Source organism: Bradyrhizobium sp. LeoB3, from assembly GCF_055456055.1.
In genome coordinates this window covers 1-51,651 of the sequence record NZ_JBVBEF010000061.1, presented here as the reverse complement: position 1 = coordinate 51,651, position 51,651 = coordinate 1, and the positions used below count along the sequence as shown (strand labels likewise).

42 protein-coding genes, 2 tRNA genes and 3 pseudogenes are annotated in these 51,651 nt (G+C 62.5%); 18 read left to right on the top strand and 29 right to left on the bottom strand.

Annotated features, from left to right (window positions below):
* Nucleotides 1-144: 144 nt before the first annotated feature.
* The 4 genes from ACZXDY_RS30495 to ACZXDY_RS30480 form a co-directional block, all read right to left on the bottom strand.
* The gene (locus ACZXDY_RS30495) at nucleotides 145-513 is read right to left on the bottom strand and encodes a hypothetical protein (protein WP_464348056.1); all 369 of its coding nucleotides are present in this window, start codon (nucleotides 511-513) and stop codon (nucleotides 145-147) included.
* A gap of 134 nt (nucleotides 514-647) precedes the next feature.
* Nucleotides 648-2,687 (bottom strand): NAD(+) synthase, encoded by a 2,040-nt coding sequence (locus ACZXDY_RS30490; RefSeq protein ID WP_464348055.1) that lies wholly within the window; start codon nucleotides 2,685-2,687, stop codon nucleotides 648-650.
* 150 nt (nucleotides 2,688-2,837) lie between these two features.
* Nucleotides 2,838-4,493 carry a copper resistance D family protein gene (locus ACZXDY_RS30485; protein WP_464348054.1) on the bottom strand — a complete coding sequence of 552 codons (1,656 nt, stop codon included), beginning with the start codon at nucleotides 4,491-4,493 and terminating at the stop codon, nucleotides 2,838-2,840.
* Between the two features lie 2 nt (nucleotides 4,494-4,495).
* Complete coding sequence (locus ACZXDY_RS30480) at nucleotides 4,496-4,855, bottom strand: copper resistance CopC family protein (RefSeq protein ID WP_130225023.1); 360 nt, start codon at nucleotides 4,853-4,855, stop codon at nucleotides 4,496-4,498.
* Nucleotides 4,856-5,362: 507 nt separating this feature from the next.
* Between ACZXDY_RS30480 and ACZXDY_RS30475 the strand changes: the two genes are divergently transcribed.
* Entirely contained in the window at nucleotides 5,363-5,656 is a 294-nt protein-coding gene (locus tag ACZXDY_RS30475; RefSeq protein WP_464348053.1) for a hypothetical protein, read from the top strand.
* A 103-nt stretch (nucleotides 5,657-5,759) separates the two neighbouring features.
* Here ACZXDY_RS30475 and ACZXDY_RS30470 read toward each other — a convergent pair whose 3' ends face one another.
* From ACZXDY_RS30470 to ACZXDY_RS30445, 6 genes are all read right to left on the bottom strand, one after another.
* Nucleotides 5,760-6,962, bottom strand: coding sequence for an oxalate decarboxylase family bicupin (locus tag ACZXDY_RS30470; RefSeq protein WP_464348052.1), 1,203 nt, complete (start codon nucleotides 6,960-6,962; stop codon nucleotides 5,760-5,762).
* 205 nt (nucleotides 6,963-7,167) lie between these two features.
* The gene (locus ACZXDY_RS30465) at nucleotides 7,168-8,313 is read right to left on the bottom strand and encodes an acyl-CoA dehydrogenase family protein (protein WP_464348051.1); all 1,146 of its coding nucleotides are present in this window, start codon (nucleotides 8,311-8,313) and stop codon (nucleotides 7,168-7,170) included.
* Nucleotides 8,314-8,327: 14 nt separating this feature from the next.
* Nucleotides 8,328-9,155, bottom strand: a complete 828-nt coding sequence (locus ACZXDY_RS30460; RefSeq protein WP_464348050.1) for an SDR family NAD(P)-dependent oxidoreductase — start codon at nucleotides 9,153-9,155, stop codon at nucleotides 8,328-8,330.
* Between the two features lie 14 nt (nucleotides 9,156-9,169).
* Nucleotides 9,170-9,580 carry a MaoC family dehydratase gene (locus ACZXDY_RS30455; RefSeq protein ID WP_130225016.1) on the bottom strand — a complete coding sequence of 137 codons (411 nt, stop codon included), beginning with the start codon at nucleotides 9,578-9,580 and terminating at the stop codon, nucleotides 9,170-9,172.
* A complete protein-coding gene (locus tag ACZXDY_RS30450) occupies nucleotides 9,577-10,032 on the bottom strand; it encodes a MaoC family dehydratase N-terminal domain-containing protein (protein ID WP_464348049.1) in 456 nt (151 codons plus the stop codon). The genes ACZXDY_RS30455 and ACZXDY_RS30450 overlap by 4 nt, the downstream gene beginning before the upstream one ends.
* A gap of 8 nt (nucleotides 10,033-10,040) precedes the next feature.
* Nucleotides 10,041-11,225, bottom strand: coding sequence for a lipid-transfer protein (locus ACZXDY_RS30445; protein ID WP_464348048.1), 1,185 nt, complete (start codon nucleotides 11,223-11,225; stop codon nucleotides 10,041-10,043).
* 88 nt (nucleotides 11,226-11,313) lie between these two features.
* On the opposite strand from ACZXDY_RS30445, the gene ACZXDY_RS30440 reads away from it, so the two are divergent.
* Complete coding sequence (locus tag ACZXDY_RS30440) at nucleotides 11,314-12,048, top strand: TetR/AcrR family transcriptional regulator (protein WP_464348047.1); 735 nt, start codon at nucleotides 11,314-11,316, stop codon at nucleotides 12,046-12,048.
* On the top strand, nucleotides 12,048-13,604 hold the full coding sequence (locus ACZXDY_RS30435; RefSeq protein WP_464348046.1) for an acyl-CoA synthetase: 1,557 nt from the start codon (nucleotides 12,048-12,050) through the stop codon (nucleotides 13,602-13,604). The genes ACZXDY_RS30440 and ACZXDY_RS30435 overlap by 1 nt, the downstream gene beginning before the upstream one ends.
* Before the next feature lie 76 nt (nucleotides 13,605-13,680).
* On the opposite strand, the pseudogene ACZXDY_RS30430 reads toward ACZXDY_RS30435, so the two are convergent.
* From ACZXDY_RS30430 to ACZXDY_RS30360, 15 genes and pseudogenes are all read right to left on the bottom strand, one after another.
* Nucleotides 13,681-13,857, bottom strand: a pseudogene (locus ACZXDY_RS30430) (NYN domain-containing protein); the annotation flags it as partial.
* Between the two features lie 135 nt (nucleotides 13,858-13,992).
* Nucleotides 13,993-15,444 (bottom strand): aldehyde dehydrogenase family protein, encoded by a 1,452-nt coding sequence (locus ACZXDY_RS30425; protein ID WP_464348045.1) that lies wholly within the window; start codon nucleotides 15,442-15,444, stop codon nucleotides 13,993-13,995.
* Between the two features lie 59 nt (nucleotides 15,445-15,503).
* Nucleotides 15,504-16,835 (bottom strand): MFS transporter, encoded by a 1,332-nt coding sequence (locus ACZXDY_RS30420; protein WP_464348044.1) that lies wholly within the window; start codon nucleotides 16,833-16,835, stop codon nucleotides 15,504-15,506.
* Nucleotides 16,836-16,908: 73 nt separating this feature from the next.
* Nucleotides 16,909-17,715, bottom strand: a complete 807-nt coding sequence (locus ACZXDY_RS30415) for an enoyl-CoA hydratase/isomerase family protein (RefSeq protein ID WP_028165737.1) — start codon at nucleotides 17,713-17,715, stop codon at nucleotides 16,909-16,911.
* A gap of 29 nt (nucleotides 17,716-17,744) precedes the next feature.
* Nucleotides 17,745-19,289 (bottom strand): AMP-binding protein, encoded by a 1,545-nt coding sequence (locus tag ACZXDY_RS30410; protein WP_464348043.1) that lies wholly within the window; start codon nucleotides 19,287-19,289, stop codon nucleotides 17,745-17,747.
* Nucleotides 19,282-19,800, bottom strand: coding sequence for a (2Fe-2S)-binding protein (locus tag ACZXDY_RS30405; protein ID WP_464348042.1), 519 nt, complete (start codon nucleotides 19,798-19,800; stop codon nucleotides 19,282-19,284). The genes ACZXDY_RS30410 and ACZXDY_RS30405 overlap by 8 nt, the downstream gene beginning before the upstream one ends.
* Complete coding sequence (locus ACZXDY_RS30400; RefSeq protein ID WP_464348041.1) at nucleotides 19,797-20,612, bottom strand: FAD binding domain-containing protein; 816 nt, start codon at nucleotides 20,610-20,612, stop codon at nucleotides 19,797-19,799. Before ACZXDY_RS30400 ends, ACZXDY_RS30405 begins: the two co-directional genes overlap by 4 nt.
* Entirely contained in the window at nucleotides 20,609-23,623 is a 3,015-nt protein-coding gene (locus tag ACZXDY_RS30395; RefSeq protein ID WP_464348040.1) for a xanthine dehydrogenase family protein molybdopterin-binding subunit, read from the bottom strand. The genes ACZXDY_RS30400 and ACZXDY_RS30395 overlap by 4 nt, the downstream gene beginning before the upstream one ends.
* A gap of 129 nt (nucleotides 23,624-23,752) precedes the next feature.
* The gene (locus ACZXDY_RS30390; RefSeq protein WP_028165742.1) at nucleotides 23,753-24,595 is read right to left on the bottom strand and encodes an AraC family transcriptional regulator; all 843 of its coding nucleotides are present in this window, start codon (nucleotides 24,593-24,595) and stop codon (nucleotides 23,753-23,755) included.
* 91 nt (nucleotides 24,596-24,686) lie between these two features.
* A pseudogene (locus ACZXDY_RS30385) lies at nucleotides 24,687-26,416 on the bottom strand (thiamine pyrophosphate-binding protein).
* A 50-nt stretch (nucleotides 26,417-26,466) separates the two neighbouring features.
* Nucleotides 26,467-27,234, bottom strand: coding sequence for an ABC transporter permease (locus ACZXDY_RS30380; RefSeq protein WP_464348039.1), 768 nt, complete (start codon nucleotides 27,232-27,234; stop codon nucleotides 26,467-26,469).
* The gene (locus ACZXDY_RS30375; protein ID WP_028165745.1) at nucleotides 27,231-28,070 is read right to left on the bottom strand and encodes an ABC transporter ATP-binding protein; all 840 of its coding nucleotides are present in this window, start codon (nucleotides 28,068-28,070) and stop codon (nucleotides 27,231-27,233) included. The genes ACZXDY_RS30380 and ACZXDY_RS30375 overlap by 4 nt, the downstream gene beginning before the upstream one ends.
* Nucleotides 28,071-28,089: 19 nt before the next feature.
* Nucleotides 28,090-29,130 carry an ABC transporter substrate-binding protein gene (locus ACZXDY_RS30370; RefSeq protein WP_080663838.1) on the bottom strand — a complete coding sequence of 347 codons (1,041 nt, stop codon included), beginning with the start codon at nucleotides 29,128-29,130 and terminating at the stop codon, nucleotides 28,090-28,092.
* Nucleotides 29,131-29,209: 79 nt separating this feature from the next.
* Nucleotides 29,210-30,631: a UbiD family decarboxylase gene (locus tag ACZXDY_RS30365; RefSeq protein ID WP_464348038.1), complete on the bottom strand. Its 1,422-nt coding sequence runs from the start codon at nucleotides 30,629-30,631 to the stop codon at nucleotides 29,210-29,212.
* Between the two features lie 25 nt (nucleotides 30,632-30,656).
* Entirely contained in the window at nucleotides 30,657-31,277 is a 621-nt protein-coding gene (locus tag ACZXDY_RS30360) for a UbiX family flavin prenyltransferase (RefSeq protein ID WP_028165748.1), read from the bottom strand.
* A gap of 257 nt (nucleotides 31,278-31,534) precedes the next feature.
* Here ACZXDY_RS30360 and ACZXDY_RS30355 point away from each other — a divergent pair, with 257 nt between their 5' ends.
* From ACZXDY_RS30355 to ACZXDY_RS30340, 4 genes are all read left to right on the top strand, one after another.
* Nucleotides 31,535-32,506, top strand: coding sequence for a LysR family transcriptional regulator (locus tag ACZXDY_RS30355; protein ID WP_035690853.1), 972 nt, complete (start codon nucleotides 31,535-31,537; stop codon nucleotides 32,504-32,506).
* A gap of 114 nt (nucleotides 32,507-32,620) precedes the next feature.
* Nucleotides 32,621-33,862 (top strand): alpha-hydroxy acid oxidase, encoded by a 1,242-nt coding sequence (locus ACZXDY_RS30350; protein ID WP_464348037.1) that lies wholly within the window; start codon nucleotides 32,621-32,623, stop codon nucleotides 33,860-33,862.
* Between the two features lie 43 nt (nucleotides 33,863-33,905).
* Nucleotides 33,906-35,318 (top strand): FAD-binding oxidoreductase, encoded by a 1,413-nt coding sequence (locus ACZXDY_RS30345; protein WP_464348058.1) that lies wholly within the window; start codon nucleotides 33,906-33,908, stop codon nucleotides 35,316-35,318.
* A 171-nt stretch (nucleotides 35,319-35,489) separates the two neighbouring features.
* Complete coding sequence (locus ACZXDY_RS30340) at nucleotides 35,490-35,645, top strand: hypothetical protein (RefSeq protein ID WP_245287395.1); 156 nt, start codon at nucleotides 35,490-35,492, stop codon at nucleotides 35,643-35,645.
* 54 nt (nucleotides 35,646-35,699) lie between these two features.
* Here the strand turns inward: ACZXDY_RS30340 and ACZXDY_RS30335 are convergent, their stop codons facing one another.
* Both ACZXDY_RS30335 and ACZXDY_RS30330 read right to left on the bottom strand, forming a co-directional pair.
* The gene (locus tag ACZXDY_RS30335) at nucleotides 35,700-36,236 is read right to left on the bottom strand and encodes a ParB N-terminal domain-containing protein (protein ID WP_464348036.1); all 537 of its coding nucleotides are present in this window, start codon (nucleotides 36,234-36,236) and stop codon (nucleotides 35,700-35,702) included.
* Nucleotides 36,237-36,750: 514 nt separating this feature from the next.
* Nucleotides 36,751-36,856: transfer RNA gene (locus tag ACZXDY_RS30330), tRNA-OTHER, on the bottom strand.
* A 476-nt stretch (nucleotides 36,857-37,332) separates the two neighbouring features.
* On the opposite strand from ACZXDY_RS30330, the gene ACZXDY_RS30325 reads away from it, so the two are divergent.
* Nucleotides 37,333-38,133, top strand: a complete 801-nt coding sequence (locus ACZXDY_RS30325) for a hypothetical protein (protein ID WP_464348035.1) — start codon at nucleotides 37,333-37,335, stop codon at nucleotides 38,131-38,133.
* 667 nt (nucleotides 38,134-38,800) lie between these two features.
* On the opposite strand, the gene ACZXDY_RS30320 is transcribed toward ACZXDY_RS30325, so the two are convergent.
* Nucleotides 38,801-39,004 (bottom strand): cold-shock protein, encoded by a 204-nt coding sequence (locus ACZXDY_RS30320; protein ID WP_028165752.1) that lies wholly within the window; start codon nucleotides 39,002-39,004, stop codon nucleotides 38,801-38,803.
* 809 nt (nucleotides 39,005-39,813) lie between these two features.
* Here ACZXDY_RS30320 and ACZXDY_RS30315 point away from each other — a divergent pair.
* Nucleotides 39,814-40,509, top strand: coding sequence for an integrase core domain-containing protein (locus tag ACZXDY_RS30315; RefSeq protein WP_464348034.1), 696 nt, complete (start codon nucleotides 39,814-39,816; stop codon nucleotides 40,507-40,509).
* 139 nt (nucleotides 40,510-40,648) lie between these two features.
* On the opposite strand, the gene ACZXDY_RS30310 is transcribed toward ACZXDY_RS30315, so the two are convergent.
* Nucleotides 40,649-40,723, bottom strand: a tRNA-Gln gene (locus ACZXDY_RS30310).
* A gap of 178 nt (nucleotides 40,724-40,901) precedes the next feature.
* Here ACZXDY_RS30310 and ACZXDY_RS30305 point away from each other — a divergent pair.
* From ACZXDY_RS30305 to ACZXDY_RS30265, 9 genes and pseudogenes are all read left to right on the top strand, one after another.
* A complete protein-coding gene (locus ACZXDY_RS30305; RefSeq protein ID WP_464348033.1) occupies nucleotides 40,902-42,683 on the top strand; it encodes an acyl-CoA dehydrogenase in 1,782 nt (593 codons plus the stop codon).
* Between the two features lie 245 nt (nucleotides 42,684-42,928).
* Entirely contained in the window at nucleotides 42,929-43,492 is a 564-nt protein-coding gene (locus ACZXDY_RS30300; RefSeq protein ID WP_464348057.1) for a DinB family protein, read from the top strand.
* Between the two features lie 170 nt (nucleotides 43,493-43,662).
* Nucleotides 43,663-44,424: an enoyl-CoA hydratase-related protein gene (locus tag ACZXDY_RS30295; protein WP_464348032.1), complete on the top strand. Its 762-nt coding sequence runs from the start codon at nucleotides 43,663-43,665 to the stop codon at nucleotides 44,422-44,424.
* Between the two features lie 46 nt (nucleotides 44,425-44,470).
* A complete protein-coding gene (locus ACZXDY_RS30290) occupies nucleotides 44,471-46,135 on the top strand; it encodes a bifunctional metallophosphatase/5'-nucleotidase (protein ID WP_464348031.1) in 1,665 nt (554 codons plus the stop codon).
* 198 nt (nucleotides 46,136-46,333) lie between these two features.
* Nucleotides 46,334-47,260: a histone deacetylase family protein gene (locus ACZXDY_RS30285; RefSeq protein ID WP_464348030.1), complete on the top strand. Its 927-nt coding sequence runs from the start codon at nucleotides 46,334-46,336 to the stop codon at nucleotides 47,258-47,260.
* A gap of 88 nt (nucleotides 47,261-47,348) precedes the next feature.
* Nucleotides 47,349-47,618 (top strand): exodeoxyribonuclease VII small subunit, encoded by a 270-nt coding sequence (locus ACZXDY_RS30280; RefSeq protein ID WP_464348029.1) that lies wholly within the window; start codon nucleotides 47,349-47,351, stop codon nucleotides 47,616-47,618.
* Between the two features lie 178 nt (nucleotides 47,619-47,796).
* Entirely contained in the window at nucleotides 47,797-49,095 is a 1,299-nt protein-coding gene (locus ACZXDY_RS30275; RefSeq protein WP_464348028.1) for a hypothetical protein, read from the top strand.
* Nucleotides 49,096-49,451: 356 nt separating this feature from the next.
* Nucleotides 49,452-51,377 carry a 1-deoxy-D-xylulose-5-phosphate synthase gene (dxs, locus tag ACZXDY_RS30270; RefSeq protein ID WP_028168304.1) on the top strand — a complete coding sequence of 642 codons (1,926 nt, stop codon included), beginning with the start codon at nucleotides 49,452-49,454 and terminating at the stop codon, nucleotides 51,375-51,377.
* A gap of 26 nt (nucleotides 51,378-51,403) precedes the next feature.
* Nucleotides 51,404-51,538: pseudogene (locus tag ACZXDY_RS30265) on the top strand (nucleoside 2-deoxyribosyltransferase); the annotation flags it as partial.
* Nucleotides 51,539-51,651: the final 113 nt, after the last annotated feature.

The following is a 51,651-nucleotide window of genomic DNA, read 5'->3' as shown; positions in this document are numbered from 1 at the left end:
TTGTTTTGACGCGTTTTCTTCACGCGAACCGGTGTCCACCCTCGGATCAAGTCCGAGGGCATGCTTCGCTCGAAAACCCTCTAGCAAGGTCCGGAGAGATGCCTCAGGCACCGAAGGGCGCGACCGCATTGGATGCGCTGCCCGTCACTGATGGCGTCCAGTCGCGGCAGCCTTGCGCGGCGTTGCATTGCCGTGTCGGTTGTGATTGGAGCCATGCCGGCCGTTCGGCAACTCGATGGGCGTGTGCCGCTGCGCCTTGGCGTCGAACACCGTCACATGAAGCTTCGGATGTCGCTTCTTGATTTCGATCGCGGCCTTCTCGGCGGCCTCGTAGCTTTCGTGCTCGGACTTCAGTTGCCGATCGACGGCAACATGAAAAGGCTTGGTGAGCGATGGCTTGACGGACTTTCGACCCGAACCTGCGACATTGTTGGCGACCGGCGTCGTTACCGGCCCGATTCGAGCCGAGAAACCGGCTTTCCGTGAGGAACCGCGTTGCTTGTTCCTGGGCATTGGTCGACCTTCTCGAGAACATGCCCACGTCTACGAGCGGAAACCTTCATTCAGCGCATTTCCACTATCGGGACGTTGAGCTTGGTCAATAACAACGCAAATCAGTTCCGGCGGTGCCTATCGATCTGTCCTTGTCAGGCGGGCGGAACGTTTCGTTCCAAATCCTCCAGCCAAGCCGCAGCGCTGGCGTCCGAGGGCGCGCGCCAATCGCCGCGGGGCGAAAGTGACCCTCCGGCCGAAACCTTGGGGCCGTTTGGCATCGCGGAACGCTTGAACTGGCTGAACGCGAAAAATCGCCGCAGGAAGACCTCCAGCCAGCGCCTGATATCGGCAAGCGGATAGGCTTTGCGCCGGTCAGTGGGAAACGCGGCTGGCCATTCGCCCTTGGCAACGTCGTTCCAGGCATGCCAGGCGAGGAATGCGATCTTCGACGGCCGGAAGCCGAACCGAAGCGTATAGAACAGATTGAAGTCCTGCAGCTCATACGGCCCCACGGCCGCTTCCGTGCTCTGCGGGGTCTCGCCGGCCTGAACAGGTACCAGCTCGGGCGAGATCTCCGAGGCGAGAATGGCGCGCAACGTTTTTGCGACTTCATCGTCGAACTGTTCGGTCGCGATGACCCAGCGGATCAAGTGCTGGATCAACGTCTTCGGCACGCCGGCGTTGACGTTATAATGCGCCATCTGGTCGCCGACACCATAGGTGCACCATCCGAGCGCCAGCTCGGAGAGATCGCCGGTGCCGATCACGATCCCTCCGCGATAATTGGCGAGGCGGAAGAGATAGTCGGTGCGCAGCCCCGCTTGCACATTCTCGAAGGTGATGTCATAGACCGGCTCGCCCCGCCCTGCGGGATGATCGATGTCGCGGAGCATCTGCGTGGCGGCTGGGCGGATATCGAGCTCGCCGGCGCTCACCTGCAGCGCCTGCATCAAGGCCAGAGCATTGGCCTTGCTTTCGCTGCCGGTCGCAAAGCCCGGCAGCGTGTAGGCAAGAATGTTCGATCTCGGCAATCCGAGAAGATCGATCGCCTTGGCGGCAACGATCAGGGCGTGCGTGGAATCGAGCCCGCCGGACACGCCGATCACGACGCGCTTGGTGCCGATGGCCCGCAGCCGCTGCACCAGGCCCGCAACCTGGATATTGTAGGCCTCGTAGCAATCCTGATTGAGGCGGCTCTGATCGCTGGGCACGAACGGGAAGCGCTCGACCTTCCTCGCAAATCCGATGTCCGTCATCGGAGGCCGCAGCGCGTAACCGATCCTCCGATAGGAGCCGGCACTCTTCTGCCTTCGATTGTCGTCGAAGGTGCTCATCAGCGAGCGCTCCTGACGCAGCAGATCCAGATCGATGTCGGCGATCGTGATCTGTCCGTCCTGCCGGAAACGCTCACCCTCCGCCAGCAGCACGCCATTTTCGAAAATGGAGGTCTGGCCATCCCAGGCCAGATCGGTGGTCGATTCCCCGATTCCCGCCGCGGCATAGACATAGGCGGCGAGGCAGCGTGCGGAGCAGGATCGCGATAAGAGATCACGCGACAGCGCCCGGCCGATCGTGATCGGACTGCCGGAGAGATTGGCGAGCACGGTCGCTCCGGCCAAGGCAAGTTCCGATCCCGGCGTCACCGGGATCCACATATCCTCGCAGATCTCGACGCCGATGGTCAGTCCCGGAACATCGTCGGCCTCAAAGAGCAGGTCGACGCCGAAGGGAGCGCGAACATCGCCAATTGTGATCTCCAACCCGGTCAATCCCGCGCCGGAGGCAAAGTGACGGGTTTCGTAGAACTCCCGATAGGTCGGCAGGTACGTCTTGGGAACGACGCCGAGAATGCGACCACGGTGAATGACAACAGCGCAATTGTAGATCCGTGCCCCATGACGCAGCGGCGCGCCGACGATCAGAACGGTCATCAGCTCGGCCGATGCCGCCCGGACGCTCGCCAGCCCTCGCTCCACCGCATCCAGGAGCGGATCCTGCATGACCAGATCTTCGATCGCATAGCCGCAGAGACACAGTTCGGGAAATACCGCTGCTGCCACCGACTGCTTGTGGCAGGCGCGGGCCGCCTCGATGATCGCGGTCGCGTTGGCGGCCGGATCGGCGACACGGGACACCGTGACGCAGGCAGCGGCCCGGGCGAAGCCGTGGCGGTAGATTGAATGGAAACTCATATGGCTCGGCTCCGTCCCGCGAGACCCAGTTTGCAAGACAACTCCCCGGCCGATGCTGCGCCGTCAAGTCATCTCAGTTAGGTCTAGTCTATTCGAACACGGCGCCTTGCCAAGCAACTGATGGCCGCGAAACGTTAACCGACGTTTGGGTCAAGCCTCCCGATAATCGAGCAGGATCAGCCCGACCAGGATGAATGCCACGGGCCAGATCCAGGAGGCGATGCGGCTTGCCTTGCCGTCGAGACGGAGCTCCAGCCAGCGCGCCCATCCGGCGAGGATTCCGCATAGCGCCAGCGGCGTGTGGCTCATCTCGATCAGGAGCTGGTCCTTGATGTTAGCGATGGCATGGGAATGGGTGAGCAGCAGCGCGCCGCCGATCGCGGTGGTCAGAGGAAACACCAGCGCCGCGTTGCTGTTCCTGAGCCCGCCGACCTGCACGCGCCACTCGAACAGACCAAACACGACGATCAGCAACACGAAGATGCGATGCTGTGCGATCTCGGGATCACGCAGCGATTCGAAAAAGCCGAACTGTCCGAGCGGCCACGCCGCCTCGTCGGCACGGAAGAACAGAAACGTTGCCATCGCTAGAAAAAGCAGCGGCCAATGCCTTGCCCACCGGCCCCAACGAAAATGCTGGATCAGGGCGAGAAGGCCGATGAGGACGACGAATATCCCCGCCCAATGGTGGTTGAATTCCGACCAGGCGACATCCGCGGCGTTGCGGGGCAGGATCGTGCCTTCGCCTGGGACATAGGCCAGCGGTGCCGTTGTCCGCTGCGCATCAGCCGCAGCAATCTTTGCCTGCAATTCCGCGACGGTGAGCTTGTCGTAATCAGGGCTTGACAGGCGGATCGGGAATTGCGGCGTGAACCGCTCGACGATCTCGGACCAGCTCACCCGGTCCTGCGCCAGATCGATGCCCGGCGGCAGCGACGTCAGGGAGGCGGCGGCAAAGAGCACAGCCGCACCGATGCCGATTTCCACTTCGGCGAACCGCTTCAGTCGGAGGATCGGCGTTGACGCATCGCGGCGCAGCCGGTCGACGGTGAAGAAGTTGAAGGCGCCCAGGGCGAGCAGCATCAGCAGCAGACAGACCTTCGCGCTTGTCATGACGCCATAGGCGGTGCCGTAGATCGCCTCGAAGGAGCCGATATAGCCGATCGACATCACGGTGCCGCCGACGAGGATGGCGCCCACTGATGCCATCGACATCACCGAATAGCGCCGCCCGATCAGCTTCCAGTCAACCGGATCTTGACAGAGGTTGAGCGCAATCAGGAAGCAAGGCAGGCCTCCGATCCAGACCGCGGCACCGAGCATGTGCAGCCCGCCCGCGACGAGGTAGGGCCATCGCAGTTCGAGACGACTCGCCGCGTGAGTGACCGAAAGCTGCGCGATCAAGATCACGGCGGCGAGGCCGACAAGAAAGAGAAGTCGTGACGTTGTCCACGACCTCCTTGCGAGGAGAGCAATGAGGAAGGCGCAAGCGGCGATCACGAGGTCCGCTCGTACGAAACCGGCCCCGGCCGCCTCCGCCCACGACAGCTCGAGCGTGCCGACAAGCGCGAGCGCGTTAAGTACGAGCGAGCAAAGCGTGAAGATGCCCAGGAGGAAGGAGCTGATAACAAGAAAAGTCCGGCAGTGGCTGCCAATCTTGGCGCTCCCGACGGAAAGCCAGGGCTGGAGCGGTTGCAGCAGCACAAGCAGGAAGGCAAGCGTGCCGAGCGTGAAAGTCTGGCTCGTGAGAATCAGACCCCGCAGAACGACGGACAGGTAGCCGAATATGTCGAGAAAGAGCGACACGGCTATCGCACGGTGAACCGAATATCGCCACGCGTGATGTGCCCGTCGACGCTCAGCACCTGCCAGCGCAGACGCCAAGCACCAGGGCTGAGACCTTTTGCCTCCGCATCCAGCGCGTCGGGTGGCGAATCGGCCGCCGGTGCGAGCCGCTGCTCTGTCCCACCAGCGCCGATCAGCGTCACTTTCGAACGATCGCGATCAATCCGACTGTTGAACTGCAGATGAACCGGCACATTGCCAGCAGGCACAACCGCGTCAGCCGCGGGCGACGACTTGATCACGATGGCGTGCGCGATAGCCTCCTGGAGAGAAAGCAAAACAAGGAGCAGCACCGAAAACGGCAATGGAATGCTGAGTCTCATGCGCGGCGGCTATTGTTGAGGAGAATGCAGGTAATCATTCACCGGTTCTCGTGACCTGGTCACTGACGTGACTGTACGAACCAGCTCAATATCGCAGTTGACCATGTGCTGGCTGAACTCGGCTTCAACTATCCACCGGTTATGGGTAAAGACCGCGTGAGCTTAGCAAGGAGCGCCAAGCCGAGTGGGCGGGAAGCTCCGCTCATCATCCCAGATTCCCAAAAAATGATACGGCATAGTTTTGTTATGTCAAGCGCATTCCACCCCGGCATCTGCGGCCTTGAAGACGGCTAGCGCGACGCCGCTGCGCGCAGGATGTATCGCGCACCTTAAGCGGCGGTGCGTCTCGGTTACCGATGTAGCCGCTCAGTCTGCAGCACGTCATGATCCGGTAGCAGAGTTGGCTAAAATTTCGAAAGTACAGCGATCGACGAGCGGCGCACCGCAAAGCGGGCCGAGCGTTCATGAAGAGCTCTCGTTGAGATCGAACAAGAGCCGGGTGCACGAATGATGTTTTCGGATGTAACGTACTACCTGTTTACGGTCTTCAACGCTCTGCGGGTCATTTCCTATCTGCCGCAGATCTACAGGATCGCGCATGATACCAATGGCGCCTCGGCCATTTCCTATTCGACCTGGTTTCTGTGGACTGCCGCGAACGGATCAACGGCCGTCTACTCGTTTTCCAATCTCGGGGACATGACGCTCGGCTTGACCAACGGCTTCAACGCGCTGTGCTGTGCGATCGTCGTCGGGCTGACGGCGGTCAAGCACCGCCAATTTCAATCGCAGGTCAGGTAGAGCCACACACATTGTTGCGCATGGCCGCCCCTACGCCATTCTCTCGCTCGTACCTCGCAAGAAGGCAACGATAACTTTGCGCTGGCTTTGATGCTCCGCGCCTTCAGATCACCGGCTGCTTGTCCTTGCGAATTGCCTCGAGAGCCGAACGATCGATCTTGAGGTGCGCTTTGACCAACTCATGCGGCGTCAGGGCCATCCACTGAGCCAGAGATACATCCATGAATCTCGGCGACCTAAACAGCTCGAGGAACTGCAGGGGCTCACCGCCGGTGTTCTCGATGAAGTGGCTCATCGACTTGGGCACATATCCGACATCGCCGGCCTGATAATCGAAGGTGCGCGCATTGCCCTCGGCAGCGAAGACCGTCATCCGCGCTTTACCGGAGATGTAGAACTGCCACTCGTCCGCGTTGGGATGCCAGTGAATCTCCCTCATGTGACCTGGGTCGACTTCTACATGCGCCGCGGCAACATCTGTGGAGATCGGGAAGTTGCGCGTGTCAGCGATCCGCACTCGCCCTCCCGGGGAGATCGTGGGCTGCTGCTCCATTAACCCGAACGCCATGTCCTGCGGGACACCTCCGAGGGAATCTTCGATACGGTCGGCGTCAATTGGCGGAGGTGGATCGGACTGGAAGATGAACAGTTCCTCTGTCGGAATCTGATCCAGTTGCTTGACGTCCAGCTTCAGGTTCTTCGCAAGCACGCCCCGGTCCGTATGAGCAAACAGATCAGTAATCGCGAAAGTGCTGTCTTCGGAGAAGCTTCCGTCAGGAAAGGCCAGCAGGAATTCACAGCCATCTTCCGGCAAGCCCTGAATGGAGTGGGGAATGCCTGACGGAAAATACCAGAGATCTCCCGCCTTCACATCGGAGATGAAGTTATGCCCGTCATTATCGACAGCGGTGATCCTGGCTCGGCCGGCGAGCATGAATGCCCATTCTGCCGGCTTGTGCCAGTGCAGTTCGCGCACCGCGCCCGACTTCAAACGCATGTTAACACCGGCCATGGTCGTCGCTACCGGCAACTCCCTTACCGTTACCTCGCGAGACCAGCCGCCTTCTCGAATTTTCATGTGTGCGTCTGCGAAGGAGAAGCGCAGATTTGGTATCGAGCCGTGATCGGTGGACGGCGGGCGGAGAATATCGGGGTTTTGCTGCTCCCGCTCGACATTCCGGGGGCCGATGATTGGCGCTCCTTTAGCGCCAATGAGCGGTTCGTTGCTATTCTTTGCTGCGGCCGCGGCGGTCGCGCCACAGGCGGCGGCCGCCGCAATCAGCGTTCGTCGATCCAAAATGTCCATGATAGCTCCCTTCGCGTAGCTGGGTTGGGAACTGGCAAGCATACGAACTCGCCTATCCTCAATTAGCAACCGAAGCGCTCGCAGAAGGTTGCGGTGACATTCACGCGAGGAGAAGGGCATGCCGCAGCGGAAAGGCATTCACCGCCGTGGCTTCGTCGCCGGCGCCGGCGCCGGAGCGCGGTCGTTTGCAGCGGCGGCGGAATTGCTACAACGACCGCGCGATCAAGAGCTTCATGATCTCGTTGGTGCCGCCGTAGATCTTCTGGATCCGCGAATCTACGAACATGCGGGAGATCGGGTATTCCTGCATGTAGCCGTAGCCGCCGTGCAGTTGCAGACATTCGTCGGCGGTTTCGACCTGCTTTTGCGAGCACCACCACTTGGCCATCGAAGCGGTGACGGTATCGAGGTCCTTGGTGATCAGGCGCTCGATACACCAGTCGACGAAAATGCGCGCGATCATCGCCTCCGTCTTGCGCTCGGCGAGCTTGAAGGCGGTGTTCTGGAAGTCCAGGAGCGGCTTGCCGAACGCGGTCCGCTGCTTGGTATAATCCGAGGTCAGCTTGACCGCACGCTCCATCGAGGCGACGGCTCCGACTGCCAGCGCCAGCCGCTCCTGCGGCAATTGCTGCATCAGTTGCACAAAGCCTTGACCTTCCTCGAGCCCGAGTAGGTTTTCCGGCGGCATGGTGACGTTGTCGAAGAACAGTTCCGACGTATCGGAGGCGTGTAGCCCGATCTTGTCGAGGTTGCGTCCGCGCCGGTAGCCAGCCGCACCCGCGGTCTCGACCACGATCAGCGAAATGCCCTTGGCGCCGACTTCGCCGGTGCGCGCGACGACAATGACGAGATCGGCGGCCTGGCCGTTGGTGATGAATGTCTTCTGACCATTGATGACATAGGAATTACCCTGCTTTTTCGCCGTGGTTCTGACGTTCTGCAGGTCTGAGCCGGTGCCCGGCTCCGTCATGGCGATCGCGCCGACCATCTCGCCGGTCGCCATTTTCGGCAGCCAGCGCTTCTTCTGCTCCTCGGAGCCGTAGTTCAGAATGTAGTGGGCGACGATGGCGCTGTGCACGGAGACGCCGGTCGTGACTTCCGGCATTGTGCTCTCGAGGTCCTCGAGCACCGCGGCATCATAGGCGAAGGTGGCCCCTAACCCGCCATAAGCCTCCGGCACGCTGGGCAAGAGCGCCCCCATCTCGCCGAGCGCGCGCCAGGCGAAGCGGTCGACCATTTTCTGGTCGCGCCATTTCTCAGCGTGCGGCGCCAGATCCTTGGCCAGGAATTTCCGGAATTGGTCACGGAACGTATCCAGTTCCTCGGTCATCCAGGACGATCGGTATTCCATGAAACCCCCTGCTCTCAGACGATGAGGCCGCCGCCGGCAACGACGACCTGGCCGCTGATATAATTGGATTCCGGACTGCAGAACAGATAGACAGCATCCGCTGCCTCTTCAGGTGTACCGCCGCGACCGAGCGGAATCATTCGTGCCATCATCTCCAGCATCTGCGGCTGTACGCCGACCTTGATCTCGTGGCCGGCGACGTCAATCGTCTTTTGTTGCGCCTCGATCGGCTGCGTCAGACGGGTGTTGATCAGGCCGAAGGCGACGCAATTGACGTTGACCTTGTAGCGCCCCCATTCCTTGCACAGCGTTCGTGTCAGGCCGACCAGCGAGGCCTTGGCCGAGGAATAGCTCGCCTGCCCGGCATTGCCGTAGAGGCCGGCGATGGAGGAGATGTTCACGATTTTGCGAAACACCTCGCGCCCCTGCTCCGCCTCCTGCTTGGCAAACACCCGGATCGGTTCGGCGGCGGCACGCAGGATGCGGAACGGCGCCACGAGGTGCACGTCGAGCATCGCCTGGAACTGCTCATCCGTCATCTTCTGGATCGTGGAGTCCCAGGTGTAACCGGCATTGTTCACGATGATGTCGAGGCCGCCGAACCTTTCCAACGCAGCGCCAACAAAGCGGTCGGCAAAGCCTGCCTCCGCGACGCTGCCGTTCACTGCGACCGCATCGCCGCCAAGCCCCTTGATCTCCGCCACCACGGCATCGCTAGGCTCGGCGTCGAGATCGTTGACCACGACTTTCGCGCCCTCGCGCGCAAGCTTGAGCGCGATCGAGCGCCCGATGCCGCGGCCGGAGCCGGTGACGAGCGCGATCTTGCCTTCCAGCCTTGCCATGAGCATGTCCTTCCTTAGAGCGCGATGACGGCGCTGCCTTCGAGCTTGACCTCGCCGCGCTCGTCTTTGGTGGTAAGTGCGAGCCTGACTCTGCGCTCGCCGTTCTCCTCGAACAACTCGGCCACAGTGCCCTCGCATGTCAGCCGCGCACCGAGTTGGGTGATGGCCACAAACCGCGTCGCGAACGCGCGCAGCCGCGCCGGTGGCACCGCATCCGTCACCGCCTGGCCAAGACAGGCCATGACCAGCATGCCGTGGGCGAACACGTCAGGGAATCCGGCGCTCCTGGCGAAATCGATATCGACATGGATCGGATTGTGATCGCCTGAAGCGCCGCAATAAAGCGCAAGCGTATGCCGGGTGATCGGCGGGAACGTCTTGTGGACGAGGCGGTCGCCGATTCTGATCTCGCCGATTTCCGTCATGGCGCCACCTGGTTGCGCACCACGACGGTGCGCGCGGTGTCGGCGACATGCACGCCGTCCTGGTTGGTCACCTCGCATTGGATGACGACCAGTGTCAGCGCGCCACCCTTCTTCTCGGTGACGGCTGTAACTCGTGGGCGGAAGGTCAGGAGGTCGCCGATCACGACCGGCGCGTGGTAGACGAAGCTCTGCTCGCCATGCAGCACGCGGGCGAGATCAATGCCGAGCGCCGTCAGCATCTCGAACGGCTCTGCGGCACCCATCATTTCCAGGCAGAACAGGTAAGTCGGCGGCACCGGCGTTGCTGCGAACCCCGCCGCGCGCGCAGCCGCCTCATCGCGGTAGACCGGGTTGGTCTCGCCAAGCGTGTTGAGGAAGTAGCGCAGCCGACCCGGCTCCACGCGCGCGGTCACGGGCGTGAAGTGCCGGCCCACGGCGGATTGATCGACCATGGCCGGCATCAATGACGCTGATAGAGCGTGACGACGCAGGCGCCGCCGAGGCCGAGATTATGCTGCAGCGCTAGCTTTGCGCCCTCGACTTGCGTCGGGCCGGCCATGCCGCGTAGCTGCCGCGTCAGTTCGTAGCACTGTGCAAGACCCGTAGCGCCGAGTGGATGGCCCTTGGACAACAGCCCGCCGGAGGGATTGGTCACGATCCGGCCGCCATAGGTGTTGTCGCCGTCGTCGATGAACTTCGCCGCCTCGCCCTCGCCGCAGAGCCCTAACGCCTCATAGGTGATCAGCTCATTGTGGGCAAAGCAGTCGTGCAGTTCGACCACGTCGAGATCTTCAGGCCCGATGCCCGCGCTCTCGTAGACGCGCTTTGCTGCCGCGCACGCCATGTCGTAGCCGACCAGGCGCATCATGTCGCCGGCGCCGAAGGTCGAGGGCGTGTCGGTTGTCATGGCCTGTGCGGCGATCCGCACCGTCCTGGCAATGCCGTGCTTGTCGGCGAACCGATCCGACACCAGCACCGCCGCCGCGCCACCGCAGGTCGGGGGGCAGGCCATCAAGCGCGTCATCACCCCAGGCCAGATCACCTGATCGTTCATCACGGCATCAGCGGTGACCTCCTTGCGGAAGATCGCCAGCGGGTTGTTCGCCGCATGGCGGCTCGCTTTCGCGCGCACCTTGGCAAAAGCGTCGAGCGGCGTGCCGTATTTCTGCATGTGGGCAAGGCCCGCCCCGCCGAAATAGCGCAGCGCGAGCGGAATGCCGGGCGCGTCGATCAGCCGGTCCGCCGCCGCGTCGAATTCCTCGAACGCGCTCGGGCGGTCGGTGTAGACGCTGCCGAGCGCGCCGGGCTTCATCTGCTCGAAACCAACCGCCAGCACGCAATCCGCCGCGCCGCTTTCGATCATCTGCCGCGCCATGAACAGCGCGGTCGAGCCGGTCGAGCAGTTGTTGTTGATGTTGAAGATCGGAATGCCGGTCATTCCGACCTGATAGAGCGCGCGCTGCCCGCAGGTAGAATCACCATAGACGTAGCCGACATAGGCCTGCTGGATCGCGCTGTAGTCGAGCCCCGCATCAGCCAGCGCCAGCTTCGTCGCTTCCGCACCCATCGCATGATAGGGCGCGCTGGCGCCAGGTTTGGCGAAGGGGATCATGCCGACACCGGCGACGATTACCTCGGACATCACTTTCCTCCGAATAAATTACCCGTTGGACTTTTTCTTACCCATGGGTAAGATTACAGTCTGCCGTCACCTGGAGTCAACGCGTCCGAGCATGGATTCAGGATCCCCCGCCCTGCCGTCTTCCCCCTGGCTGCCATTCGAAAGCCGGCGCCGCGCCCGCGACGAGAAGCGCGAGGCGGTGCTACGCACGGCGGTGCAGCTTTTCCTGGAGCAGGGCTATCACCGTGCGACATTGAATGACGTCGCCGAGCGGCTGAACATCACCAAGCCCGCGCTCTACAATTACTTCCGCAGCAAGCACGAGATCCTGTTCGAGTGCTGGTCGATGGGCGCAGATCTCGTCGACAGCGTCATCACCGAGATCAATGCCAGCGGCGGTTCGGGCCTCATCAAGCTGCGCAAGCTGGTGCATTCCTATGCGGAATTGATGGCGACCGATTTCGGCGCGAGCCTGGTGCGCTTCGACCTGCGCGATCTTGCCGAGAAGGACGCCGGCATCGCGCGCGCCGCCAAGAAACGGATCGATGCGACATTCCGCAAGTATATTTCGAGCGGCATCGCCGACGGCTCGATCAAGCGCTGCGATCCGAAGCTTGCTGCTTTCGCGATCGCGGGCGCGCTGAACTGGATCGGGCACTGGTACCGGCGCGACGGCACATCGTCGCCGACCGACATCGCCGACGAATTCACGGCCCGGCTGACCGAAGGCTTGGCTGCGGTCGCAATTCCCAATCACAACTCAAAACAAAAGACGCCGAGCGCGCCCTTGCGGCGCGAAACAAGGCGCAAGGCACCAGGGAAGAAACGCACAGGAGGAGCGTCTTAATGAACATCACCCACGGATTGCGGCGGGCGCTGCAGATCAACCCGAATGGACTGGCCACTGTATGCCGCGAGCGACGACGCACCTGGCGCGTCGTGGGAGAACGGGTCGCGCGACTCGCCGGAGGCTTGCGGGCGCGCGGCGTCGCCGATGGCGATCGCGTCGCGGTGCTGTCGCTCAATTCCGACCGCTATCTCGAGCTCTATCTCACGGTCGGCTGGGCCGGCGCGGTGATCGTGCCGCTCAACATCCGCTGGAGCGCGCTGGAGAATGAGGATGCGCTGCGCGACTGCCGCGCCAGCGTCCTCTTCGTCGACAAGGCGTTTGCGCCAACCGGCGCGCAGCTCGCGAAGGCGATCCCAGGACTAAAGTTGATCTTTGCCGACGATGGCGATGCGCCATCGGGCACCGAGAGCTATGAGGCCGTCATCGCGAGGAGCGAGCCGGTCGCCGACAGCATGCGCGAGAGCAAGGATCTCGCCGGCATCTTCTACACCGGCGGCACCACGGGGCGCTCCAAGGGCGTGATGCTCAGCCACCATAATCTGATGGCGAATGCCCTCAATGCGCTCGGTGAAGGGCTGTTTCCGGCAAGCTCGGTCTATCTGCATGCCGCACCGATGTTCCATCTCGCCAACGGAGCGGCGATGTATTCGCTGCTCCTCTCCGGCGGCTCCAATGTGATCATACAGGGCTTTACGCCCGACGCCGTTGCGGCCGCGATCCAGAGCCATTGTGTCACCGATGTGCTGCTGGTGCCGACCATGATCCAGATGCTGGTCGATCACCCGGCGATCGGCAGCTATGACCTGTCCTCGCTCAAGAACATCGTCTATGGCGCATCGCCGATCAGCGAGGCGGTGCTTGACCGCGCCGCGCGGGCGCTGCCGCTTGTTCAGTTCACGCAGGCCTACGGCATGACCGAACTGTCGCCGATCGCGACGCTTCTGCACTGGAAGGAGCATATCGGCGAGGGACGCAAGAAGGGTCGCCACCGCGGCGCGGGCCGCGCCACCCTTGGCTGCGAAGTGCGTATCGTCGACGAGAACGAGCGGCCGGTGCCCTCGGGCAATGTCGGCGAGATCGTCGTGCGCGGCGACAACGTGATGATGGGCTATTGGGAACGGCCCGAGGAGACCGCGCGAGCCATCGTCGATGGCTGGATGCACACCGGCGACGGCGGCTATGTGGACGAGGACGGCTTCATCTATGTGGTCGACCGCGTGAAGGACATGATCATCTCCGGCGGCGAGAACGTCTATTCGATCGAGGTCGAGAATGCGCTGGCGCAGCATCCCTCGGTGCTGCAATGCGCAGTCATCGGCATCCCGAGCGAACAGTGGGGCGAGCAGGTCCATGCGGTCGTGGTCAAGCGCAGCGGCGTCGAAGTCTCCGCCGGCGAGCTGATCGAGTTCACCAAGACGCTGATCGCGGGCTACAAATGCCCACGAAGCATCGAGATCACCGAGGCGCCTCTGCCGCTTTCCGGCGCCGGCAAGGTGCTGAAGCGCGAGCTGCGCAAGCCGTTCTGGGACAATCGCGAGCGCCGTGTAAACTGACTCTCTCGGTTGATCGGAATCGGTCGGACTGGGCCGGTCGCTCCGCGGGCTCCCGCTGAGCGGGGCGCTCGTACTAGTCGCGGCCGACCAAAGCTCTCATCTCATCAAGGTCCTGAAAAACGTCAGCCTGACGACGCAGATCGTCAGCGACCATGGACGGATGACTCTTGATGGTGGATACAACTGTCACGCGCACGCCACGGCGCTGTACGGCTTCGACCAGCGAGCGGAAATCACCATCGCCAGAATCAAGTGAAAACAGGGCGCACTGCACTTTTTTTGATCACACGCTGACCATCCGACCGACCCGGGATCCGGCCCTGTTCACCTATCGCGTGACGCGCTGCCTGCCGGTCACCGATAGGCGTCAGTAGCGGCCGCTAGCTAGCTAGACAGTGCCGCAGTTCTGATAGATGTGCTTGATCTCGAGGAAGTCGATCAGCCCATCGTAACCGTGCAGCCGGCCTAGTCCGCTGCGGCGGTATCCACCGGTTTCCGCTTCGGCAAACAGCCTGTTATGCTCGTTAATCCACACCGTGCCATTGCGCAAAGCGCGTGCGACGCGCATCGCGCGCGCGCCATCGTGGGTCCAGACGCTGGCAGAGAGGCCGTATTCGCTGTGATTGGCGCGGACAACCGCCTCCTGCTCGTCCTCGAACCTCTCCAGAACGACAAACGGGCCGAAGATCTCCTCCTGCACGAAGAATCCCGAAGTATCGCGATGCGCAACCAGCGTCGGCGTCAGAAAGAATCCCTTGGCCAGATCTCCGTTCGGCCGTCCGCCACGCAGGACAACCTCGTCCGCTGCAGCCATCGCATCGTCGATCCTGTGCGAGACTGCGGCAAGCGACGCCGCATCGATCAACGGACCCATGTTCGTCTCTGCCGAGAGGCCGGAGCCGATTTTCAGGTTTGTGAGAGAGGACCGCAGCGCTGCCTTCATCTCCTCATAACGCGACGCATGTACCAGAACACGCCGCGCGGCCGTACATTGCTGTCCGGAGATGATGGTCGCAGCGGCAGCGAGCTTTGGTGCCACGGTCGCGATATCTGCATCTTCAAAGACGAGACAGGCCGACTTCCCGCCGAGCTCAAGCGACAGTTTCTTCATGGTCGGCGCAGCCGCAGCCATGATGCGTTGCCCGGTCGAGTTCGAGCCGGTAAAGCTGAGCACGTCGACTTCGGGCGAAGTGACGAGATATTCCGCCACCTCGTGCCCCTGCTCGTTGACGAGATTGACGACGCCGGCAGGAAGCTGCTCGACGTCGCTAAGGCACTTGATGATCTCGGCCGTAACCAATGCCGTCTGCGGCGCGGGCTTGATTACCGCCGTGCACCCGGCGGCAAGGGCCGGCGTCAATGCGCGGATAAGCAACACCGCGGGTGCATTCCACGGGATGATCAGGCCGGCGACGCCTGCCGGCTCTTTCAGCATCGTGGAGAACGTACCCGGTTCGACCTCGAGAACGTGTCCGGGGATATGACGCGTCAATCCCGCGTAGTAACGTATCTCCGAGACGCTGCCCTCGATCTCGCCGCGCGACTGCGCAAGCGGCTTTCCATTCTCCAGCGTGAGAAGGCGCGCCAGTTCCGCGCCGCGCTGCTCCATCCGGTCCGCCCATCTCAGCATGACCAGCTGGCGAAGCCGCGGATTCTGCGACCAGCCCGCGCGCTCGAAAGCGCCGCGTGCGGCCGATACCGCCGCTTCCGCGTCTTTCTTTCCGCCGGCCTCGACGCGGCCGACCACCGCCTGATTGGAAGGATCAATGCTCGGCACCGTTTCACCGGAGGATGCCGGTTGCCAGACGCCGTCGATCAGATTGAGAGCATGAAGAGACATAATATCCGAACCTAACTTTCGATCGTGGCGGCGCGGCCCGACCGCGCCGCCACTAGTCCTCACTTGAAGTCGCCCTTGGTCTCTGGGATCACGATTGCCCCGATCAGGTAGATCGCGAAGACCGCAACCGAGAAGATGGCGAGCGATGTCGGAATCTGCGCGGCGCCGGCACTCACCAGCGACACGAAGGTCGGCATCATGCCGCCGAGCGCAAAGCCGATGTTCCAGGACAGCCCTGTACCGCTCGCGCGCACAGCCGTCGGGAAGCGCTCGTTCAGGAAGATCAGCACCGGTGCATAGCCGGCATTGCCGATGAAGGCGATCGCCAGCGCATAGAGCGTGATCTGCGTGATGTCCTTCGTCGCGGCAAGGCCCAGATAGCACAGCGGAAGCAGCACGATGGCAGCTGCCCCGACCAGGAGAAAGGTCTTCTTCCGCCCGATCTTGTCGCTCAGCGATCCGATCAGAACCGCCGAGAAGAACGACGAGACGCTGGCGCCCATCAGAATCAGCGATGAGGTCTGGTTCGGGACCGCGTTGATGATCTTCAAGAAGCTCGGAAGATATCCGGAGGTCAGATAATAGCCCGCTCCGCCGCCGAACGTGATCAGGATATTGAGCAGCAGGATCCTGCGGTACTCTCCTGAAAAAATCTCCTTAACCGGAGCCTTGGACGCCTCTGCCTTACGTGTCTTCTGCTGCCGCTTCAGCTCCTTGAAGTAAGGCGATTCCTCGAGGTTCTTGAAGATGAACCAGCCGAGCAAAGAGCTCAGCAGGCCGGAGAAGAACATCACGCGCCAGCCCCACTCCGCGAAGGCTTCACCGGGAAAGATCGAGGAGGTGATCAGGAACACGAACGACGCCAGCAACGCGCCGATCCCGGCGCCGCCGCCACCCACCAGGCCGGACATCGCCCCGCGCCAATTTGCGGGCACAGATTCCGTGCCAATGGTATGGGTCGAGGCCACCACCCCACCGACGAATACACCCTGCACCAGGCGCAAGATCAGGAAGATGATTGGCGCGATCACGCCGACCTGGGCGATCGTCGGCAGCAAGCCGAACGCAGCCGTGCTGATGCCGACACCGAAAATTGCGACCAGCATGGCGCGCTTGCGTCCGTGCACGTCGGCATAATGGCCGAATACGGCCGAGCCGAGCGGCCGCATCAGGAGCGTGACGGCGAACGATCCATACACTGCGGCCAGCGACAGCGCCGTATTGCTCGATGGAAAGAACAATGCGCCGACAACCGGCGCGACATAGAGCAGAATGAACAAATCAAAAAGATCGAGCGCCCAGCCGAGCACCGAGGCAATGATCGCGTTGACCATCTGTCGATTGTCTGCCGACGTCCGCACATTCGCGACGGACACGTCCATCTCAGCCATATTTCCCTCCCCGTCGAAGATTGCCGCGGCGGCTGACCGCCGTCCGCGGCGTTGTTAGTCGTCTTCCCTGTCGTCAGCGCCCGACGAACTTGGGCGGACGTTTGGCGTTGAAGGCTTCGACGCCTTCCTTGAAGTCCTCGGACTGACGCAGCCGGCTGTAGCAATGGCCCTCGAGCTCGATGGCGATCGTGAGCGTCGAGTCTTCGGTGTCGTTCAGGAGCTTCTTCGCGGTACGCTGCGCCAAAGGCGAGAAGGTGCGCAGCTCGTCGACCAGCCGGTCCGTCGCCTTCTCAAGCTCGGCGTCCGGCACGCATTCGGTCGCAATCCCCCACTCCAGCGCCTGCTTCGCCGAGATCCGCTTGGAGCGCATCACGATGTCCTTGGTGCGGGTGATACCGACCATTTTCTGCAGACGTGCCGATCCTCCCGACCCCGGGATCTGTCCGAGCTTCTGCTCCGGCAAGGCGTATTGCGTGGTTTCGGAAGCGATGCGGAAGTCGCAGGCGAGCGACAGCTCGAATCCGACGCCGAAGCAATAGCCGCGATTGGCGACAATCACCGGCTTGGCGCAACGTGCGGGCGCGGCGATATTCCAGGCCAGTTTTGATACGTGCTCCGGGCTCGCTTCCATGAAGCCGCCGATATTGCCGCCACTGGAGAAATGGTCGCCCTCGCCCCGCAACACGATGACGCGAACACGCGGATCTTCGTCGAGCGTCTCGAAGGTCAGCCGTAGCTGATCGCGCTGCGGCATCGAGACGACGTTATAGGGCGGCCGGCCGAGTATGATGTCGGCGCGCTCATGCGCCTCGTCGATCTCGACCTTGAACCCATCGAGCTTGGCGAGCCGGGGATCGGCAAAGGTGTACGGAGATGGCATGTGGTTTTCCTTTCGTTGGTGTCGTGTGATCAGGCCGCATCCGAGGGCGGCAGACGCTCAGCTTCGTATTCTCCTGCGACGAGCAGACGCCGGAGAAGTTTACCGACCGGCGATTTTGGAATGGCATCGACAAAGACGTAGCGTCGCGGGCGCTTGAAATTGGCAAGACCGGAGGTACGGCAAAACTGCTCGAGCTCCGCCTCGGAGACCGATCGGTTGCGCTTGACGAAGGCGGCGACGATCTTGCCCCATTTCTCGTCGGCGAGACCGACGACTGCCACTTCAGAGACAGCGGGATGCAGCGAGAGGCAGCTTTCGATTTCCACCGGCGACACATTCTCGCCGCCGGTGATGATCATGTCATCGACGCGGCCGGTCACGAACAGGTCGCCGTCGGAATCGATGAACCCGGTATCTCCGGTAAAATACCAGCCCTCGCGCAGCGCCTTGGCATCGGCCTCGGGCCGCCGCCAGTAGCCTTCGAATGCTTCGTCGCCGGCGAGCGAGGCGATGATCTCGCCCTCTTCGCCCGGTGCGGCAAGTTCGGCAATCGAACGAGCGTTGATCCGTACCACCCTGATGTGCTGGTTGATGCCGGCCTTGCCGGCCGAGCCGGGCTTGGCCGGCGCGTTCTGATCGATCGTGAAGGTGTAGATCTCGGAGCTGCCGTAATGATTGACGAACAGGTCCGGCTTGAACACTTCGCTCAACTTCTTGAGCAATCCATCCGTCATCGAGGCGCCGGCAAAGCCGAGTTTTCGCACGCTCGATACGTCGGTCGCCGAGAACGCCTCGTGGTGAACGAGATCGTGGTAAAGCGTTGGCACCAGATAAAGATTGCTGATCTTCTCGCTCTCGATAAGGGCCAGCGCCTGGCGGCTGTCATAGCGCGGCAGGCAAATGAAGGTGCCGCCGATCAGCGACATCGCGAGCAAGGAGCGCACACCCATGGTGTGATAGAGCGGCATCACGCCGAGCGTACGCTCGTTGCGGCCATAGAGGTTTTGCGCGACATGCGCGATTGCCGCCGCGCGCTCGGCACGATGATGGCGCGGCACGCCCTTTGGTCTCGATGTCGTGCCCGACGTGTAGAGCATGATCGACCATGCATCGGCGCCGACCCGAGGCTGGGCATCAGGAGCGTCGCCTTCCACCATGTCCGCGAAAGCCAGATCTCCGTCGGCATTCATACCGACCGCAATGCGTTGCAAGCCCGCCGCGCGCGTGGAATTTCTCACGGCGTCGGCGGAGACATCCTGATAGAAGATCGCGCAGGCCTCCGCATTCTCGATGCAGAAATCGAGATCGTCGGCCTTGGCGCGCCAGTTGATCGGGGTGATGACGAGCCCTGCAAGCTGGCAGGCCCAATGCAGGGTCGCGGCCTCCCAGCGGTTCTGCAGCACGGTGACGACGTGATCGCCGGGCTTCAACCCGATGCGATCGAACGATGCTACGAGCGCCGAGATCTTGCCGTACCACTGCCGATAGGTGAGGCGAAGCTCGCCGTCGACGATTGCAAGCGTATCCGGATCACGCGCGACGCTTGCAATGAAACTGCTGCCGAGATCAAGCATCTGACTTCTCTTGGGTGGTGGTGGCGAGCTCGGCGGCCGCTTCCAGCGCCGCCTTTACGATCGGGGTGTAGCCGGTGCAGCGGCAGAGATGGCCGCTCAGGAGATCGCGGATATCGGCTTCGCTTGGCGCCGAATGCCGACGCAGGTAATGGTCGAGCGACATCAGGATGCCGGCGGTGCAGAAGCCGCATTGCAAGGCGTGGTTGCGGCGGAACGCTTGTTGCAGGATGCCGAGCCGGTCGGGCGACGGGGCAAGCCCCTCGACGGTTTGGACCTCGCAACCATCGGCCTGTGCCGCCAGCGTCAGGCAGGAACGCGTGAGCATGCCGTCGATAATGACCGTGCAGGCACCGCAAACCCCATGCTCGCAGCCGACATGGGTTCCGGTTGCGCCGATCTGCTGGCGCAGGAAGTCGGACAGCAGCGTGCGCGGCTCGGCTTCGGCTTCAACCGGCCTGCCGTTCAGCTTGAAGCGAACCGGATGACGGCCATGGGCGCTGAGACGGGTCATTGCAGCACCTCGCGCACCAGATCGCGGCCGATGATTCGCACCAAATCGCGGCGATAGCGCGCGGTCGCGTGCACGTCATCGCGCGCGTCGAGCTCATAGGCAAAGCCGTTCAGCGCATCGTCGAGCGCACTTCCGTCCAGGCGCGGCCAGTCCCGCGCCTGCGGAACATCGGCGACGCCGCCAACGGCAAAGCGGACACCTTTCGAGGTCGCAACCGCCGCGCAGGCCACGATGGCGAAATCACCGTGACGGCGGGCGACTTCGCGGAACGCGCATCGCTCGCCGGCCCGAGCGGGAAACGATACGGCTTCAATGAGTTCGTCTTCCGCCCGCGCAGTGGCCATCATGCCAACAAAGAACTCGGTCGCTGCAACCCGTCGGCGCCGTCGCGCATTGCGCAGATGCACCTCGCCGCCGAGGGCGATCAGCGCGAGCGGCATCTCGGCGCTCGGGTCGGCATGTGCGAGCGAGCCGCAGATGGTGCCGCGGCTGCGCGTCTGGACATGGCCGACCCAGGGCAACGCCCGCGCAAGAAGCGGCTGAGTCCGCGCCAGTTCCGGCCATGCGAGCAAGGCGGCCTGGCGCACGCCGGCGCCGATCGTCACCACTCCAGCCTGTTCTTCGATGCGATTGAGCTCCTTCAGCCGCATGATGTCGATCAGGAGTCTCGGCTTGGCGAGGCGCATATTGAGCATCGCCATCAGCGACTGGCCGCCGGCGAGCACGCGGGCATTGCCGCCCTCTTTCGAAAGTCCCTCGAGGACTTCGTTGACGGATTCGGCGCGGACATAGTCGAAGGCGGCTGGTTTCATCGTCGCCCTCCAAACAGGCTCGCAAGCTTGGCGAGCAGCGCAAACATCGAGATGCCACTTGCAGGCGCCCCACCGCCGGCCTGGCGCGCAAGTGCCGCAAAGAACTGTCCGATGATCACGCGCGTGGCGCCGTCGAGCAGGCGGCCGCCGATGCTCGCGACCTTGCCGCCGATCGCTGCGTCATAGCTGTAGCTGAGCTGTGTGCCGCCTTTGCCGTCGGGCTCGAGCGTGATGCGACCTTCGGCGTTTCCGAAACCGAGTGCCCCCTCCGCTTTTCCGCGCAGCGTGACTGCGCGGGGCGGGTCGAGATCAAACAATTGGACGTCAGCACGATAACGTCCGCTGACAGGACCGATGCCGAGCGTCACGTCGGCGCGGAAATGCGTGTCGGAAACCTTGTGGACCTGCTCGCATCCGGGGATCACAGCCTGCAGCGTCTGGGGATCGAGCAGCATCGTCCACACCTGCTCCGGCGCCCCGTTGACGGACGCACGGCCCTCGCCGCGCAGCCGGCGGTCTCCTTCGCGTGCAGGCGCCGCCTTCGATTGTCCCGTCGGCGGTTCGGGCTCCGGACCACGCACCAAATCGGCGAGCTTCGCCGGCACCAGCGGCAGCGTGACGTCGGCAAGGCCCAGCGCGTCGGCAACGGCATTGGCGATGCACGCCGGCGTCGACATGCAGTTGCCTTCGCCGACGCCCTTTGCCCCGAGCGGGGTGAAGGGCGACGGTGTCTCGATATGGATGATCTGCGGCTCGGGGACTTCGGTCGTCGTCGGCAGCAAATAGTCCGCAAACGTTCCGGTCAGAAAGCTGCCGTCCGCCGCATAAGCATATTCTTCATAGAGCGCCGCCCCGAGCGCTTGCGTAAAGCCGCCGCGGATCTGCCCGTTCACCATGCCCGGATGCAGGATGGTGCCGCAATCGTGCATGGTCACGTAGCGATCGATACGGGTCTCAAACGTCGTGCGGTCGATCTCGACGCCGCAAAAATCGAAGATGAAGCCGTGGCAGAGCGAGGAATTGATGCGATCCTGATCGTCCGGCGGGGTCAGCTCCGGCGGCGTCCAGAACACGGTTTCGCGGATGGTCTGGCCGGCATCATCAGGCAATGAGCCCGGCGACCAATGACAGAGCGCCGCCACTCTGGAAAAAGCGATGCGGTTCTCCGGATTGCGCTTCGACGCGACGAAGCCGCCGGCGAACATGATCTCTGCCGGCTCAACATTCAGCTGGCTCGCAGCGATGCGCGCAAGACGGACCGCGATCCGCTCAGCCGCCAACTTCGCGGTCCCGGCTACGGCGGCCGCAAACCGGCTCGCATAGTTTCCGGAGGCGATCGACCAGGCATCCTTGGCGGTATCGATCTCTGTATTGACGCGCACGTCCTGCGGCTTGAGACCGAACACATCGGCCACCACCTGCGACAGAACCGTGCGATGACCCTGCCCTTGCGGCACGGATGCGACATGGACCGCGACACCCCCGACGGGATCAAGCGCAACCGTTGCGGTTGCCTGCGCGCCATTCTTCGGTCCGGCCTTGCGACGTTCCGCCGCCGTAAGCACCGTCGTGATATAGCCCATGTTGGAGACGCTGGGCTCAACGACAGCCGTAAAGCCGATGCCATAAAGGCGGCCTTGCGCGCGCGCCGCATCGCGTCGCGCCTTGAGTTCCGCGAGTTGGCCCTGCTCGACAGCTCTGGCGATCGCCTCCTGATAGTTTCCGGAGTCCAGCAGCGCACCGGTCGCCGTGCGATAAGGAAAGGCGCTCGCCGGAACGAGATTGCGCCGGATCACGTCGAGCGGATCAAGGCGCAGCCCGATCGCAATCCGCTGCATCAGGCGCTCGAGTGCGAAGTAGACTTGCGGTCCGCCAAAGCCGCGGTTAAGGCCGGTCGGCGTCTTGTTGGTGACGACCACGCGGTTGCGCACTTTCACATGGCGGATGTCGTAGGCGCCAGTGAGATTGCCATGCATGCGGTAGAGCGTTGCGGGTTCGGGTGCGCGCAGGTGGGCGCCGCAATCCTCGACCTGGTCCCAATCGAGCGCGAGGAGCCTGCCGTCCGCGGTGACCGCGGCTGAAAGCGTCGTGGCGCGGTTGGTCGCCGAGACCGAGGCCGTCAGGTGCTCAAGCCGATCCTCGATCCACTTCACGGGGCGCCCGACAGCGCGAGAAGCCGCGCTGATCAAAACGATATAGGGAAAGACGCCCTGCTTGACGCCAAAGCTGCCGCCGGAATCCGGTGGCGTGCGCAGCCGCACCCGATTGCCCGGCACCTTCAGCGCACGCGAGATCACGGTATGAATGCTGAAAGGACCCTGGAAATTGGCGAGGATGTCATAGGCATTCTCAGCCGCATCGTAGGTGGCGACGACGCCATAGGTTTCGATCGGCGTGCAGGAATTGCGCGGATAGCGGATGTCGATTGAAAAGCGATGCGTTGCTTCGGCAAACGCCTGCTCGGGATTGCCATAGGAAAAACTGCGGTCGCTGGCGAGATTGCCGGGAAAACCATCGTGCAGGACAGGCGCATCGGCAGCGAGCGCCGCCAACGGATCGACCACCGCAGCGCGCGGCCGGTACTCGACGTTGATCAGTTCGATCGCATCTTCCGCCCGGGCGCGATCGCTCGCGACGACCACGGCGACGGGCTCGCCGACATAGCGAACCCGCTCGGTCGCAATCGGCCAGCATTCCACCGGCGCCTTCACGCCAACGACGAGGCTCGACGTCAGCGCCTTGACCTGCTCGCCGGTGAGGACAGCGGCGACGCCCGGCGCACGCCGCGCCGCCTCAGCGTCAACAGAGACAATATCGGCATGGGCATGTGGGGAGCGCAGGATGGCAGCATGCAGCGTCCCCGGTGGAGTGCCGAGATCGTCGATGAAGCGCCCGCGCCCGGTGAGCAGCGCGGCATCCTCGACGCGTTCGATCGAACGGCCGACCCAAGGCCGGTCTTCAGCCGTATTCTGATCGACCGATGATGCGGACTGAACCGCGGCCTCCGCCATTCCGACGCTCCTCTCCATCGCGCTCTCTGACGCGACGTGGAGCAGTTGTCAGAATGTCAGCCATGCGGGCCATACCGCCCGATCTCACGACCTACCAAATCGTCTCATTTCGGAGTGTGCGCCGCAATATCAACTGGCAAGCCGCGAGACGTTGCGAAATTCGCGCGGGCCGACTCCGGCGTGATCGCGGAAGAAGCGGGTGAAATGCGCCGGCTCCGGAAAGCCGAAGCGCTCACTGAGATCAGTGACCGACGTATCCTGGTGGATCACGGCATCAAGCGCCCGCTCCATCCGCACGACGTTCAGATAGATCTTGGGCGAAACCCCGAGCGAGGATTCAAACAGGCGGAAGAACTGCGCCCGCGACAGCCCTGCGCCCTTCGCGAACTGATCGACATTGGCGTGGGCTCCCTCCTGCGCGCGGATCACTTCCGTCGCGCGCCGGATCCGCCAGTCGCACGACATCGCGTTCATGCCGCGGATGGAATTGGGAAAGCTCCGCCACGGTGTGAAGCGCTCGATCACCGCGATCATCAGGTCCGAGAGGGTCTGCTCATGGGCACGGACGCAGTCCGGATGCGACATCATGTCGGTGGCAAGATGCATCGTGAGTTGCCGGATCCGCGGCGAGACCTCCCCGGACGGCTGATCGAAGAAACCCGGCGCGCCGCTCGCGGCCCATCCGGGCCGGAACTCCTTCAACCATTCAGGTTCAATATAAAGCGCCAGAATGAGGGTCCGCGGCCGCGCGGGATCGTGAACATAGGCGTGCGGCTTCCAGCCGTCGACGAGCACGGCGCATGTGTCGGTCAGCGGATAGACCCTATCTCCCACCAGGAACTGTGTATCGGCGCCTTCGACCTTCAGCAGGACATGGCAATGCGGATGCGCATGGCGCACCAGCGAACGATCCATATCCAGCAGCGCGACCCTGCCGAAGGCGCCATGAGCGATGCGCAGAGCTGTCGACATCAAGGCCTCCCTTCAGACGTCGTTGTTGCTTCCTTTCCCGTCAGCACAAGTCGAATGATCTGTCAATCCGAGAGGCAGCCACGGCACGCCATCATCGTTGCGGAGCAACATCGCGCGCAGCGAGCGCACGCTCGCGTAATTGCGTCAGCGTTGCAGTGGGCGTAATCGCTTCCGGATCGATCCTGAGCTCCAGTATGGCAGGTTTGCTTTTTTCATCGGCGAAGGCCCGGGCCCGCGCAAATGCTGCGGGAAAGGCATCGGTTTCCAGCACAAGTTCACCATAGCCGCCAAAGGCCCGCGCGAGCGCTGCGAAATCCGGATTGTCCAGCGCCGTCGCATGTACCCGTCCGGGATATTCCTTCTCCTGGTGCATGCGGATCGAGCCGTACATGCTGTTGTTGATGATGATCGCGATGACGCCGAGCCAATGTCGCGCCGCCGTGGCGAGTTCGTTCGCGCTCATCAGAAAGCAGCCGTCGCCCGCAAAGCAGACAGCAGTGCGCTCGGGATGCGCCAGCTTGGCGGCGATTGCCGCCGGCAGGCCATAGCCCATCGATCCGGAGGTCGGCGCAAGCTGGGTCCTGAAGCCGCCATAACGGTGAAATTTGTGCACCCAGATGGCATAGTTGCCGGCACCATTCGAGATGATCGCATCCGCGGGGAGCACCTCGCGCAAGTGCAGCATCACTGCGCCCAGATCAACCGGGCCCGGCATTGATCCCGGCGTCTGGTCGGAGACGAATTCGGCACGGCCTGCCGCAACCCAGGCCTTCCGTTGCAGGCTCCTGGTTGCCTGCGATCCGTCGGACGGCTGCAGTCGCGCGACGGCCGCGGCAAACTCCGGCATGCCAGCGTTGACCAGGAGATCGGCTTGATAGACACGGCCGAGTTCGTTCGGATCGGCATGCACGTGAACGAAGCGCTGCGATGGCCGGGGCACTTCGAACAAGGTGTATCCGGACGTCGTCGTCTCGCCGAGCCGTCCGCCGATGGCGATGATGAGATCAGCGCTGCGAATGCGCCGGACCAATGCCGCACTCGGTCCAAGTCCGGCGTGGCCGATGTAGTTTGGATGGCGGTTATCCAAGATATCCTGCCGCCGGAAGCCCGCGACAACGGGCAGATCGAACAGCTCGATGAAGGTCTTGAGGTCCTCGCAGGCTCGCGCGTTCCACCCGCCGCCGCCGACAATAACAAGCGGCCGCTCCGCATCCGCTACCATCTCGACGAGCCGCGAGAGCTGATCAGCACTCGGATGCGCCGCAGCCCGCCGATACGGCCTTGCATCCGCAGCCACGACCTCCTCGGCCAGCATATCCTCCGGCAGCGAGACCACGACCGGACCCGGGCGTCCCGAGACCGCGACATGAAAAGCGCGGCTGACCAATTCCGGAATGCGCTCGGCGCGATCGATCTCCACGACCCACTTCGCTATGCCGCCGAACATCTGGCGGAAATCGACTTCCTGCCACGCTTCGCGTCCCAGCATGCCGCGGGCAACCTGCCCGATGAACAGGATCATCGGCGTCGAATCCTGCGAAGCTGTATGCACGCCGATCGCGGCGTGGCTTGCGCCGGGCCCTCGTGTCACGAAGCAGATACCGGGCTGCCCGGTCAGCTTTCCATAGGCTCGGCCATGTGAGCCGCGCCAGCCTCATGACGCGTCACGACGGTCCGGATCGCGTTGCCGTCACCGGCCAGCGCATCGATTGCGGCCAGAAAGCTTTCCCCCGGCAGGCAGAATACCGTGTCGACGCCGTGGATCTTCAGCGTATCGATGAGGATTTCGCCACCGCTGCGCCGGCCTGAGGTCGTCAACATCGATCGTTGCTCACCCGACGATTGCTTGATGACAGAGAGCTGGCCATCGATCATGCCCTTCGTTTCCAGGGAATGAGACGATGTTCGATCTCATCGAGCACGATCGAGAACAGGAATCCGAGCACCGCGATCACGAGAAGCCCGACATACATCGTATCGACCGTCAGCACCTGCCAGGCATTCCAAATCATGTAGCCGACGCCGTCATTGGCGGCGACCATCTCGGAAATCGCGATCAGGATCAGCCCCATGCCGACCGCCAGTTTGACACCGGCCATGATCGAGGGCAACGCTCCGGGCAGGGCGATGGTCCGAAACACCTGCCACCGGTCGGCCCGGTAATTATGCCCGACATCGAGATAGATCTTGTCGATGTTGGCGACGCCGACCACCGTATTGATGATGATCGGGTAGAACGCGCCCAGCGCGACCATGACCACCTTCGACATTTCGCCGAGACCGAAGATCAAGAGCACCAGCGGGAGGATGGCGCTCTTCGGGATCGGATAGGTGGCCGAGATCAAGGGGTCGATCGCCGCACGCAGCGGCCGCGATATGCCCATGGCAAGACCAAGGAACAACGCGGGCACGCCGCCGAGCAGCATGCCGAGCGCGAGGCGCTTGAGACTTGCCAGGACATTGGCGCCAAGCTCGCCGGAAGCGACCAACGCGGCAAACTGATGAACGATGGCCGATGGCGGCGGAAAGAAGCGCGCATCGAGAAGCCCAAATCGGGCCGCGAGCTCCCAGAGCCCCAACAGCACGATGGGCGTGAGGACACCGACTACCCTGTCACGGCCTTTGACCTCGGCGCTCATGCCTTCTCTCCTTCCGCGTTTTGACGCGCGCGCTGTACCTCCTCGCGCAATTGCTCCCAGATATGGAACACGAGATCGCCATAGGAAGGTTTTTGCCGGAGTTCCAGCACATTCCGCGGACGCGGAAACGGCACATCGAGCACGGCCTTGGCGCGCCCGGGATTGGCGGTCATGATCATGATGCGGTCACCGAGCGTGACTGCTTCGTCCACGCTGTGGGTGATGAACACGACCGTCTTCTTGGTCGCTTCCCAGATCCGCAGCAATTCCTCATGAAGCAGCAGCTTGTTCTGCTCGTCCAGCGCCGAGAACGGTTCGTCCATGAACAGGATTTCCGGATCATTCGCGAAGGCTCGCACGATCGACACACGCTGACGCATGCCACCCGATAGCTGGTTGGGATAGCGGTCGCGAAACCGCCACAGGCCGATCCGCTCGAGCCACGTGCGGACCGTGTCGGACACCTGCGCCTCAGGGACACGCCGCATACGCAGGCCGTAGGCGGCATTATCGAATACCGTCATCCAGGGGAACAGCGAGTCGCCCTGGAAGATCATGGAATTGACCGGGCGTTTCTCATCGGTCCTGTTGACGGCGACGGTGCCTGAACTCTGAGTATCGAGCCCGGCAAGGATGCGCAGCAGTGTGGTCTTGCCACAGCCGCTCGGGCCGACGATCACGAAAAACTGCCCTTGCGGAATATCGATGGTGATGCCGTCGAGGGCTACGAAACCCGACGATCCGAAATATTTGCTGACACCCGAAAGGGACAGTTGCGGCGTCGACGGCACCAGTTCCGGCCGCCCCTGCTTATTCAACACGTTCGCAATAGCCATGACGTATCCTTCTTTGCCGTCAGTTTTCGGCAGGCTTGTAGGAGCCGAGCTTCTGCACCGCCTTGTCAGCAAACGAGGCGTCGACAACGTCCTCGACCTTGCCCGGCCGCTCCAGATAGCCGTTGTCGGCAAAGAACTTCAGATCGTCCGCCATGCTCTTCACGTTAACCTTGCCATCCGGATCAATCCCGTTCGGCACCATCTTCTTAAACAGCTCCGGATCCTTCAGGCCGGTGCTTTTCATGATGGTCTGAATCACCTGGTCGACGCCCTTGCCCGTGAATTTTCCGCCAGCGGTGGCATCGTTGTAGATGCGCGCCGCCTTGAGGTAGGCGACCATGAACCGCTCGGCGACGGCCGGACGCTTGGCGATGAAGTCACCGCCATAGAGCAGCACGGCAACCTGCTGATCCGGATAGCCATCCGCCACGAACTTCACGGCGACGCCGCTATTGATCGCCTGCGTGACCGACGGCTCCGTCGTGATCGCCGCGTCGATTGCACCGGTGGTGAAGGCTGCGATCTGCTGGGGATAGTTGATATAGTTGTGCGTAACGTCCTTGTAGGTCAGCCCTGCACCACCAAGGATGTGGCTGAGCTTTGCATTGGTCGCGGCTCCCGGACCAACCTCGCCGAATTTCATTCCTTTCAGGTCTGCAACGGTCTTGACGGTGCCGTTGTCGACCAGCGCCTTGCGGACGAGCAGCGGCATGTAATCGTAAGAGCGTGGTGTCGAGCCCTTATCGGCTACCACCTTCACATTGATGCCGCGCGCCACCGCATTGTAGAGCCCTGCGGAAGATGCGCCTGCGCCAACGTCGATCTGGCCCGCACCGAGCGGCGCGATCATCTTCGGGCCGGAGTCGAAGCTGACCAGGGTGACGTTGAGATTCTGTTCGGCAAAGAACCCGCGTTCGGCGGCAAGGTGAAAGACAACATCGCTGACCACGTTGTTGATGGCGACCTTGACGTCATCGGCCGCTTTCGCCCACGTGGGCACCAAGCTCGATGCCGCCACAGCACTGAAAACCAAACTCGCACGGATCATCCTAGAGAGCATCAATCACCTCCCAATGTTACCTGCGACCGCTCTCTTGCGGGCGCGCTGCGTTGTTAACGTGTTCGGATCAGCCCCTTGCCTATCGCGCTCGTGCAAGAACGCGGGAGAAGGCGGCATTCGGATCTTTTTGCAAGACCGTCGCAAGGTCGACCTCTTCTTCGCCCTTGACATGGATGCGCTTGAAATCGAGTTCGGGCGCATCGACCGGCACGGTCGCGTCGAGCCCCATCTTGGCGCTGATCCCTTTGTCGGTTGTCGGATCGAGCTTGGAGCCGAGCGCGCCGGACACGACCAGGAGATCGCGGTCGGCCTGGAAGCGGGTGGCGACCGCCCATTCGATCTCCTCGGAATCACCAATGTCGACATCCCTGTCGACGACTATGACCTGCTTGATGTCATAGTGAGCACCGAAGGCAGCCATGATGATGTTCTTCGGCTCGCCGTCGGCAATCTTGTCGATCTTGACGGCAAGATGGTACCGACAGGTGCCACCCCGGGTGAGACGTACATCGAGCACGTTCGGGAAACTGCGCCGCAGATGCTGCACCAGCGTCGCCTCGCGCGGTACGCCGCCGAGAATGAGATGCTCGTAACCACCGCCGACGATGGTATGGTAGATCGGCTGAGCGCGGTGAGTGACCATGTCGACCTCGATCACCTCGCGATCCGCACGCGGCCCGTAGTACTGGGGAAATTCGCCGAACGGCCCCTCTGGCTCCCGCACGCGGGGAAGAATTCGTCCCTCGATCACGATCTCCGCATGGGCGGGAACGCGGACCGAGTTGGTCTTGCATTTCACGACATCGACGGGGTGACCGAGCAGCGCGCCGGCAATCGCCATCTCGTCCTCGTCCAGCGCAGCAATCGCCTGCGACGCCAGGAGCAGGGCCGGATGAACCCCAATGACGATGGCGATTTCGAGTGCCTCACCAGCTTCCTCAGCCATGCGGAAATAGGACAGCGTGTGCCGTGGCAACAACAGAACGCCGATCCGGTTCGGACCGCTGATCTGGCAGCGGTGGATCGAGACGTTCTGAATGCCGTTGCGCGGATTGCGCGCTATCAACAGCCCCGCCGTGATGTAGGGGCCGCTGTCGCGCTCGTTATGTTTCGGGATCGGCAGCTGCCGGAGGAGATCGACCTCGTTGTGGACAACCTCCTGCACCGGCCCGCTTGCCACTTCACGGCTCGGCAGCGGGTTGCGCGCCGCCGCGAGGAAACGGGTCAGCAATTGCTCCTCGCTGACGCCGATGGAATCGGCGACCCAGTCGCGAGCCGCGAACAGATTTGAGACCACCGGAATGTCGTGCCCGCCGGGCTTTGGAAACAACACCGCGCGGTCACGCTCCAGCCCTTTCGAAACGGCAGCGAGCTCATCGGCAAGCCCTACTCCCTCGCGAGCAACCGCGAGTTTGCCGCGCTCGGCGAGGTGAGCGAGCCATGATCGCAAATCTTTCGGCACCTCCGCCGCAGCGGCTCTGGCCAGGTTCTCGGTCCGCATATGGCGATCCTTTCCGTGGTCTTCTTCAAGCATAGGGAGCAATTTTTCGCGGCGAACGACGCTTCAACGCTTCGTCCTCGCCCCAGCGGCGCACCACGCCGATGTCGATGTCGAACAGGTCGAGCACGCGCCCGACCGTATGCTCGACCATATCGTCCAGGCTGTCGGGCTTGGCATAGAACGCCGGCACCGGCGGCGCGATGATCGCTCCCATCTCTGAAAGCGCGGTCATGGTACGCAGATGGCCGGTGTGCAGCGGCGTCTCGCGCACCATCAACACCAGCCGGCGACGCTCCTTGAGCACAACGTCGGCGGCCCTGGTCAGGAGCGTGGTGGTGACGCCGGACGCGATCTCCGACATTGATCGCATCGAACAGGGCGCGATGATCATGCCCGCCGTGCGGAACGAGCCACTGGAGATCGAAGCCGCCATGTCGTCGATGGCGTGGCTGAAATCGGCCAGCACCTTCACCTCGGCGATCTTCAGGTCGGTTTCATAGGCGAAGGTCTGCTCCGCCGTCTTCGACATCACCAGGTGCGTTTCGACACCGGCGTTGCGGAGCAATTGCAGCAAGCGCACGCCGTAGACGACGCCGGAGGCTCCGGAGATGCCGATAATCAGCCGTGAGGGCGTCCGATCCTGCATGACGTTTCGCTTCTGCTCCCTGCTGCCGCGACGCAAGTGACGCCAGGCGTCGCGGCCATCGAAATGAAATGTTGTTTGCCTGGGCGGTGCGGTGCCCCGATTTCGGGCTGCAGGCGCGTCAAGCTGTTTGAACGGACAGTAGAGGCAAGCTAAGATCAGTACAAATAATGATTGATGATAAACTCAATCATCCAAAATGATGCCAAGCGGCAGCCTACAGCACCGGCGCGTCGTCGAGGACAGGAAGGAAAAAACCAATGGAACTCAGGCAGATGCAATACTTCCTTTGCCTGGCGGAAGAGAGGAACGTGACCCGCGCAGCCCGCCAGCTCAACATCGTACAGCCGGCACTCAGCATGCAGATCGCCAAACTTGAGGCCGAGCTTGGCCAAAAGCTGTTCGAGCGGAGCATCAACGGAATGACGCTGACGGTCGCCGGCGAAGCGTTCTCCCGGCTCGTGTTTCCCATCGTGCGCGACGTCGAATATGCCAAGCAGGAAATGGCGCGGCTCAACGGCCGTATTTCCGGCCGGGTGTCGGTCGGACTGATTACCTCGGTGGCGCAGAGCACGATGGCGAGTTCGTCCGCAACCGTTGCGCATCTCTATCCGGAAATCACGCTCTCGGCCTGCGAGGGATACACGGAAACCTTGACCGACTGGGTGAATTCCGGGCAACTCGACTTTGCGCTGATCAACGTGCCGCGCCGGCGGGTTTCGCTCGCCACGCACCACGTAATGGACGAAGAGATGGTGTTCGCCTGCCGAAAGGATGCGCCGATCAAGCCACCGACGAACCTGCGTTTCGGGCATCTCGCCGAGTTCGACCTGGTCATGCCATCGAAACGGCACGGCCTGCGCATGATCCTCGAGGAGCACGCCACCACGGCCGGCATCGAATTGAAGCCGAGGCTGGAGCTCGACACGCTACCCGCGGTGTGCGACGTGATCGCCACCACCAATCTCGTGACCGTGCTGCCCACGATTGCACTTCAACAGTCGCTTGCGGACGGCAGGGTGAGAGCGCACCGCTTCGCCGAACCGCGCATCGTCCGATCGATCGCCTGGGTTCATCATCCGCGCCGAATGGTGTCCGCCGCCGCCAGAGCCGTGCTGGACATCATCCGCCACGACCTGCTCGAGGCCGCGACATCGGCAAGCAACTATGTGCAGCCGGCTTCCGGAGATACGGCAAGGCGCCGGGCTGTACGGCGCGCCAAGTCGCGGTAGCCATCCTGCCGGCAATCATCAGAAGCTATCGCGGTCATCATCTCTAATTATTTGCGGTGATGACGAGACGCATCCTATGAGAAGCGGGGGTCACGCAACCAAGGACGCTTTCTCATGACCGGCGATCTTCGCCGCTCCTCACCGCGCGCGCAAGCCTGGGGTGCCGGCAGCGGAACAAGCCCCGAGGCTCGCTTGCGTCAGCGTTTGCCTACGCTGGATGACATCGAGCGCCGCGCCCGTCGCCGCATCCCGCGCTTTGCCTTCGATTTTCTCGAGGGCGGAACGGGCGACGATCTGAACACCCGGCGCAATCGACTGGCGCTCGATGCGGTGGAGCTGGTCCCCCGCTACGGCAAGCCTGGTCCCGTGAGCACTGAGGTTGAGCTGTTCGGCGTCCGTTGCGCGGCGCCGATCGGCATCTCTCCTGTGGGAGTCGACGGCATCATCTGGCCCGGCGCCACGCGGATGTTCGCAAGCGCAGCCGGCGAGGCACGGATTCCCTACATTGCCGGCACGCTCGCCACCGCCACGATCGAGGATGTCGCCGAGCTTGCCGGTCCCTATGCCTGGTTTCAGCTCTACGGACTGCCGGCCGACGACCACGCCGTCACCTTCGATCTGATCAAGCGGGCGGGCGCGGCTGGCGTGCGGGTGCTGGCGGCGACGCTGGATGCGCCGGTTCGCTCCAAGCGTCCTCGTGATCTGCGCAACGGCCTGGTGGTCCCCTTTCGTCCCACGCCAAGAACCATCCTGGACGTGGCTCTGTCGCCGCCGTGGCTACTTGCGCTCGCCACGGCGGGCACGCCGTCTTTTCGCAACATGGAGCGTTACGTCGAAAAGCCGGCCACGCTGGCGAACACCGCCGGCTTTGTACAGAGCCAGATCAAGGGCACGTTTTCCTGGGATGTCATCAAGCGGATGCGGGATGCCTGGTCAGGCGCGCTGATCGTGAAAGGTGTCATGCATCCCGAGGATGCCGAACAGGCGCTTGCAGCGGGAGTGGATGGCATCCTGGTCTCCAATCATGGTGGTCGCCAGTTCGATGCTGCGCCTGCTGCGATCGACGTCCTGCCCGCTATCGCTGCAAGGGTCGGGACCAGAGCCACCATCCTGTTCGACAGCGGCATACGATCGGGCCTTGACGTCGCGCGCGCTATCGCGCTCGGCGCCAGCGGTACATTTGCGGGGCGCGCATTCCTGCTCGGGCTCGGCGGACTCGGGGAAAGAGGCGCAGCCTATGTCGCCGGACTCTTGAAGGAAGAGCTGGAGACCGCGATGGGACAGCTCGGCGCACCATCGCTCGACGCGCTCGCGCAACTCACACGCCGCCACCGCGGCGCCTTTGACTTTACCTGACTGAAGGGGAGACGGCGTTGTGCACATCATCGCGACGGGAGACATGCTGACGAACGACCTTGGCGACCGACTGCGCGCAATTCTTGGGCCCCAAGGCCTGGCCGAGCCGAATGCTGAATTCGAGCGCTATTGTGTTTCTTTCGACGGCGCGTTCCGGGGACCCGCGCAATATATCGCGCGCCCCTCCTCCACCGCCCAAGTTTCTGCCGTCGTGACCGCATGCCGAAAGGCAGGCATTTCGATGGTACCTCAGGGGGGCAACACCGGCCTGGCGGGCGGTGCTCAGCCAATCGATCCCCGCAGCGTGATCATTTCGCTGGAGCGGATGCGCGCCCTGCGCGCGGTCGACGCGCAGAACGACACCATGACGGTCGAGGCTGGGATGACGCTCGCAGAGGTGCAGGCGCACGCAGCCGATGTCGACCGGCTGTTTCCTCTCAGCCTCGCCTCCGAAGGATCCTGCCAGATCGGCGGCAACCTTTCGACCAACGCGGGAGGAACGCAGGTCCTGCGCTACGGCAACATGCGCGCTCTGACGCTCGGGCTCGAAGTCGTACTTCCCGACGGCAGCATGTGGAGCGGGCTGCGTGGCTTGCGCAAGGACTCGGCCGGCTACGATCTCAAACAACTCTTTATCGGAGCCGAGGGCACGCTCGGCATCATCACGGCCGCCACACTGCGGCTGTTTTCGAGACCGCGAGACATCGTCACGGCTTTCATTGCTGTCCCGACGCCGGCGGCGGCACTTGATCTCCTCCACCTCGCCCGCAGCCACGTCGGCGAGAGCCTGAGCGCGTTTGAGCTGATGCGGCGCGAATGCATGAAGTGGGTTTTGGTGGCATTGCAGGGACAGACTTCACCATTTGCCGAGGAGCATCCATGGTATGTGCTCATCGAGGCTGCCGGCCAGGGCGAGCCGGGTTCGCTGCGTGATCCGATCGAGCAATTGCTGTCCGAAGCGCTGGAAAAAGGTCTGGTGACCGACGGCGTGCTTGCGGATTCGGAGGCGCAGCGCCGCCGTCTCTGGGCCCTTCGCGAAGGCCAGGCCGAAGCACAGAAAGCGGGTGGCGCCGGGATCAAGCACGACGTCTCGGTCCCGGTGTCGCAGGTGCCTGAGTTCATCGCGCGTGCCGACGCTGCGCTGGCGGACGCAATCCCGGGCATCCGTCCCTTTGCGTTCGGCCATCTCGGCGACGGCAATATTCATTATAATCCGATGCCGCCGGAGGGCATTAGCTCCAGTCAGTTCAATGAACGTCGGAGCGAAATCAACCGGATTGTGCACGACATCGTCGCCGATCTCGGCGGTTCGATCAGCGCAGAACACGGCGTGGGCCAACTCCGTCGATCGGAGATGCTGCGCTACAAATCACCAGCAGAGCTGAACGCGCTGAGGCTCCTGAAGCAAGCCTTCGATCCCTACAATCTCATGAATCCTGGCAAAGTCATCGCCTAAGCCTGCCGACGCGACGCTTGGCTTTGCGTTTGCTCGATCGATCCATATCGATGCGAATGAAGTCGCCGCGATAGGTCACTTCGCCGAGGTAGATGACGCGATCGCTAGCGGTGTTGAAGACCCGCCGCGCCTCCGCGACCGGAGAACCAAGCGGAATTTCAAGAAGCTTGGATGCTTCGAGATCGGCTGTACCGATACTCCGACAATACGACTACGAACTGGCTGCAGCAATCCACCGATTTCTTCATGGCGAACGCCGGCATCAAGGATTTCACCCCGGCCAATAAATATTTCGACCCGAGCCTTTACCTCAAGACGATTGCGTAGATGGCCATTAGCCCAAGCCCGCTCGAGGCCGGCGGGTCGCGGCCGAGCGGGCGATCAATAACGACCGCCATTGCGCTTTTGTTGCGTGAGCCATTCCGACAATGTTCTTGGTGTCGATCCTGAAGTCTTGCGATCCAATTGGCTTCGTGATGCCTTGGGAACGTTCCGGATACCCTTCTCCGAAGGTTTTCGCAAAAGCTCTGCAGACTGCGTCTCTATGGCGGCCTCCGAAGCAGCGGCTAATCGCGCGGCAGCCTCCTTTTCGAGGCGCAGTTTTTTCAATCGCGCCATCTTGTCGCGCTCTGCTTCTGCTTCGGCGCTGTCCGACAAAAGCGTCTTTTGGTGCACGATCTCAGCCGAGACCAGGACCGCGATGACAGTTCCTTCGCCAAGAGCCTTGCAGGCTTCGAACCGATGCAGTCCCTCGACCAGAACGAACCGGCCTTCGTCGGGCCGAACGAGAATGGGGACTTGTTGTCCGATTTCTAAAATACTTTCCGCGATTTCTTGAACGAGCTCAGGCTTGAGTGCTTTCTTCCTCTTCACGGGAATGTAAATCTTGTCGATTGGGAAGCTTTCCGGCTTGGACATAGCTTCTACTCCGCAGTGACTGAGCTCAATTACCGAACCACCTGGCGGCGGTGGCAAGATTTTAGGGATGAAGCGCTCTACCGCCAAGGCAATTTCCGCGCGTCCCTCGCGCGACACCGGTCGGACGACCGCCCCTTTTTTGAGTTCAGTTTCCTATCGGCTGAGGAATCAAAACTGGTGGTGCCACGAACGAGAAGGCCCTGCTTCTAATTTGATTAGCCGATCGCATCCTTTCGCTTGCGAAACTCGACCGCGTGATCGCACGCGGCGATCTCAGAGCAAGGAAAACACGGCCACTCGGTGGTGGTGATGAGAAGCGAGATCGCGCGCTACATCGAGCAATGGCCCGACGTGAAACCGCGCACTGAAGGGGTATGCAATGATTGAGGTTTCAGCCAACTTAAACAGCGAGGGCGAGCGCTTTTCGAGTTTCTGAGGTTCGACTTCGTCAACGCGATCGATCTTCGGATATTTCGAACCGGTAAGCCATTTATTTTACTGATGTTTTTTGACCTGGCTGGGGCGGGAGGGATCGAACCTCCGAATGGCGGAATTAAAATCCGCTGAATATCTCAATATTATCAAAGAGATTTCTGAACTTTCCCTCTCCGTTCGCCCCTTGACGATATTGGAGAGTTTCCTGCGTTCGGAATGATGTGTTTTGCGCGCACAGGTCTGTGTCCATCCCACGACACGCGCTCAAACGATAGCGGCCCTTCCGGCAGGACAGGCACTTGAGCGAGGCCGCGAGCTTCCAAAGCGGCGTGTCCCGCGGCCGCCGGATGGCGTCCAGCGGTAGGGCTGCCCTGGTCTTGCACTCGACCTCCAGCCAGCCGAGCCCGCCGTTGATGCACCGGCCGATGGTCGGGGACGACTCGGCGGGACCGCCGTAGCCCTCGATAGGCACGGACGAGGCATCGGCCCTCCGCACGTCCGCCCACCCCGAGACGGCCCTCTGAGCGGCCTCCCGAGGCCGCTGAGCGCGTATGCCGGCGCCCATGCGACGGCTAATCACTCTTCGAGCGGCTCGGCTACCATCTCTCGGTCGGAGGAAGTACGATTGCGGGGCGCAAATGGCGATTGGGCGTGCTGCGTCATGACGTACAAGCCGGAAGCAAGGCCAAACATGGATCGCAGGAAATTTATAAAGAGAGCCTCGGGACTGATTATTGCGGGTCCCTGCGTTATTCGTCCATCAGCGGCGGCCGCGCCGCCACCGTCTGAAATCACGATCCCGATGTCACTCAGCGACGCGAGGTTCGCCGGCAATGTTCCAGGACCCGGCGGTCCATTCTCGTCTGGTACGCAAGCCAACAAAGATTGGATCGACAGTCCCAATTACACGAATGGTGATGCGTGCTTTGCGATCCAATCGAGCGGCTCCCTTGTAAGCAACTTTGTCCAGTGCCGAATCGATTGGCGTGAAGGTCCCCGCCAGAACGGCGGCGGTATCACGAATATGGACCAGTGCTTCTTTAATTGTGTCGCCAAGGTCGGCGATCACTCTGACGCGTTCCAAGCGTACCAGTACCTGGGAGACAACGCGACCGTCAGCTTCACCAATTGTAGCTTCAAGTGCTACAATGATAATGAGCCTCAACCTGGCTTTGTCAGTTCAGATTGTATGCAGTGGGCTGATAATTTCTCGGGAACTGTAACTTACGACAACTGCATTTTCTGGAACGGCGATCGCACTGTTTTCATCTTCGCAAGTCCCGGCACGACAACCAATGTCGCGTTCACTAATTGCTATTTCGCTACTCCGGGTGGAGCCCCCGGCTTCCGTATAGCGGCTGTCAGAACTGGAGTGCTCAACGTTCTGGCATGGAGCAATGTGCGCCTCGCGAGAGTGGTCGGCACGACCATCATTCCGGGTGCATTGATACGTTCGCCATAACGGCGGGGGTGCCGTCCGTATGAATTTCGGAGAGGGTGGCGACACTCTCGCCGCGCCTTTCCACGTCAATCCACAAGCCCTGGAGTCGCCTCGGGCGCGATTTTGATATCCGAACGCAGCGAATACATGCGGATGGAAGAACCGGCGCGGCCTCTGGGAAGCTCAACCTCGCATTCGGAAATGCGATCCGGGCCACATCTAATTAACAAACATGCCAAATCGAGGTAACCCACGCACTTCACCGAGCGGGTTCTACCGCCACCTCCGCCCCGAGCTCCACAAGGACAAGAAACCCGATGAACTCCGCGGACGACCTTCCTATCTCGGGCGGTCTAATTGCGTTGGCAGCATTGCTGACGATCGCCTTAATCGTGAATCTCGTTGCTGGGTCATGAGAGCTGGCGCAGCCGAGCGCAAGCCAACAGCTAGGAGCCGACGGGCGTCAGGGATGGCTGGTCCCGCCGTAGCCTTCCATGCGCAACGACCAAGCTTCCGCCTCCGCGCGGACCGCGCCCTAATGCCCTTCTGGGCGGCTTCCCGGTCCGCCTGGGTGTGGATACAGGCGATACGATGGCGCGTGGATAAATACGCCCTGCAACTAGCGCCGGCTGAGGTTCGCCAACACACTCTGAAAGGAGCCCGCCAGCGTGAACTGGCGGTTTTGAATTCATCCGACCCTTAGATTTTCAGCGGACGTCTTGCCCCTGTTGGTCATCTCTTCGTAGCTGACCTTGGTCCCCTCATTGAGGCCGCTCAGCCCCGCTTTTTCAACGGCCGAGATGTGGACGAAGACATCCTTGCCGCCCTTGTCAGGTTGAATAAATCCATAACCTTTGGTTGCATTGAACCACTTCACAATACCCGTTGCCACGCCGGCACTCCATTTTTGAACCAATGGCGGTAATTTAGTGCGGCCCGACGGTTCAAGGCAAGAAAAAGCCGCCTGCACCCTGCCCCCTGACAGCTCGGTCCATGCCCGGGGCGAGCTGGTTTTCTCCGGCTCTGGGCCCCGTAGTCTCTTCGTCCGAGAACGAAGTTCTTCTTGCCCGTCGGCACGGCAAGCGAGGCCACGCGGAACAGTCCATTTGTGGAAACGTTGAATGGTCGCACGCAGGATCCACGTGCGTAGCGCCCCAGGCAGCTCGGTCCGGATTTGTCCCCTGGGCCGGGCTGCTTCCTTTTGGCCATCGAGTGTGTGCCATTTCATACACAAACCCCAATAGCGCCTTGTTAGGATGACGGTACTGGGATTTCAGGGCACCAGTGAGATGAACGCCGCCGGGACGCTATATTTCTAGCCCTGTGTATACCGAAAACTTTATCCGGGTTGATGACGTAATGGAATCGCCTGAGCTGGCGGAATGATCGGGCCGCTCTGTTTCGTGCTGGCCGTCTTGGCTTCGCCCCTCAAGTCGAAGAGCCGACTTGAAGCAGAGAATGCGGCGCTCAGACATCAGTTGATTGTCTTGAGGCGTAGGATGCGGGGTCGTGTCCGGCTCACCAACGATGATCGCTGGTTCTTCATTCAGCTGTATCGCTGGTATCCATCGATCTTGCAGGTCCTCACGATCATCCGGCCCGAGACGGTCGTGCGGGGCACCGGGCCGGCTTCCGGCTATTGGCGTTGGAAGTCGCGCCCGATCGGAGGGGCGGCCGCCGATCGACACGAGGCTGCGCGCGTTGATCCGGCGGATCAGCGTCGAAAATCCGCTTTGGGGCGCGCCACGCATCCACGGCGAACTGCTCAAGCTCGGGTTCGAGGTCGCGCAGTCCAGCGTCGCCAAGTACATGGTGAAGCGACGCGGGCCACCCAGCCAAGGATGGCGCACCTTCTCGCGTAATCACGCGCCGGACATTGCCGCCATGGATTTGTTCGCTGTTCCGACCATCGGTTTCGACCTGCTCTATGCTTTTGTGATCGTCCGGCTCGACCGCAGAGACCTGGTCTGGATCAACGTCACAGCAAATCCGAGGGCGGAATGGGTTGCATGTCAAATCACGGAGGCATTTCCTTGGGATAAGGCTCCGCACTACCTCATCCGTGATCGCGACCGGATCTATGGCAGCGTCGTCACGCGCCGATTGCGAGCCATGGGCATCCGGGACAAGCCTACCGCACCAGCCTCGCCTTGGCAGAATGGCTTTGCCGAATGGCTGATCGGATCGATCCGGCGTGAGTGTTTGGACCACGTCATTGTTTTGGGCGAGGCGCATCTGCGTCGGGTCCTGCAATCCTACGCCGACTATTACAATAACGTCAGAACGCATCGATCCTTGAACAAGGACGCGCCGATTTCTCGCCCGGTTCACCGAACCGGTGCGATCAGTTCACGCGCCATCCTGGGCGGACTTCATCACCACTACGCCCGAGCTTAAGTCTTCGGTACATACGGCCTTCGACCAAAAACGAAACCAGCACAGAATTTCCAAATGGGAGGCAAACGGAATTTCCAAATGCGCGGAAAATTCTGCGTTAAACAAGGCCGTTTTCATAACAAAATCAGCGCGTTGTCTGTGGCTGGGGCGGGAGGGATCGAACCTCCGAATGGCGGAATCAAAATCCGCTGCCTTACCGCTTGGCTACGCCCCAATGTCAGGTCCGGAAGGCGCGGAACATAGCCGCAGCCCCCTCGGTCTGGCAACGCCGGTCTACAGAGGGAGTCGGACCATTTCAACCGTTTCTCCCCCTCAATTCGGTTATCCGGACGGTTGAGGGAAGCATGGTTTCGTGGGAAGACGACGCCAATGTTCCCTCGGGGAGTAACGCCATGACCTACCGCGCGCCGATCGACGACATCCTGCTCGCCCTTAACCATGGTGCCGGACTGAAGGCCGCCCTCGCCGCCGGCCATTACGGCGATTTCGACGGCGACATCGCCCAGCCGGTGCTGGAGGAAGCCGGCAAGTTCGCAAGCGACGTGCTGGCGCCGCTCAACCGCATTGGCGACCAGAACGGCGTCAAACTCGCGGACGGCAAGGTGACGACCGCGCCGGGCTGGCCCGACGCCTATCAGCGCTGGGCGGCCGCGGGCTGGAACGCGGTGTCGGGCCCGGAAGCCTTCGGCGGCCAAGGCTTGCCGCTCGTGATCAATGCCGCCTGCACCGAGATCTGGAGCGCGTCGAATTCGGCGTTCGGCCTCTGCCCGCTGCTCACGCTCTCCGCGATCGAGGCGCTGGACGCCCATGGCAGCGAAGAGCTGAAGACAATCTACCTTGCCAAGCTCGTCTCCGGCGAGTGGACCGGCACGATGCAGCTCACCGAGCCGCAGGCGGGCTCCGACGTCGGCGCGCTGCGCACCCGCGCCGACCGCGCCGGTGACGGCACCTACCGCATCAAGGGCACCAAGATCTTCATCACCTACGGCGATCACGACATGACCGACAATATCGTTCATTTCGTGCTCGCCCGCCTGCCCGATGCGCCCGCGGGCACCAAGGGCATCTCGCTGTTCCTGATCCCGAAATTCCTGGTCAATCCCGACGGCTCGCTCGGCGCACGCAACGACATCTATCCCTCCGGCGTCGAGCACAAGCTCGGCATGCACGCCTCCCCGACCTGTACCATGACCATGGGCGACCATGGCGGCGCCATCGGCTATCTGATCGGCGAAGAGAACCAGGGCATGCGATGCATGTTCACGATGATGAATCAGGCCCGGCTCGCGGTCGGCCTCGAAGGCGTCGGCCTTGCCGACCGCGCCTACCAGCAGGCGCTCGCCTATGCCCAGGAACGCCGCCAGGGCCGCGCCGTCGGCAGCAAGAGCGAGAGCTCGGATCCGATCATCGCGCATCCCGATGTCAAGCGCATGCTGATGCAGATGCGCGCCATGACGGCAGCCGCCCGCGCGATCTGCTATGCGACTGCGGTCGCACTCGACATTTCCACGCGCGCGAAGGATCCGATGGTGCGCAGCGATGCGGCCGCGCGCGGCGCGCTGCTGACGCCGATCGCGAAAGCCTTCTCCACCGACGTCGGCAACGAGGTCGCCTATCTCGGCGTGCAGGTGCATGGCGGCATGGGCTTCATCGAGGAGACCGGCGCGGCCCAGCACTATCGCGACGCGCGCATCACCGCGATCTATGAGGGCACCAACGGCATCCAGTCGATCGACCTCGTCACCCGCAAGCTCGCGGCCAATGGCGGCGCCTCGGTCTGGGCGCTGCTCGAAGAGCTCTCCGCGATCGTCAAGCAGGTGGAAGCTTCCAACGACCCCGCGTTCGGCACCACCGGCGCCAGATTGCGCGATGCGCTCGCCGCCCTCGATCGCAGCAGCCGCTGGCTGCTCGAGCGCCTCGCCTCGGCGCCGAACGATGCGCTTGCCGGCGCCACGCCTTACCTGCGCCTGTTCGGCGCGACGCTCGGCGGCTGCATGCTGGCCGGCGAAGCGCTCGCCGTGAAAAGCGGCGACGAGGCCGGCGATCCGCAGCGCTATATCGCGCTGGCCCGCTTCTTCGCCGAGAACGTCACCGTCCAGGCACCATCGCTCGAGAAGACGGTGACCGACAGCGCCGATGCCATCAACGGCGCAGACGCGGTGTTGCTGGGGTAAGCGGCGCATCCGCATTTTTTCTGTCATTCCGGGGCGCGCGAAGCGTGAACCCGGAATCCATTTCTCCGCCTGTGCCTGTGGCCCGATGGATTCCGGGCCTGGGTGCTGCGCACCCATCCCGGAATGACGGGCGTGAGCACGGACGTCGCTTCCAATTGACCTGCTGTGGGGCGGACGCCGAACGCAGTATAATCGCGCTCGCATACGAGTCCTTCCAAGCGATGCCATCAAGTGAGGGAACAAACGTGCCCGCCGGATTTGTTCAGACCTATCGCGCTTTCGCCTACAACAACGCGTGGGCCAATTATCGGCTGCTCACGGCCTGCAAAAATCTCAGCCAGGAGGATTTTGCGGCCGAGCGGACGGGTTTCTTTCCCAGCCTGCAGCGGACCTTGAACCACGTCTACGTCATCGATCTGTTCTACGTTGACGCGCTCGAAGGCGGATGGCTCGGACCGCGGGCCTGGGAAAACGAGATGCCATGTCGAACCGTTGCGGAGCTGAAGCGCGCTCAAGCGATCGTCGACAAGCGCTTGATTGCGATCTGTGACGGCCTGACGCCCGAGTTGCTCAACGAGATCGTGCGGGTCAATCGCGGCACGTCCGTACAGACCGAACGCTGTGACCGCCTCCTCATGCATCTCTTCCAGCACCAGATCCACCATCGCAGCCAGGCGCACGCGATGCTGTCTGGAACGGCGATCAAGCCACCTCAGCTCGACGAGTTCTTTTCAGCCGGAGAAGCCCCCCTCAGGGCCGCCGAGTTTGCGAGCCTTGGCTGGACCGAGGATACCGTGTGGCGATCGTGATCGTCGGCTCCGGCCGCCCGATACATTCCGCGCCTGCGTGATCCTGACGCACCCCGGAATGACAAGGGCGTGGGAAAGCCGTGAGGGACATTGGGAGCCGGGCGGAGATCATGTAGGATAGCGAGGTGTTCGCCGGCGGCAATGGCGCCGCCTCCGCAAGGGACCGCTTGATGACCGGGCACCTCATCGTATCAGACGAAGCCGCAACGCGCGTGATCACGATGCGTCGGCCCGAGAAGAAGAACGCGATCACCGAGGAGATGTATCGCGCGATGAGCGATGCGATCGACACCGCGCAGAACAATCCGAATATCCGTTGCCTCATCATCACCGGCGGCTCCGGCGTGTTCACCGGGGGCCATGATGTCGAGGATTTCCTGAGGCAGGCCACTGCCAATCCCGACGCGGTGCGCACCGCCGCCGCGGTCAAGTTCCTCTACTCGCTGGCGCACAACGTGAAGCCGATCATCGCCGCCGTCGACGGAGTCGCGATCGGCATCGGCACCACCATGCTGTTCCACTGCGACTACGTGCTCGCCAGCAGCACGGCGACCTTCTCGACGCCGTTCATCCATCTGGGGCTGGTGCCCGAGGGCGCCTCGAGCCTGTTGATGCCGCGCACGATGGGGCACCAGCGCGCCTTCGAGATGCTGGTGATGGGCCGCACCATGGACGCCCACGACGCCCGAATCGCCGGCTTCGTCAACGCGGTGGTGGCTCCGGGCCATACCGAAACGGAAGCGCGGAAAGTGGCGCGCGAGATCTGCGCGCTGCCGGCCGACGCGGTCGCAATCGCCCGCAAGCTGATCAAACTCCCGCCGGAAGATATGACCCGCCGCATCGACCAGGAGGCTCATCTGTTCAGCGAGCGGATGCGCTCCAAGGAAGCAGTCTCTGCCTTCAAGGCATTCTTTGCGCGCAAGCAGAATTGAACCGGAACGTCGCAAAATCGTTGCCGCGCCTCTCCATATTCACCCCATGAGACCCCATCACATCCTTGCAGCGCTGGCGCTGATGGCTGGATTTGCCCTCGCACCTTGCCAGGCCCAAACCGCCTCGCCCGTCGATCTGCGCATCCTCGCGATCAACGATTTCCACGGCTATCTGCGGCCGCCGCCGGGCGGCATCCGGATCAGCGATCCCGACGACAAAGCGAAGAAGATGGTCGTGCCCGCCGGCGGCGCCGAGCACATGGCGACGTTGGTGCGGCAGCTCCGCGAGGGACACAAGAACACGATCTTCGTCGCGGCCGGCGACCTGATCGGCGCGAGCCCGTTTTTGTCGGCGATGTTCCATGACGAGCCGACCATCGAGTCGCTGTCGATGATGGGGCTCGAGGTCGCCTCCGTCGGCAACCACGAATTCGACGAGGGCATGGACGAACTGCGGCGAATGCAGAACGGCGGCTGCCATCCGACCGAGAAGTGCCGCGGTCCTCATCCCTTCCCCGGCGCCAAATTCCACTATCTCGCCGCGAGCACCTTCGAGAAGGCCTCCGGCAAGACCGTGTTTCCGCCCTACGAGATCAGGCAATTCGAGGGCATCCCGGTCGCGTTCATCGGGCTGACGCTGAGGGGCACGCCGAACATCATCTCGCCGGCGAGCGCCGCCGGCCTCGAATTCCGCGATGAAGCCGAGACGGTGAATGCGCTCGTTCCGGAACTGAAGGCGCGCGGCGTCGAGGCGATCGTGGTCCTGATCCATGAAGGCGGCCTGCCGACCGGCGACTACAACGAATGCCCCTCCATCTCCGGCCCGATCGTCGACATCGTGAAGAGGTTTGATCGCGCGGTCGACGTCGTGATCTCCGGCCACACCCACCAGGCCTATGTCTGCGACATCGACGGCCGGCTCGTCACTTCCGGCGACAAATACGGCACGCTCGTCACCGCGATCGACCTCAAGCTCGATCCCAAGACCCGCGACGTGATCAGCGCCAAGGCCGAGAACACCATCGTCCGCAGCCAGACGCTGGCCAAGGACGCGAGCCAGAGCGCGCTGATCGAGGCCTACGACCGGCTGGCCGCACCGATCGCCAACCGTCCGGCAGGCTCGGTCACGGAAACGCTGTCGCGCGTGCCGAACCAGGCAGGCGAAAGCGCGCTCGGTGACATCATTGCTGACGCCCAGCTCGCCGCGACGACGGCGCCGGAAAAAGGCGGCGCGGTGATCGCCTTCACCAATCCGGGCGGCGTCCGCACCGATATTGCGCGGAGAGAGGACGGCGCCGTCACCTATGCGGACCTGTTCTCGAGCCAGCCGTTCCGCAACCAGCTCATCACGCTGACGCTCACCGGCAAGCAGATCAAGGACACGCTCGAGCAACAATGGCTTGACCCGAAGCGTCCGCGGATCCTGCAGGTGTCGAAGGGGTTCGCTTACGCCTGGGATGCGAACAAGAGTGACGGCGAGCGCATCATCGCCGAGAAGATGACGCTGAACGGCGTGCCGATCGACCCCGCCGCGACCTATCGGGTGACGGTCAACAATTTCCTATCGCTCGGCGGCGACGGCTTCACCGTGCTGAAAGAAGGTCAGGCGCCGCTGACCGGCCCCTATGATGTCGATGCGCTCCAGGCCTACTTCCAGGCGAACAGCCCGGTTGGGCCCGCGCCCGGCAACCGGATCCAGCGGATCAACTGACCCACAGGCCCGTAGCCCGGGTGGAGCGAAGCGCAACCCGGGATCTTCGATCAGCACACGGCAAATCGCACGGGTTTCCCGGGTTGCGCTTCGCTCCACCCGGGCTACGAAAGCCACAGAGGGCTTTCGCGGTGGGCGCCAAGCGCCTAAATAGAGGCTTACTCGCAAGAACGCGCAGCGAATGCGCTGGAAACCTGCATGACCCTTCTTCTGACGCATTCCGCCTGCCTCGACCACCTGACACCATCAGGCCACCCCGAACGCCCCGACCGGCTGCGTGCGGTCGCCGAGGTGCTCGGTGAAGAGCAGTTCGCACCGCTCGCACGCGGTGAAGCGCCGGAAGGCGGCCTCGATTCCGTCATGCTCTGCCATGGCGAGCTTTATGTCGGCGAGCTCCGCCACATCGCTCCGACCTCCGGCCTGGTTTACATCGATGGCGACACCTCGATGTCGCCGGGCACCTGGGAAGCGGTGATGCGCGGCGTCGGCGGCGCCGTTGCGGCTACCGATGCGGTGATGTCGGGCGAGTATCCGAATGCTTTCGTCGCGGTTCGGCCGCCCGGCCACCATGCCGAAGCCAGCCGTCCCATGGGCTTCTGCTTCTTCGACAATGCCGCGATTGCCGCGCGCCACGCCCAGCGCAAATTCGGCATCGGCCGCGTCGCCGTGGTTGATTTCGATGTTCATCATGGCAACGGCACCCAGGATATCTTCTGGGCCGATCCGACCGTGATGTATTGCTCGACGCACCAGATGCCGCTGTTTCCGGGCACCGGCAGCCGCGGCGAGCGCGGCGAGCACGACACCATCGTCAACGCACCGCTCGCGCCCGAAGATGGCGGTGCGCAATTCCGCTCGGCGTTCGACAATTTGATCCTGCCGCAATTGGAAAAATTCGGCCCCGAGCTCGTCATCATCTCCGCCGGCTTCGATGCGCATTACCGCGATCCGCTCGCCTCGCTCAACCTGAGGGCCGACGACTTCGGCTGGGTGACGCACAAGCTTCTGGATCTCGCCGATCGGCACGCCGGCGGACGGGTGGTTTCCGTGCTCGAAGGCGGCTATGATCTGCAGGGATTGAAAGAGTCGGTGGCCGCGCATGTCACCGCATTGATGGGCGCGTAAATCGGCGCCACATTACTTCCGCAGAGAATTGCTTTGATTCTGCACTGGGAACGGCGCAGCCGAAAAACGCGAATGGGAACGCGAGTAAATGGCAGAAAACACCACTCAAGTCGAAGACAACAAGGTCGACGTCAAGAAGCTCTCCTTCGAACGCGCGATGGAGGAACTTGAATCGATCGTCAAACGGCTTGAGGACGGCAAGGTGCCACTTGAGGAATCGGTCGCGATTTATGAACGCGGCGAGGCGCTGAAGCGCCGCTGCGAGGAACTGCTGCGGCAGGCCGAGGCGCGCGTCGACAAGATCACGACCGACGCCAGCGGCCAGGCCACGGGAACCGAGCCGCTCGACGTGCAATAGAGCATGATCCGAGAAATGGATCGATGCCGTCTGATCGGATCATGATCTAACCGCGACGTGGCGTCGCAATCGTGCAGCAGGTTCAGGTGAATCTGCCGGTCTTCCCCAGAGTCGGCCGAAATAGCTCTTGGCGCATCGCGCTGGCTGCTATAGTCCCGATCTCATCTGGGGACAGTAAGTGCGCGTTCGGCACCGCCATATCATTTATATCCAGGGATACGATCCGCGCGGCCTTGCGCAATACTACCGCATGTTCAGGACCGAACTGCGGAAATTCAGCCGTCTCTACCAGTTATCGGCCACCATGAGCCGGCCGAAGGTTGCCGACGACGACGAGATCGCGTCCTGGACCATCGAGACCAAGGCGGCCGACTGGCAGACCCGCACGTCCTACGATTTCCTGCGGTTCGAGGATTTCATCCAGCGCGACCTCGCCGCGCCGATCTGGCGCACCGTGTTTCATGCCCTCTGGATCTACTGGGGGCTGGTCTTCACCGGCACGATCGCCCGGTTCACGCGGGCGAACTGGCGTTTCACGGCGTTCATCACCTATCCGCACGTCGTGCTGCTGCTCGAAGCGTTGTGCGCTGCGGCAGTCGCGTTCGTGTTCGAAAAGGGGCTTAGTGCGATCGGCGTCCCCGATCTCTTCAGTGTTGCCGCGGCAACCACGATCTTCGTGGCCGTGCTCGGCACCATGCTGAAATACACCGAGAACAACACTTACGTGCTCTATCTCCTGTCGGACACGATCTGGACCTGGGAGTTCTCGCATCGACGGCGTCCGGAGTGGGACGAGCGCATCGACCGTTTTGCACGGCACCTCGTCAACATCGCGCGCAGCAGCGATGCCGACGAGATCGTGCTGGTCGGCCACAGCTCGGGATCGTTCTTAGGGACCGAGATCCTGGCGCGGGCGCTGAGGCTCGACCCGTCATTGGGCCGCCACGGCCCTCGCGTGGTGCTGTTCACCATTGGCGGCAATCTTCCGATTGTCGGCTTTCACAAGGTATCGCAGGATTTTCGCGACCATTTGCGGCAATTGGCGCTGGAACCCTCGATCGAATGGATCGACTGCCAGGCCCGCAAGGATGTGATGAACTTCTACCAGTTCGATCCGATCTCGAGCCACGGCATCGAACTCGGCGATACCAGGCGCAATCCGACCATTGTGCCGGTCCGCTTCCGCGACATCGTGAAGCCGGAGCATTATAATACCTTCCGCTGGCAGTTCTTCCGGGTGCATTTTCAGTTCGTGATGGCCAATCAACGCCCGCATCCTTACGATTTTTTCATGATCGTGTGCGGTCCGGTGCCGCTGAAGGAGCGGATGGCGTTTCCGGAGGCTGCCCTGGAGGTTGCGACCGGCAATCCGGCTGCTCGCGAGCAGGCTTGGCGCCAGATCGAGATGTGCGGCGCGGAGGCAACGCCTGGCGGGAATTTGCTTGCGCTGGAACCTTCCGCCCGCCGGCACGGTTAAAAACCCTAGACTTTTCAATTCCCCCGCTTGGGCTCCTCCGGGAACCCAGCCGCTGGGCGGCTTGGCTTTGCCGTCGGCTTTGGTGTAAAGCTTGCCGTTCTATGGCTGTTTGGGGGCAGCTTGCCGCAGATTTGGCGGCAGCGGATACCTCTTAAAGGGCTGAAAAAATGACCGGGACGGGTGCAGTTACCAGCGTGATGCATATCACGTGGTTCGATCCGGAGTGCATCTAGGCTTTCAAATCAGGCGCCGGCCTGCCAAGGCGGCAACTGGCGTCTGGACTCTCACGGCGCAATCGATGCGCCCCCATCTCCGGTCGGGCCGCTGGCCCTGACCTCAAGAACTGGAATATCGCTGTGACCACATACAGTAAGACGCCGCTTCTCGACACAATCCGCACGCCCGACGACCTGCGCCGGCTCAAGGTGGAGCAGGTACGGCAGGTCGCCGATGAGCTTCGGCAGGAAACCATCGACGCGGTTTCCGTGACGGGCGGCCACTTCGGCGCCGGCCTCGGCGTGGTCGAGCTGACCACCGCGATCCACTATGTCTTCGACACCCCGCGCGACCGGCTGATCTGGGACGTGGGCCACCAGGCCTATCCGCACAAGATCCTGACCGGCCGGCGCGACCGCATCCGCACGCTCCGCACCGGCGGCGGCCTGTCCGGATTCACCAAGCGCAGCGAGAGCGACTACGATCCGTTCGGCGCCGCCCATTCCTCGACCTCGATCTCCGCCGGGCTCGGCATGGCGGTGGCGCGCGATCTCTCCGGCGGCACCAACAACGTGATCGCCGTGATCGGCGACGGCGCGATGTCGGCAGGCATGGCCTATGAGGCGATGAACAATGCCGGCGCCATGAATTCGCGCCTGATCGTGATCCTGAATGACAACGACATGTCGATCGCCCCGCCGGTCGGTGCGATGAGCGCCTATCTGTCGCGGCTCTATTCGGGCAAGACCTACCGCTCGCTGCGCGAGGCGGCAAAGCAGATCAACAAGCATCTGCCGAAGGTGCTGGCCAACCGCGCCAACCGCGTCGAAGAATATTCCCGCGGCTTCATGATGGACGGTGGCACGCTGTTCGAGGAACTCGGCTTCTATTATGTCGGTCCGATCGACGGCCACAACCTCGACCACCTGCTGCCGGTCCTGAAGAACGTCCGCGACATGGATACGGGCCCGATCCTGGTCCACGTCGTGACGCAGAAGGGTAAGGGCTACGGCCCGGCAGAAGCCTCCGCCGACAAGTATCACGCCGTGGTCAAGTTCGACGTCGCCACCGGCACCCAGAGCAAGGCCAAGCCAAATGCGCCGGCCTACCAGAACGTGTTCGGTCAGAGCCTCGTCAAGGAAGCCCAGAAGGACGACAAGATCGTTGGCATCACCGCCGCGATGCCGTCCGGCACCGGCATCGACATCTTCAACAAGGCGTTCCCGAACCGCACGTTTGACGTCGGCATCGCCGAGCAGCATGCCGTGACCTTCGCGGCCGGCCTTGCCGCCGAGGGCTACAAGCCGTTCTGCGCGATCTACTCGACCTTCCTGCAGCGCGGCTATGACCAGGTGGTCCATGACGTCGCGATCCAGAGCCTGCCGGTCCGCTTCGCGATCGACCGCGCCGGCCTGGTCGGCGCCGACGGTGCGACCCATGCCGGCTCGTTCGACAACGCCTATCTCGGCTGCCTGCCGAACTTCGTCATCATGGCGGCCTCTGACGAAGCGGAGCTCGTGCACATGGTCGCAACGCAGGTGGCGATCAACGACCGCCCGAGCGCGGTGCGCTATCCGCGCGGCGAAGGCCGCGGCGTCGAAATGCCCGAAGTCGGCATCCCCCTTGAGATCGGCAAGGGCCGCATCATCCGCCAAGGCAAGAAGGTCGCCCTGCTCTCCTTCGGCACCCGCCTCGCCGAATGCGAGAAGGCCGCCGACGAGCTGGCAGCGCATGGCCTCTCCGCCACGATCGCAGATGCGCGCTTCATGAAGCCGCTTGACGAAGAGATGATCCTGAAGCTCGCGCGCGACCACGAAATCCTGATCGCCATCGAGGAAGGCTCGATCGGCGGTTTCGGCTCGCATGTGATGCAGCTCCTCGCCGAGCACGGCATGCTCGACGGCGGTCTGCGCATGCGTTCGATGGTGCTGCCCGACGTGTTCCTCGATCACGACACGCCGGCGGCGATGTATGCGCAGGCAGGCCTCGACGCCAAGAGCATCGTCGCCAAGGTGTTCGAGACCCTCGGCAAGGATTTCAAGACCGAGACCGTCAAGCTCGCCTGACCTCAGGCTTGCCTGCGGGTTCCGCGATGAAGATCTATCTGGCAGGTCCCGACGTGTTCCTGCCGGATGCAATCGAGATCGGACGGCGCAAGGCCGAGCTTTGCGCGCGTCACGGCTTAAGTGGCCTCTATCCTCTCGACAACGCGGTCGATCTGTCGGCGCTAGAGCGATTCATGGCTAGGCTGAATCGGTAGGGATTCCCCTGCGGGCCGGTTTGTGATTCAAGATGTTGGCTGGGTCTGGGGGCCAGCATCTGATGAGCCGACCTCTTTCC

Bases quoted from the DNA above. Each gene is read 5' to 3' on its own strand.
- ACZXDY_RS30495 (WP_464348056.1), bottom strand. From the start codon at position 513: ATGCCCAGGAACAAGCAACGCGGTTCCTCACGGAAAGCCGGTTTCTCG.
- ACZXDY_RS30490 (WP_464348055.1), bottom strand. From the start codon at position 2,687: ATGAGTTTCCATTCAATCTACCGCCACGGCTTCGCCCGGGCCGCTGCC.
- ACZXDY_RS30480 (WP_130225023.1), bottom strand. From the start codon at position 4,855: ATGAGACTCAGCATTCCATTGCCGTTTTCGGTGCTGCTCCTTGTTTTG.
- ACZXDY_RS30475 (WP_464348053.1), top strand. From the start codon at position 5,363: ATGATGTTTTCGGATGTAACGTACTACCTGTTTACGGTCTTCAACGCT.
- ACZXDY_RS30470 (WP_464348052.1), bottom strand. From the start codon at position 6,962: ATGGACATTTTGGATCGACGAACGCTGATTGCGGCGGCCGCCGCCTGT.
- ACZXDY_RS30465 (WP_464348051.1), bottom strand. From the start codon at position 8,313: ATGGAATACCGATCGTCCTGGATGACCGAGGAACTGGATACGTTCCGT.
- ACZXDY_RS30460 (WP_464348050.1), bottom strand. From the start codon at position 9,155: ATGGCAAGGCTGGAAGGCAAGATCGCGCTCGTCACCGGCTCCGGCCGC.
- ACZXDY_RS30455 (WP_130225016.1), bottom strand. From the start codon at position 9,580: ATGACGGAAATCGGCGAGATCAGAATCGGCGACCGCCTCGTCCACAAG.
- ACZXDY_RS30450 (WP_464348049.1), bottom strand. From the start codon at position 10,032: ATGGTCGATCAATCCGCCGTGGGCCGGCACTTCACGCCCGTGACCGCG.
- ACZXDY_RS30440 (WP_464348047.1), top strand. From the start codon at position 11,314: ATGGATTCAGGATCCCCCGCCCTGCCGTCTTCCCCCTGGCTGCCATTC.
- ACZXDY_RS30435 (WP_464348046.1), top strand. From the start codon at position 12,048: ATGAACATCACCCACGGATTGCGGCGGGCGCTGCAGATCAACCCGAAT.
- ACZXDY_RS30425 (WP_464348045.1), bottom strand. From the start codon at position 15,444: ATGTCTCTTCATGCTCTCAATCTGATCGACGGCGTCTGGCAACCGGCA.
- ACZXDY_RS30420 (WP_464348044.1), bottom strand. From the start codon at position 16,835: ATGGCTGAGATGGACGTGTCCGTCGCGAATGTGCGGACGTCGGCAGAC.
- ACZXDY_RS30415 (WP_028165737.1), bottom strand. From the start codon at position 17,715: ATGCCATCTCCGTACACCTTTGCCGATCCCCGGCTCGCCAAGCTCGAT.
- ACZXDY_RS30410 (WP_464348043.1), bottom strand. From the start codon at position 19,289: ATGCTTGATCTCGGCAGCAGTTTCATTGCAAGCGTCGCGCGTGATCCG.
- ACZXDY_RS30405 (WP_464348042.1), bottom strand. From the start codon at position 19,800: ATGACCCGTCTCAGCGCCCATGGCCGTCATCCGGTTCGCTTCAAGCTG.
- ACZXDY_RS30400 (WP_464348041.1), bottom strand. From the start codon at position 20,612: ATGAAACCAGCCGCCTTCGACTATGTCCGCGCCGAATCCGTCAACGAA.
- ACZXDY_RS30395 (WP_464348040.1), bottom strand. From the start codon at position 23,623: ATGGCGGAGGCCGCGGTTCAGTCCGCATCATCGGTCGATCAGAATACG.
- ACZXDY_RS30390 (WP_028165742.1), bottom strand. From the start codon at position 24,595: ATGTCGACAGCTCTGCGCATCGCTCATGGCGCCTTCGGCAGGGTCGCG.
- ACZXDY_RS30380 (WP_464348039.1), bottom strand. From the start codon at position 27,234: ATGAGCGCCGAGGTCAAAGGCCGTGACAGGGTAGTCGGTGTCCTCACG.
- ACZXDY_RS30375 (WP_028165745.1), bottom strand. From the start codon at position 28,070: ATGGCTATTGCGAACGTGTTGAATAAGCAGGGGCGGCCGGAACTGGTG.
- ACZXDY_RS30370 (WP_080663838.1), bottom strand. From the start codon at position 29,130: ATGCTCTCTAGGATGATCCGTGCGAGTTTGGTTTTCAGTGCTGTGGCG.
- ACZXDY_RS30365 (WP_464348038.1), bottom strand. From the start codon at position 30,631: ATGCGGACCGAGAACCTGGCCAGAGCCGCTGCGGCGGAGGTGCCGAAA.
- ACZXDY_RS30360 (WP_028165748.1), bottom strand. From the start codon at position 31,277: ATGCAGGATCGGACGCCCTCACGGCTGATTATCGGCATCTCCGGAGCC.
- ACZXDY_RS30355 (WP_035690853.1), top strand. From the start codon at position 31,535: ATGGAACTCAGGCAGATGCAATACTTCCTTTGCCTGGCGGAAGAGAGG.
- ACZXDY_RS30350 (WP_464348037.1), top strand. From the start codon at position 32,621: ATGACCGGCGATCTTCGCCGCTCCTCACCGCGCGCGCAAGCCTGGGGT.
- ACZXDY_RS30345 (WP_464348058.1), top strand. From the start codon at position 33,906: ATGCTGACGAACGACCTTGGCGACCGACTGCGCGCAATTCTTGGGCCC.
- ACZXDY_RS30340 (WP_245287395.1), top strand. From the start codon at position 35,490: ATGCTTCGAGATCGGCTGTACCGATACTCCGACAATACGACTACGAAC.
- ACZXDY_RS30335 (WP_464348036.1), bottom strand. From the start codon at position 36,236: ATGTCCAAGCCGGAAAGCTTCCCAATCGACAAGATTTACATTCCCGTG.
- ACZXDY_RS30325 (WP_464348035.1), top strand. From the start codon at position 37,333: ATGACGTACAAGCCGGAAGCAAGGCCAAACATGGATCGCAGGAAATTT.
- ACZXDY_RS30305 (WP_464348033.1), top strand. From the start codon at position 40,902: ATGACCTACCGCGCGCCGATCGACGACATCCTGCTCGCCCTTAACCAT.
- ACZXDY_RS30295 (WP_464348032.1), top strand. From the start codon at position 43,663: ATGACCGGGCACCTCATCGTATCAGACGAAGCCGCAACGCGCGTGATC.
- ACZXDY_RS30290 (WP_464348031.1), top strand. From the start codon at position 44,471: ATGAGACCCCATCACATCCTTGCAGCGCTGGCGCTGATGGCTGGATTT.
- ACZXDY_RS30285 (WP_464348030.1), top strand. From the start codon at position 46,334: ATGACCCTTCTTCTGACGCATTCCGCCTGCCTCGACCACCTGACACCA.
- ACZXDY_RS30280 (WP_464348029.1), top strand. From the start codon at position 47,349: ATGGCAGAAAACACCACTCAAGTCGAAGACAACAAGGTCGACGTCAAG.